Below are 57,671 nucleotides of genomic sequence, written 5' to 3'. Positions count from 1 at the left end.
TCGCGTGGTCAACGCGCAGAAGGCCCTCTGCGCGAGTTTTATGACCGAAGCCGAGGAACTGCTGAAATCCGGAGACGACGATAAGAAGAAAAAGGCTGGTGAAATGCTGGTCCGCGTGCATCATGGGATGCCGAAGAACAAGCGGCTGCTGAAGCTCCTGTCCGATGGCGAGATGGCCAAGCTCATGCAGTCCACCGAAATGGAGTTCATGCGCGACCAATCGCGCAATATGCACCTGATCGATGATGACCTCTACTTCGTCGTCGAAGAAAAGAACCATCAGATCGATCTGACCGATAAAGGCCGTGACTTCCTTGCGGCGGGTGGCGATCGCGATCTCTGGATTTTGCCGGATATTGCCACCGAGCTTTCGCAGCTTGAAGGGTATTCAGAAGAAGAGACACGCAAAAAGAAAGACGAGCTTCATCTTCTGTATGCCGATCGCTCCGACCGGTTGCACACGATCGGTCAGCTCCTGCGCGCATATTCGCTCTATGAAAAAGACGTGGAATATGTCGTGCAGGAGGGCAAGGTCCTCATTGTCGATGAGTTTACCGGTCGGATTCTGCCGGGGCGCAGGTACTCCGAAGGTCTGCATCAGGCCATCGAGGCGAAGGAGAGCGTCACTGTCGAGCGCGACACGCAAACGCTCGCCACGATCACACTCCAGAACTATTTCCGTCTTTATAAGAAGCTCGCTGGCATGACGGGCACCGCCGAAACCGAAGCGGGTGAGTTTTTTAGTATCTATCAGCTTGATGTCGTCGTCATTCCGACGAACGTACCCGTGACCCGAGATGACCGCGACGACATGGTGTATCGCACGAAGCGAGAAAAGCTCAATGCGGTCATGGAAGAGATTCAGGAGCTTCGCAAATTGGGCCGCCCGGTGTTGGTCGGTACGACGAGCGTCGAAGTCTCCGAGACAATCTCCAAGTTGCTCAAGCGCATCGGAGTGCCGCATAATGTACTAAACGCCAAGCAGCACGCACGCGAAGCTGAAATTATTCGGAATGCCGGACTCTCCGGCGCCGTGACCATTGCAACGAACATGGCTGGCCGTGGTACCGACATCAAACTCGGCCCCGGCGTGCGCGAGGCAGGTGGATTGCACATCCTCGGCACTGAACGCCACGATGCGCGGCGTATTGATCGCCAACTTCGTGGCCGCGCAGGTCGCCAGGGCGATCCGGGTTCGACGCAGTTTTATCTTTCGCTCGAAGATGATCTGATGCGCTTGTTCGGCAGCGAGCGCATCGCCGGCATCATGCAGAAGCTCGGTCTGGAAGAGGGCGAGGTCATCAAGCATTCGATGATCACGAAATCCGTCGAGCGCGCACAGAAGAAGGTCGAGGAGAACAACTTCGCCATCCGCAAGCGCCTGCTCGAGTATGACAACGTCATGAACTCGCAGCGCGAGGTCATTTACGAGCGACGCCGTCAGGCGCTCTATGGCGAGCGACTGAAGGATGAGATTCTCGAAATGATGGAGGAGGCTGTCAAAGAGCTGACAGCCGTCCATTATCACGCAGGTGAAATGGAGAAGCTGCAGGACGAAGTCCGCACGCGCTTCATGGTCGATGCGCAGATGACGCGTGAAGAATTCGCACAGATCGGTGAGGACGGAGTGGCCGCAAAGATCATCGATGAAGCGTATCAGTTTTATGCGCGAAAGGAGGAGCAGCTTGGCTCCGAAGGCGTTGCCCAACTCGAACGCTTCGCGACACTCCGCGTCATCGACGAAAAATGGCGCGATCATCTTCGCGAAATGGACGAGTTGAAGGAAGGCATCGGCCTCCGCGCTTATGGACAGAAGGACCCACTGGTCGAATACAAGCAAGAGGGCTATCGGATGTTCCAGGAACTGCTCGTGCTTGTCCGCGATGGCGTGCTCGATCTGGCCTTCAAGCTCTACCCGATGGTACAGGATCCGCGCACGGGGCAGATGGTCCCGGCGCAGGCCGGTGGCCGCCGTATGATGCCGAGCCAGCCGGCGAAGCGTGGCCGCGCAGTGGCTTCGAAAGAAGCAGCGCCATCCGGATTTCACGGCAACGGTGAAAGCGAAATTCCCGCACCGCGTCCCGTGCCACAAACCGTGCGCGTCGGACCTAAAGTCGGGCGCAACGATCCCTGCCCATGCGGCAGCGGGAAGAAGTACAAGAACTGCCACGGAGCGGGGTAGACCCAGGCTGTTTGGGATCCCATGGCCTCAAATCGTGTAATTCAAGCCAGCGGCGCGAACTGATGTCGAGGCCGAATTGTGTTATAGAGTCGAGGCGGGATTCATCCCGACTCGGTTCGTGACATGCTGATGCCATCCTGTCGCCACGGTTGCCCCCGTACGCCCGGATGCGCGAGCCCCTAACTGAATCAACTTCGTAAGAGCCTTGCGGTCTCGGATACCTGTTTGCTGTATCAGCTTTTTGCTTTTCGTCTGCAGTAATGCGGTCGGCCAATCTATTCACGTCCGCGAATTAAGCCGGCAAGCCAACTCCGTCACGGTGGAAATCACGGTTCCCCAACCAGCATTCGATACAGACGCAAACCATGCATTGCACTTGCGCGCCTATCATGAGCAACGGCGAACGGGAGATCCGCTTGCTGAGCTTGTGATTCCGATCCGCGCCTCGAAATCCGCCAGCGTGGTGGTCGTTTCTCATGTTGACCAATCAATCAGGCTTTCAGCCGCGCTCGTAAGTCCTCGAACGCGCATCGCGGATCACTATGGCATTGGCTTCGCACAGCTCAGATACATCGGACGAATGCGCGCGGCACCTGTGAGCCGGCTGGCACTCGGAATCCTCGATCAGACCGTGCCAAATGAGATTCGCTACACGAGACGTGTCGTTGTTCGGATTTCAGACCCATTAGGACTGCCTTCAAGTTCTGTTACGGATCTTGCGGAGCCATTTCAAGTGTCGACTGGAGTATTCAAACAGAGACTCTCAGCGACGCATCCTTCGGCGCCGGCACCATCGCACTCGATAGCCTTAAAAGGAGGTCGAATATTATCGGACACTGATGTGAAGCAATCGCCCGGCATACAGGCCGATGATGGCAATGTCTACAGAATGTACGTGCGGAAGACGGGTATTTATCACATTGCGTTCGAGGACCTAAAGAACTTCGGCATCGATCCGGGCAGCGTCGATCCCAATACGCTCCGCATCGTGAATCGAGGGCAGCAGGTGCCGGTTTATGTGTTCGATCATCAGGATGGACACTTCGATCCGAACGATTACTTCGAGTTCTATGGCGAGGAAAAGCATTACGATGGCCCCGGTACATTCGGTGATTTCTACTACGATCCCGATACCAAAGACAATGTCTATTATCTCGTATGGGGCACCCACTACTCTCCCGTTCCACTCGGCGGAGTAAAGCGAATGGTCGAGGAGTCCGGCGAGATTCGCGAAGTCGATCGCGCAAAATTTATCAATGTGCGGGACAGCGCCTTCTGGTCGCTGGTACATGTGGAGCAGGACAACATCCATGACGATCTCGATATTTCCGATGTGGACCGGCGTTCGGATCTTCGGGATCATGACTTCATGGCGATTGTCGGTACCGGGCAGCTCTATCGTGGCAGCTACACAACGCAAGCCATCGTCCCGTTTGCTGATGTGCGACAGAACCGGCCCATCTCCATTCGCGCCGCGCTCCACGGCATCTCGCATTTCGATCCCGGTGCTACCGATCCCAAAGGCATCGAGCTTCCGAACGTCGATAGCGAAGACGTTGCCTCGATCTCCGTCAACAATCGGGATGTGCTGCACGGAACGTGGGACAGCCAAACGCTGAAGTTCCTTTCGACCGACACGGCATCACAGCTCTCCTCGGGTCAGCCGACGGCGCAACTGCTTGGTGGGCCCGTACTCGATACCAGTGGCAATGTGTCGCCGATCGGCATCACATTTTCGCAACGCAGACAGACCACGACGCAGGGCTGCCGCTTCGCGATTAATTGGATCGAGCTCGGATACGATCGATTATACTATGCGTATCAGGACGAGTTGGCATTTCATGCACCACAGCACGCAGCCTCTGCACTCTACCAATTCACCTTGCAGAACTTTAGCCGGACCGATATATCGATTTATCGCGTCGGGGTCTCGAAGATTTCGAATGTCGTCATCACGTCAAACCCCGATCAACCCAGGAGCACCAAGGCGATCTTCCAGCTCAATGTTGCGAGCGATGCCGACGGGTTTCTCGCCGTCACCGAAGCCGGAAAGCTCAAACCAACGCGATATGTGAAAGATGATTTTGCCGGACTAGCTTCACCGGCAAATTCCGGAGCCTATCTCATTATCACCAATCGCGATCATCTTCCGAAAGCACATTCCGGCGCCCGCGTCCCGCTTCAAGATTTGGCAGACTATCGAGCGAGCGCAAATCATGTCACGACTAAAATTGTCGATGTTGCCAATATCTATGACGAATTCAATTATGGAGCGCGCTCGCCAAATGCCATCAAAGCATTTCTGAGCTACGCATACAATTCATGGCAGGATCCTCCAAAGTATGTACTGCTCGTTGGCGTCACGCACCAGGGCAATGATGATCCGAAGCCTTACAAACCGACCGACCAGGTTCCGGCACCGTATGTGCAAGCCTATCTCGAAGGAAATGTCGCTGCCGATGCCTGGTACGCGATGCTTGATGGCGACGATCTCGTCCCTGACATTTTGCTCGGACGGCTCGCGACTCCGGACATCAAAGGTGACGCAGCCTACTTCGCCAAGCTGAAAGAATTTGAAGCGGACCGTGTCACTCCTGGCGATTGGAAGAACAAAGCGCTGTTCATCGGTGCAGGCGGAAGCTTCGATACTGACATTGATGGTATCATTCAACGCGCGTTGCCGGGTCGGGTCAGTGTGTTGCGCCAATCGACGGTAATTACATCGCCATATCGCAGTTCGGACCAGACACTCGTGAACAACGTTAACAATGGACTCGCTTTCATCGGCTATTTCGGTCACGGCGGCAATGCCATTTGGGATGATCCGCTCGATAGTACCGGACGTCCCGTGCTGGACAATTCGGACTTGTCGCGATTCCATAATTCACTGCATTACCCGATCATTCTGAGCATGACTTGCTTCACAGCAGGCTATGATGGGCCATCGGTTGGCATCCTGAATACGCTGCAAAATGCGGCAGGTGCCGGTACCATTGCCTGCATGGGGACAACGAGCTTTGGGTGGGAGCAAAATGACGAGCACATGGCGGAGTCAGTTGTTCCACACTTGTTCGATTCTGTAGGTGGGCCCATTGCAGAACGCATTAATGCAGGGAAGATTGAATTTCTCTTGCGAGCGGATGCAGGCGATCTGATACCGCCGACGCTCATGTACTGCTATCACTTCCTCGGCGATCCACTGGCGGCGCCTCATCCGCCAAGCGAGCATGTTACACTCACGCTGGGATCGAGGACGATCATGCCGGGCGGGTCGGTTCATTTGAGCGGAACGACGACCATTACATCAGGGACGGCATCGATCGAGCTGGTTGATACGAAAATGAGTCCTCTCTCACCGCCGCACCTGATTGGTGGCATTCCAGTGACAGGAGGCGCATTTTCGATAACGGATAATGTCCCGGCAATCTCGATTTCCCACGCGGCGTATCGTGTCACGATTTCGGACAATTCCGATGCCCGCTATGCCGCTACGAGCGAGGACGTAACGATTACCGACTCGCGCATCACGGAGCTCGATTTCGAACCGCGGCCTCTGCCGGTTGGCTCGCAGCTCGATTTCAGTGCGGCCATCCAGACGCCACAAGCGATCGTTACTGTGATCGATTCACTTACGATCTATTCTCAGAATGCTGCTGGGCAGATCGCATCACGCACGATCATGCTTCCAATGACAGCAAGTGGCGACCGTTACCATGCTGTGGTTGCGGGCAATCAGTTGAAAGCTGGTGATAAAGTTGTTAGCAAGGTTGTCCTGACGACGTCATCCGGGACTGTCGTTTCCGATTCCGCTACGATTATCGTTGGAGCAGCGGTGGATCCATCGGTGATGAAGGACGCATATCATCGCACGCTTTCCGGCAAATATCTTGCGACCAAGAATGGCCTCGCCTGGCAAGAGCGCGTCTATAATTGGGGAGCATCACCGATCGGATCGAGTACCGTCACACTGCTGGATGAAAGGACTGGTAGCCCACAAATCGTCGGCAGCACAGTGGTGAATGGACTTGGGGCACACTCGGATGCGCTGCTTTCCATTCCTGTTCCTATAACGAATGTTGATTCTGCGCTCTATGCGCTCGCAATTAGTCCCGATGCAGGAGGCAGCCCGCTAAATCTTCGAGATAGCCTCCGCACAAACGATACCACGCTCGCGATGCCTTATGCCCCCGGCGCCGCGGCATACCAACGCAGCTCGGGCATTGCGGCACATTTCAATTCGGAAGAAATTGTGCTCTCGCTGAGTCCGAACACGGAGGGAAGCATCAATGCCGATGTGATCCGTGTCAATCGGCAATACATGCCGGCGCAGACTGTGCAGCCGGACATTCACTTCCTCCCTCTGTACACATCTAATGGTCGCAAGTATGCTGGTGTTAGGGTTGTGAGCGATTCCCTTGGTGCAATACCGCTGGTGGATTCCAATTCCACACTGACAGTGCGTGTCGATTCTTTGGCCGGACATCCGATCGGATCGCTTTTCATTTACCGGCAGGACGATCGCTCGAAGTTGTGGACGAAACTCTCGACAACGCCAAACGGCAATACGCTCACGGCAAGGTTACGCAATCTCGGGACGTTTGCTGTTGCCTACAACACGGATACCAAAGACCCGGTCGTCGATATGACGGTGGAGGGACAAATCTTCTCTCAAAATGGTGAAGTGCCTCCAGTGCCGCATATTCATGCCATTGCCCAAGATGCGAATGGAATTGACCTCACTCCGGGCAAGACGATCCTGAAAATCGACAATCAACTCGCAGACTTTGTGATGCTCGATTCCGGTCGAACAACAACGACAGTTAATCTGCGACTCGAACCTTCGCTCGCGGAAGGCAATCACAAGATTACCATTCAGGCCACTGACAACAACGGACGGATGAATGTCGCGAAAGAGCTGGATGTACACGTTTCGAATGGCTTCTCGATTGGTGTGCTCGGTTCGTTTCCAAACCCGTTTACGAAGGAGTACATGTTCATCGCGTACGAGATTCGCGGCATCGCGTTCGCAACTTCTGTGAGTCTGGATATATACACCGTGAGTGGCCGGCGCATTCGAACGGAGACGTTTCCATCGAACGATCCGACGAGGAGCTTCGGATTCTTAAAAGGTGGCACCGGCGTGCCTACAAGTTTAGGCTATCACGAAGTCTGGTGGGATGGCCGCGATGATAACGGCGATGAAGTGGCTAACGGGGTCTATTTCTATCGCTTTGGCGCCCAAACACCAGACGCCAGCCGAGACATCACAGGAAAATTTGCGAGACTAAGGTAATAAGGGAATGTCATTGCGAGGAGCGACGAAGGAGCGACGAAGTAATCCCTTGCTGGGAAGGGATTGCTTCGTCGGATTGCTCCGCTATCGCTCCGCAATCCTCCTCGCAATGACATTATCGTGCGGATTGTCCTCGGTAGCATTTGCGCAAGACTCGAAGTACGCCGGCGCCTTCCTCGAAATTCCCGTTGGTTCGCGAGCGCTAGCAATGGGTGGCGCGTATACCGCAATCGCAAACGATGAGGCTGCATTCCATTGGAATCCCGCTGGCGTATCGCTCGTCTCGAATCGGCTCATCGGATTCATGTATTCGTCGGAATATGGGACACCGGGCAGTGCCCTTGCGAACTTTTACCAGCTGGGCCTTACCTATCCAATGAAAGATATGACGATCGCCGCCAACTGGGTCCGACTTTCTGTTGGCGATCTGATGCACACTCCCGATATTACCGATTCCCTCGCCGACCGGCGCGAACAGATCGTCCGTGAGATTGCCGGTGGGGCGCCAGATTATTTCAGCGATAACGAAGATGCCATTGTGCTCTCAGTCGCGCGCAACAATCGGTTCACACTCGATTGGGGTTGGCTGTACTACAAGCAGAAAATAGAAGTGCCGATTGGCGTGAACTTCAAGATCATCCATCAAGGGATTGGTAGCTTCGGCTCAGCCTCTGGGATCGGTGTCGATGCTGGGATTATGCTCCGATTCTCGGTAGCCGAGTTTACGCAGATGCCGGCACTTGGAAAGATCTCGCTTGGGACTTCCGTCACCGATATTGGAGGCACACGGTTGAACTGGAGCACTCAGAGGACGCAAGTAGTACCGATGCATATCAATGGGGGAATCGCATACGCGCAGCCGCTGCCATTGCTGCACACCATCGCCACGTTCTCATCCGACTTCCTGATTGGCGAAGCGGAAAAGCCACGATTTGGACTCGAAATGATGTATGACAGCATCGTCGCGCTACGCGCCGGTTTGGACCGAGGGCTCTTTGCCACTGGTGCCGGATTCAACTGGCATCAAAAGATCGATGTGAATTACTCGCTCTCCATCAATACCGCGCTCGGGCCGGAACATCGCCTGAGTTTCTCTTTCAACATCGATAATCTCTTGAAGAGGGAGGATACGAGTGAATAAGCGAATCATACCACTTCTGCTGATTCTTGTCGGGTGCAGCACACCGCAAGAGCCGCAGATCACACCTCCACAGCCCCACTTTATTCCGACATCGATTCCGCCTGACCCGGTCGATCGTGGAATCTACGCCGATGTCGATCCGAACACGAATGCGATTTGGATCGAGTGGCAAATGGATTCCTCCCGCGCAACGACTGGGTATATTCTTCGGCGCGCGACAGACCCAGCCATTGGCCCGGACGGAATTCTCGCCGATAGCGCGCGCATCGTCGCGCAGCTCGAAACGACCGATCAGACCATCGAACCGCTGCCGACATCCTATCGCGATACTGCCGCGATTCTTCCCGGCGCGACTTTTTGGTACCAGTTGCAGGCGTACCACCGATCCCCAACAGGAACACTGACCTATAGCACGCCGACGCCCGTTGATGTGACGACGTCATTTCATTATACTAACCCGGTAATTCCCCTGAGTCCAAACGGACCGACGAAGCCTCCGCCGACCGGTCAGACCTTTTCCTGGCAGGACCCGGAAGATGGGGATTCCTTCCAAATCATCGTAGAGCGTCTCGACAGCGAACGCTACGTATGGTCCGAGAGGTTGTCGGAGTTTTCGAATCAGCCGATTGTGAACTACCCCGATTCCGCCGAGCGGCTTGCACCCAATGGCCAGTACCGTTGGCGCGTTAAGCGCATCATTACTCATGGTGGTTCTTCGTCGCGCTGGAGTTCGTTTTCGATCTTGCCGTAATTTCGCATTCACGTGAAGAGTATCAAAGTCATCTGCATTGTTCTCGTGGCGTGCTGCGCTGCACTAAGCGCAGCGCGAGCGCAACGCCCAGCCACTGGACAGCCGGGAGTCGGAACGGGAACGAGCCAGCCGCTCACGCCGAGCTCGCCGAACATGCCGATCTTCAATGTCTACCGTGGTGGCGAAGTGCAGATCGATGTGAATCTCTGGGGCTATGTGAATTCTCCCGGTCATTATCGCGTGCCCGGCTCAACTTCGCTCGTGGAATTGCTCAGCTTTGCCGGTGGACCATCTGCCCAGGCGAGACTCGTCGATATCCGAATTGTCCATGCCGACACCGCGCAGGAGAAGCGTGTCGAAACTTACAATCTCGAAGCCTACCGCGATAACGGTGATCTGGCACAGAATCCGTTACTGGTTCCGGGTGATACGATCATCGTCAGCGGCCGCGCACTCGATGTATTCTTCCAGGCGATTGGGATTATCACGAATATCATGGTCATCATCACCGCGCTAATCAATTTCATTTCGTTTACGACGAAATAAATGTCACGCCGGGCCGCACTCGCGCTTTGCGCCTGCTTGTTGCTGGTTTCGGCATCGTGCAATCGAGGCATTACGCCTGGAGTGCTGCGCTTTTCGCATTTTTGGTCGGAGCCGGCGCAGCGAGCCTACATGGACACGATGCTTGCCGGCTTCCATCGTGAGCATCCGGAGATTCCCGTCGAAGTGTCAGAGCTTAGCTGGTCAGATGGCAAGACGAAGTTGATGGTTGGCTTTAACTCAGAGACCGCACCTGACATTCTTGAGCTTGGCTCGGATTGGGTTGCGCAGTTCTCTGCAAGTGGTGTGCTGTTGCCTCTGGATTCGAATGCTTCTCTCATTGAGCGATTTACCAATTCACCGGCGTATTCACATGCACCAGGCATGTGGGGCAGACATTATTACGCCGTGCCGTGGCTGCTCGATACAAGAGTCATATTTATCAACGATCAACTCGCAGGCTCCGAGGATGCTTCCGATGGGGCTCGTGAGTCCCATGTGACCCAAGCGTTCCATGATTGGGACTGGAAGACCATGCAGTCCTTGGCTGATGCAATCCACCGCGCGGGCTCTTCGGGAATCGGTGTCAATGGTCCCGATCAGCATCGTCTCTACAAAAAATTCTTGCCATATGTGTGGTCTAACGGAGGCGATCTCTTCGATAGCCTCGGGCACCCCACAATGAACTCACCTGAGAATATCGAGGCGCTACGCTTCTATGTGGATCAAATCCACGTTGGGGTCATGGAGACGCAAAAGAATCTGGACGATGCCTTCGTGCGCGGGAAGCTTGGAGTGTGGTTTAGTGGCTCGTGGCTCCTGCCCAGGCTTGTGAAAGCTCCGTTTCGATGGCACACCATGCTCTTCCCCGGCAATAACGATCATCATGGCGAATCATTTGCCGGCGGGGAATACCTTGCGATCAACAAGAATAGCGCGATGAAGCGCGAGGCACAAGTGTTTCTCGAATACATCACTCGACGGGACAATGAGTTGGCGTTCGCTCGGCGCGTGAACGAATATCCCGCTGATATTCAGTCGCAGTCTGATACATTCTATTTGCATCGCCGTGAGGGCTCCGTCTTCACCGAGCAACTCCAGCATGCCCGGATGACGCCAGTGATTCCACAATGGCTCGATGTCGAGGCGATTATCGAGGATGAAGTATCCGAAGCGCTGTACAAGAGGGAGACGCCGGAACAAGCGATGGCGTCCATGCAGCGGCGGACCGAAGAGCGCATGAAGCAACCGTAGTCAATTACAATTTACGAATGTTTGATTTCAGGACTGGTTATTGTGCGATCGTCGGCATACCGAATGCCGGGAAATCCACGCTGATGAATGCGCTCCTTGGCACGAAACTCTCGATCGTTTCGCGGAAGCCGCAGACGACCCGAAAGCGGGTGCTTGGCATTTTTTCAAGCGAAACAGAGCAGATGGTCTTTCTCGATACACCGGGTATTATGCCGCGGCCGAACACACTGCTGCACAAGGCGATGCTCGAGGAAGTGAAGCGCTCATTTGCGGATGCCGACGTGATACTGGTGCTCGCTGAAGCGCACAAGCCATTCGATTCAGCGCTACCCGGCAATTGGGACGAATACAAGCGCATTGCCGGCACAAAGCCGATTATTCTCGCGATCTCGAAGATTGACCTATCCAAGAAACGAACGGACCTGCTTCCGGTCCTTCAACATTACGGCGAGCAAACCGAGTTTACTGAGATCGTCCCGATTTCTTCTCTGAAGAAATCGAACCTACCGGAACTGGTGAAAACTCTCCGGAAATACTTACCAGTTGCCGAGCCATTTTACGATACAGAGCAACTCAGCGACCAGAACGATCGCTTCTTCGTCGGTGAACTCGTTCGCGAAGTGATCTTCCAGAAGTACAAGGAAGAGATCCCTTACTCGACCGAAGTGGAGGTGCGCGAGTTCAAAGAGCGGGAGAATGGAAAGTGGTTTGTGAGCGCAGATGTCGTCGTCGAGCGCGATTCGCAGAAAGCGATCCTGGTTGGCCGTGGCGGGCTTGCCCTCAAATCGCTCGGGGAACAGGCCCGAAAAGAAATCGAACGCTTCCTCACGCATCCTGTTTTCCTCGAACTTCATGTAAAGACCCGCGCCGATTGGCGCGACAATAAGCGATCGCTCGCAGAATTAGGATATAGAACATAGCACTCGAACATGCCGGAGTTTCTCCCATTCGTCGGCACGCGCTACGATAGCTCCAAAGTTACGCTCGCCAACGTTACATCGCCACCATACGATGTCATCTCGGACGAATTGCGAGATGTTCTATACGCGCGGGATGAACACAATGTCGTACGTCTCGAATTCAGCCGAGAACCGGATCCCTACGCAAGTGCGTACCAATTACTGCGGCAGTGGGAACAGCAGGGCATTCTGCGGAGAGAAGCTAATCCTGGCTATTACGTCTATCGCCAGATCTTCCATGCACCGGGCATCGATGCATCGGGGGGCAGTGCACCGCGAATCAGCGAAATGACGCGAACAGGTGTGATTGGACGGCTCAGGCTCTCGCCGTATGACGCGAAAGAGATTATTCCTCATGAGCGAACGCACGCAGGCCCGAAGCAAGACCGTATGCGGCTGATGGAAGCGACACGGGCGAATTTCTCCCCGATCTTTGGTCTGATTTCGGACCCCAGTTTTGTCTTCGATCAAACCTTGGAGATCGCGACCGTACAGCCGGCAATTGCCAATCTCGAGGAAGAACTTCCGGATGGACGCACGATTCGCCATCTGCTCTGGCGGCTTGACGATCAGGGCGCCATCGAGAGGATTGCTCGGATTGTAGGCAGCCAAAGTGTTGTCATTGCTGATGGCCATCATCGCTATGAGACCGCGCTCGAGTATCAAGGGCGGCATCCTGAAATTCCTCAGGCAGGATACATCATGAGCTATGTTTCCAACCTCCAGTCCCAGGGTACCGTCATTCTTCCGACCCATCGTCTGTTGCATGATGCCCCGAATTTCAATCAGTATCGTCTGCTCGAATCTCTGAAGGAGCGATTCGAACTCGTGCCGGTTAATACGCGCGAGGAAGGCATTGCGTTGCTCGATCGCGACGATCAAGCGATCTCACTCTTGGAATTCTCCGAAGTTCCAAGGTTCGTTCTCCTCCGCGACAATATCCCGCCAGCAAGGGATGTCACGTCCAGCGTTTTGCCTGTCAGCCGGATCGAAAAGGAGATTTTTCGTGAGATCATTGGACTTTCGGACGACGCAATTGCTCGTCGCACAAATCTGTTCTATCCTCACACGATGGCAGAACTTGACGAAATGAAGGAGTCCGCACCGTGGGATGTAGCGTTTCTCGTTCGCGCGGTGAACCCCGAGCAAGTGATGGCCATCGTTCATCACGGCGAATTTATGCCACAAAAGACGACCTATTTTTATCCAAAGTTACTTACAGGACTCGTTATTCACGAATTCGAAGCGCAAGAAGGCGCATCCCTGGGCAGTCAAGCACGGAAGTCGGTATATTTGTAACACCATGTCGCAAAAATCATACGGATTATTAGAAGGTAAGAAAGGAATTGTCTTCGGACCGCTGGACGAGACGAGTCTGGGCTGGCAGATCGCGCTCTCGGCACACCGGGAAGGTGCGAAGCTGGCGATTAGTAATGTTGCGGTTGCACTTCGCGTAGGTTCGCCCGCTCGGCTTGCGAAGCTGCTCGGTGACGCTCCGCTGATTTCTTGTGACGTTTCAAACAGCGAAGAAATCTCAACTTGCTTTGAAGAGGCCAAGGCAAAACTCGGCCAGCTCGATTTTATCGTCCACTCGGTCGGCATGTCGCATAACATCCGCAAGGGACTCGCTTACGAGAGCTCGAAGTACGACTGGTTCCTCAAGACGCTCGATGTCAGTGGCCTTTCGTTACATCGTCTGATTCACGGCGCGCTTGAGCATGACGCGCTCGCGGATGGTGCCAGCGTCATTGGCCTGAGCTACATTGCAGCTCAACGCGCGTTTACGACGTATTCCGACATGGCTGACGCGAAGGCGTTGCTCGAGTCCGTCATGCGCAGTTTTGGCGCGAGGCTCGGACCAAAACGCATTCGTGTCAACACGGTTAGCCAAGGTCCGACCTGGACTCGGGCCGGCAACGGTATCGACGATTTCGACAAAATGTATGAGTACGCCGATCTGCTATCGCCGCTCGGCAACCCGACCGCCCAGGACTGCGGCGATTACGTCGTCACGCTGCTTAGCGATCTGAGCCGTATGGTCACGATGCAGAATCTTTTCCACGACGGCGGCTTTGCCAGCATGGGCATGATAACGCCGCTCCTGCACCTCATTGATACTGCGGCGAAATCCGATGAGAACTTGCGCAACGCCGGGTTTTCCGAAGAGATGATCCATCGTATTCGAAATCCGAGGAAGTAATTTCCAAGCGGTGCGACTTCTGAAGTGTCTTCCAGTATTTCTCCTTGTGGTAGCCTTGGTCTCAAAGACCTTTGCCGGACCAATATTTCCGACGCGTGGATTCCTGCTTCAGCCGAAGTGGTATCAGAAAACGGATACCACGAGCATGTTCGATCATGGCGGATACTGGGCCAGCCTTCAGCGCGGACTCGGCAGCGATAGCGACCGCTGGGGTTGGGACATCTCAATGGGCGCAGCGTGGGAATTCGCGCGATGGTCGGGGAACAAATCCCTCTTCGGCTTTGCCGGCACGGAGTTGACAGCCAACACCCATAACGATATTTCCTTTAAGCCGCGTGGAGTGGACTGGGAAGAGGGATTGGCCTATGCCGTCAAGGAGAGCGATCGCTTTGGATGGCAGCTCGGCACCATTTACCGGTGCCGACATGATCTCGACAACATCGATCCACGCGGCTACACCGGTATCGGCGGTCAGAGAACCCTGATTTATTGCTCGCTCTCCGGTAAAACGATCTTCACTGCCGAGCGCATTCTTGGATTGCACATTCCAACGACTTCGTGGCTGCATGCCGATGCGTATCTCATTCGCGAGGACTATCGCATTCCTGATTCGGATGCCGCTTATCCACCGGAATACAATCATCTCGCATGGTCATTCGGCGAAGCGTTTAGCTCGAAGCTCGCGGCGTGGGAGCGAAGCTCAGTATATCTCTCGATGAACATTAACTCTTCCGCGTTCAGCAATAACACCGGATTCCTCGATCGCTTTGCATCGGTCCAGAAAATCACAGTCGATAGCCGCGCAGAACTTGGTTACGCATTCGAAGGCCGCATGGGTCGCATTCAGTTCTACGGAGGCTATGAGTCATGGGAAGATGATGGCCAGGTCCCGATCCCGCGCAATGCATCGTATGCCACTCTCGGCATCCGGGTAACCGGAAGCGACATGGTAACCTATTGAGAATTTGCGTATTTTTGCCAAGCATGAAGTTGCTCACCTTACTTCTATTCGCGTCACTCGTGGCTGTCTCCTGCGCTCCCGCGCGGTTTGTCGAGCCGCTCCCGCGCGATCACTATGCCGCGACTGCCTCGCTCGGCGGCCCGCTGATTACATTCGACAGCCTCGTTATTCCCATGCCGCTCACGTCGCTGGCGGCTGGATATGGCGTGACCGATAAGACGACGCTCTTCGGAGGCCTGCACACCACCGCGCTGCTCTTCAAAGACTTGCAGCTCGATCTTGGCGCCTTGCATGAACTGAGCGCACAGGACAAATGGCTTCCCGCGATTTCCGTCGCGCCAGTTCTGAATATTGTCCTCGCTTTTCGTGATAACGCATTCAAAATTTGGCCGGAAGCCGATGTGAATTTCTACTGGCATTACCTGAACGCCTCGGGAAATCTAATTTATCTCTCAAGCCAGAACTGGTTCGAGCTATCCTCGACGCGCGCTGATTACTCCGCACAGACTCGGCACTGGTTTGCCAATTTCGCGCTTGGTCACACCTTCGACGGCGAGCATTGGCAATACGTCACTGAGTTGAAGTACCTTGAAGCCGGAGTGCCGAACCTGCCAGGACCGGTTGATTATCATGGTATCAGCGGCAATGGAGCGTTCGGAGTCTATCTGGCATTGACGAGGAAATTCTGATGAAACGACTTCCAATTCTGCTACTCCTCCTTGCATGCTCGGGCTGCCTGAGTCTCGATGCCAATCTGCTCGACCCGGGTGACAAGATCACGTCCTATCAAATGCAGAACTACACCGGGCGAGTCGATTTCCATTTGGATTCGAGCTATGCACTGCCTGCTGACATGATTCATGTCTTCACGATTCCGAGTCAGGGCAATGGCGAGTCCTCACCAACGACGATTTACGCCGCCTATCTCGGCGATACGTCACGCATCGCAACCGATACCGTGATTGTCTATTCGCATGGCTACGGTCACCACATGGATTTTTACTATCCGCGGGCGCAATTGCTTGCGAATATTGGTGGCAAGAATCACTACGGGGTGATGATGATGGACTACCGAAGCTTCGGACTTTCCTCGGGCACTCCGACCGAAGAAGGACTTTACGCGGACGACGATGCCGCCATTCAATGGCTGAAATCTCGCGGCTTGACCGGCGATCGACTGATTCTCTACGGATTCAGTCTCGGCGGTGCCCCTGCTACGTATCTCGCCGCACACCCCCGCGCACTCGCTGCAAAAAAGATAATTCTTGAAGCGCCATTCGCTTCCACCGCCTCCCTCACGGCCGATGCGACAGGTCTTGACATGCCGTCATCGTTCGTTACCAATCTCAAGTTCGATAATGCCGAGCAGATCAAGTCTGTCCAGCAGCCTCTTTGCTGGATTCATGGCATGAGCGACATGTTCATCAACATCGCGACGAACGGCGAGGTCGTGTACGCGAACTACCACGGTCCTTACAAGGAAGCGCACCGCATTCCTGGCGCCGACCACGGTACCATCCCGCAGACGTGGGGATTTGAGAATTATGCTGATACGGTACTGAAGTTTATTCGGCATTGAATGTCTGTCTCACTCTCCTGATTGCGTTCGCAACTGACGGATGAGGTCAAGTACTTTGTCGGGCTCAGGAATTCGCTCGAAAACAATCGAGGCGCCTTGTTCCACTGACCACTGCCCGGCAACGAGGGAAGCACGCCACTTCGTCAATCGTCGAGAAGGAACCTCACGGAATGACCGATCGAAGAAATAGATCGAGCCGGTTCCATCTGGGAAATGAGCCGAATTCACGTTCGTCAAACCGCTGAAACTAAACGAGGTCACCGCATCTGCAAAGAAGTTTGGTGGCCTGCGCACGATCACATGCTCATTCGTTATCTCGTACCGCGTTCCAGCCCTTCGATTTCGGTCCGGCACGAGCCTTCCAAATATGAACCCGTACCCAATGATCCCATAGACGAGACAATACATCAGAATCTGGTGGTCGCGCGTCAGTAGGGAGTATGCGACGAAGATGATTGTGGCAGCGTTAAACAGAATCAACGGAGTCGGGGCAGATCCCGCACGGAGAACAAAATACCTTGCTTGGGACGCCCTGCCCACAGGACTTTCTCTTGAACCTGAGCACCATGTGTCGTAGCTTCACTTCTCATCATTGGTGCAAACACAGGGGCGGCCGATTATCCTCCATGCTGATTTAGAACTTCCACTGTATAGCAACGGACTTCCCCGTGCAGGCGTTATCTGCAACTTCTCAGAACTAAGCCTTTCCGTTATGATGCAGCGCGAATACGTTCAAGATTTAAGTAAACTCGTCGGCCAGGAAGTCACCTTACGTGGGTGGCTTTACGGGAAGCGGTCGAGTGGCAAAATCCAATTTCTCATCCTGCGCGATGGCACGGGCCTCTGCCAGTGCGTTGTGATGAAGAATGCAGTCGATGCTGCAACCTACGCGGCCTGTGACGCACTTGTGCAGGAGTCCGCATTTGCTGTCACCGGCAAGGTTCAGGAGGCTAAGGGCAAGGCCCCCGGAGATGTCGAACTGTTTGTCTCGAAGGTCGAGCAACTCTCGCCTGCGGGGGAGTACCCCATCACGCCGAAAGAGCACGGCGTCGAATACCTGATGGAGCACCGGCATCTTTGGCTTCGCTCTTCGCGCCCCTGGGCGACGATGAAAGTTCGAGACACGCTCATTCGCTCGATCCGCGATTTCTTCGGACAGCGTGATTTTGTATGCTTTGACTCGCCGATCCTAACACCAAACGCCGCCGAGGGCACCAGCACGCTCTTCGAGACAAAGTATTTCGAGGAAGGCATGGCGTACCTATCGCAGTCGGGCCAGCTATATGGCGAGGCTGGTGCGATGGCATTCGGCAAAGTCTATGTATTCGGTCCGACATTCCGCGCCGAGCGATCCAAGACCAAACGTCATCTGAACGAATTCTGGATGGTCGAGCCCGAAGTCGCCTTCATGGACCTGGAGGGTGACATGCTGCTCGCCGAGGAATTCGTACACTCCATCGTTGGCCGGGTGTTGGAAGAACGTCAGAGCGAGCTTGCGATTCTCGATGACGGCACTGGACGGCTTGTCGAGCGCTGCCAGCGAGTGATGAAGCCCTTCGAGCGCATGCACTACGACGAGGCCGCGAAGATACTCGACAAGTATTGGGACGAAAAGCTCGCTTCAGGGGACCCACTGCCGCCGACCTTCAAGCGATTTGAATATGGTGATGATTTCGGTGCTTACGATGAAGTGGCACTGACCTCACTCTACGATGCGCCGGTGATCGTCCACCACTATCCTGCCGCCGTCAAAGCATTTTACATGAAGCGCGACCCGAACGAACCGGATAAGGCGCTCGCGATGGACGTGCTTTTTCCGGAGTTCGGCGAGATCATTGGCGGCTCCCAGCGCGAGGACGATGTCAATCTGCTTCTCGAGCGGATTGAAGAACACAAGCTCCCGCAAGCCGCCTTCGAGTGGTATCTCGATTTGAGACGCTATGGCTCGGTTCCGCATGCCGGTTTCGGCCTTGGACTTGAACGCTTAGTCATGTGGATTTGCGATCTCGATCATATTCGAGAGGCGATTCCATTCCCGCGGACACTGACCCGTATCTGGCCATAACTCGCCTAACAATTGTAACTTTCAGGTTCCTCGACTGTTATTACAAGAAGGTGACTACTCACACAGTTAGGAATATGATTCGCAATTTCTTGATCCGCTCGTTCGCTGGTGCTCTGTTCATCATGGTGTCATTCGCCGGAATGGTACACTCGCAAACTGGCGCGAGTGGTGATACCGGCCGTGCCCAAATCTCGGGTACCGTCTTTGGTCTCGGTGCGAATTTTAGTGCCACGAGTGGAATAGGTGTTTCGCTTCGTCTTCACCTCCCGGATCGGATCAGCGGTATGGTCACGGGATATGGGTTCAAGACGTCGGACGAAGTGATGTACAATTTCGGCTTTGAGCTACAATATGATGTCGTTGTAAAGGAACGGCTGCGGTTTTACGCGCTCGGCGGGGTCAGCCATTTTTATGATGAATTCCGCAATGGTCCACCACCAACAACGAATACCTACTCTGATCCGGACCGCTTCGGAGGTGGCTTCGGTGTTGAAGTTTATTTGACAGGACTCGATATTTGCGTCGCCGCTGAGATAGCGTTAACCTCCTTCCAGCCGTCTGGCGACCTCATCCCGTATCCCTCCGCGAATGTCCATTATTACTTCAGATAATGCAGAATCGAGCCGCCGGGCGATTATCTTCGTAAATTTGCATGGCGCGGATGAACAGTCTTGGTGATTCATCCGCCCAAACCGCAAATTTGAATGATGCTTTCTGCAGTTGCATTTTACGTACTGAGTGCTGGCGCGATCATCTGTGCGCTGCTCACGATCACGCGGAAATCCGCCGTCGTGAGTGCACTTATGCTCGTTCTGACGTTCTGCTTTCTGGCAGCGATCTACCTGACACTCAGCGCACAATTCCTTGCTGTCGTACAAGTTGCGGTGTATGCTGGCGCAATCATGGTGCTGGTATTGTTCGTGATCATGTTACTGAATTTGGAGAGTGAGGAAATTCAGCTCGGGCGAAATTGGAAAGGGATGGTGAGCATCCTGGCGGCGCTTGGGGTGCTGGCGCAGATACTAGGAATGATCTTCCTTACTGGGGACCGTCTGCCGAAAACCATCAGTCCAAATGCCGCGATGCTCGGGACGACCGAGGCTATAGGCAGGACGCTCTATACCGGATATTCATTCCCATTCGAAATGGCATCGCTGATTCTCATTTCGGCGGCAGTCGGAGCGATTATCTTAGCCAAGAAGAGGCTTACGTAACATGGGACCAATGCGACTTCCAGGACCAATACGACTAACAGGATCAGTCATGGAGACTTCCCCTTCATTCCTCATCCTTCATCCTTCATCCTTTTAGGGAGCATGGCACCACTCAGTCACTATCTTGCGGTATCGGCAATCCTGTTTGTAATCGGGACGGCCGGGGTTCTCTTCCGCCGCAATGCGATCATCATTTTCATGTGCGTCGAGCTAATGCTGAACGCCGTGAACCTGACGCTCATCGCGTTCTCACAATTTTTTGGCGATCAGACCGGCCAGATCCTCGTCTTCTTTGTCATGACCGTTGCCGCGGCCGAAGCCGCTGTCGGACTCGCGATCGTAATCGCATTGTTCCGTAACAAGCAGACAGTCGACGTGGCGAAGGTGAATATTCTCAAGTGGTAAGCACGATATAATAAGCGCGTGAGCGATTTTATTCCGATCATCGTACTGGCGCCCATTGCGGCGCTCCTCATCAATCTCTTCTTCGGTTCGCGGATGCGGGGCGAAATGGCTGGCTGGATCGCGACAGGCGCGGTTGCCATCAGCTTTTTCGTGACGCTCGGCCTTTTTTCGAATATGCTCGGCTGGCCCCCCGAGCAGCGCACCATTCACTTCCATTGGCTCGACTGGATCCACGTCGGTCGCGTCAATGTCGATATCTCCTATTTGATCGATCAGCTTTCGATTATCTTTATGCTGGTCATCACTGGCGTCGGCTCGCTCATCCATCTGTATAGCATCAGCTACATGAAGGGCGACCGAGGCTACTGGCGCTTCTTCGTGTATCTCAATCTCTTTATTGTCATGATGCTGCAACTCGTCATGGCCGATAACTACCTTCTGACATTCGTGGGTTGGGAAGGCGTCGGACTGTGCAGCTATCTGCTGATCGGGTTCTGGTACGACGAGAAGAAAAATAACGATGCGGCGAAAAAAGCATTTATCGTCAACCGCATCGGTGATTTCGGATTCCTCGTGGCAATGGGCGCAATGCTCTGGCAGTTCAAATCACTGAATTACCTAGACATTCTCGGTTCGGGCGGCAACGTCGTCGATGGAGTCCATCATATCGGGATGGCGACCACGCTTGCCGTTGGTGCACCGATTGCGACGATCATCACGCTGATGCTCTTCCTGGGCTGCACGGGTAAGAGTGCTCAAATTCCATTGTATGTCTGGCTTCCGGATGCGATGGCTGGTCCGACGCCCGTCAGTGCGCTCATCCATGCCGCCACGATGGTCACGAGCGGTATCTTCCTGGTCGCACGCTCGAACATTCTTTTCGCGCTCTCACCGACGACACTCAGCGTCGTTGCTGGGATTGGCGCCGCCACTGCAATTTTCGCCGCGATGATCGGTATCTTCCAGAACGATATTAAGAAGGTGCTGGCCTATTCGACCGTTTCCCAGCTCGGATATATGTTCCTGGCGTTGGGCGTCGGAGCCTTCACCGCAGGCGTCTTTCACGTCGTGACCCACGCCTTCTTCAAAGCCTGTCTCTTTCTTGGTTCTGGCGCAGTCATCCATGCGATGCACCACGAGCAGGACATGCAAAAGATGGGCGGACTCGGAAAATATTTGCCGATCACGTTCTGGACATTCCTGATTGCCACCCTTGCCATTGCTGGAATTCCGCCGTTCGCAGGATTTTTCTCGAAGGATGAAATTCTCTGGCAGGCCTTCAGCCGTGGTTCTGTTGTTCTGTGGCTCATCGGTGCGCTTGCTGCCCTCATGACGGCATTCTACATGTTTCGGGTGATCTATCTGACTTTCTATGGTACGGAGAGATTCGACACCGATCACCATGAACCGCATGAAGTCGATTGGCGCATGTGGCTGCCACTCGTCGTTCTTGCCGCACTCTCGATCGGTGCCGGATTCCTTGGGATGCCTTCTGTTTTTGGAGCGGGGAATTGGTTCGAGAAATGGCTCGAGCCGGTCGTTTCACGAGGAGAGGAAATTTCGAAGGTAGCGGGAGCCGCCGAAGGCGCCGGACTCGAGTGGGCCTTAATGGCGGTCTCGGTTGGAATTGCCGTTGCCGGTATCCTGCTTGCCGCTCGGTTCTACAAGCGCCGCCTGACGCTCGCTAAGGATGAGGCTCAACTTGGTGCCGCATACCAGTTAATGCACAATAAGTTTTATGTCGATGAGCTGTACGACAAGACCGTCATCCAGCCTATCTACAACGTCAGCAACGGCTTCCTCTATAAGATCGTGGACGTGCGTGTCATCGATGGTATCATCAATGGCCTCGCGCATATCACAGAGATTGGCTCTGGCATGATCCGGCGCATCCAGACCGGCATTGTGCAGAACTACGCAGTGCTGATCGTAGTCGGACTGTTTGTGCTCGTAGGATATTTGGTGATGTTTTAATCTATGCTATCACTCTTAATATTTTTCCCGCTCATCGGCGCTTTGGCTGCGCTGGCGGCGCGGAAGGCGGAAACTGCGAAGTGGGTCGCGCTCATTACGAGCGTGATCGCATTCGGGATTTCGCTTTTTGTCTATTCGAATTTCAATCCTGCCGTTGCCGGGTATCAACTGACAGAGCAGTTGCCGTGGGTCTTCACGCCAGGTCTTGCGTTCACGTATTTCGTCGGCATCGACGGCATGTCGATGTTTCTCATCCTGCTAACGACGTTCCTCACGATCATCACGCTGATCGGTACATGGAATTCCGTGACGAAGAATGTGCCTGCTTTTATGGCACTTATGATGGTGCTGGAAGTCGGTATGATCGGCGTATTTTGCTCGCTCGATCTCTTCCTCTTCTATGTGTTCTGGGAAGTGATCCTGATCCCAATGTACTTCATTATCGGTGTCTGGGGCGGGAAGCGAAGAATCTATGCGGCAGTCAAGTTCTTTATTTATACGATGGCGGGCTCGCTCATCATGCTCGTCGCAATTATCTGGCTTGGTATCGAAGCTGGCCGCGTGACTGGGCACTTCACGACCGATCTTACGAAGCTTTACGCCGTCTCCCGTCAATTGCCGATCGACGTACAGCATTATCTTTTCCTTGCATTTGCCCTGAGTTTCGCAATCAAGGTACCGATCTTCCCGCTCCATACGTGGTTGCCGGATGCGCATACCGAAGCGCCGACTGCTGGCTCGGTCATCCTGGCAGGAGTCCTGCTTAAAATGGGCACCTATGGACTCATCCGCTTCTGCCTGGGCCTTTTTCCGCAAGCGAGCTTCGATTATTCCACCCTGTTTTGCGTGCTTGGCGTGATCGGCATTATCTATGGTGCCCTCGTCTCGATGGTGCAGACAGACGTGAAGCGACTTATCGCATATTCATCGGTCGCCCACATGGGCTTTATCGTGCTAGGCATCTTTTCGATGACGCGCGAGGGCTTGCAAGGTGCACTCGTGCAGATGATCAATCACGGCCTTTCGACTGGTATGCTCTTCCTGATGTTTGGCATGATTTACGATCGTCGGCATACACGTGAGATTTCAGAATATGGCGGACTTGCGAAGACCATCCCACTGTTTGCGACGTTCTTTGGCATTGCCGTGATGTCGAGTGTCGGCTTGCCGGGACTCAACGGCTTCATCGGTGAGTATCTTACGATGATGGGCGCATATTATTCGCCGGTACTGAATACGTGGTCATACGCAGTCTGGAGTGCCTCAGGCGTGATCCTGGCCGCCGTTTACCTGCTCTGGATGTATCAGCGATTCGTCTTCGGTCTGCCGAAGGGTGCTTCACCGGCCGGTCATGGACACGCCCATGCCGTTGAGAGTCACCATGATGGCCATGCAACACCCGATCTTTCCTGGCGCGAACTCGTCGCGGTCGTGCCGATGGTGGCGTTTATGCTGTGGATCGGCATCCAGCCAATGAACTTCATGCAGATGAGCGAAAAGACGATGTACAAGATGTCGGACGATTTGCTGAAGCTGAAGGAAGGGTCTGTCGTAACCGTGACATACACAACACCGGCAGAGGCCATTGCGCAGAAAGTGAAATAACAATCTATGCCATTTCAAGTTAGCGCTCGAGATTTTTATGGCGTCATGCCGCTCCTGATCCTTGCGGGGACAGGATTGGTTGTGCTCATGTGGGACGCATTCGAGAAAGTCCCGTCCAGAATTCCGCTCTTCCTCACGCTGTTGGGCGCGGTGGCAGCGGGTGCCGCAGGTATTGTCAACATGGATAATACTGGCCACATTTTCAACGGCATGATTCTTAATAACGGCTGGGCGAATTATTACTCAGTGCTGTTTTCGGTCGGAGTCATCATGGCGAGTCTGCTGGCCGAACGGTATCTTCGGGATGAAGAGATTTTGGTTGGCGAGTTCAGCGCACTGGTCCTTTTCTCCGCTTGCGGCATGATTATGCTCGCCTCGGGTAACGATCTCATCGTGACGTTCCTCGGTCTGGAGACAATGTCCATTGCGTTCTATGTGCTCGCGGGTTTGTTCCGCCGCCGTCGAGAGTCGAACGAAGCTGCACTCAAGTACTTTCTGCTCGGCGCGTTTTCGACCGGATTCTTCCTCTATGGTATCGCTCTGATATACGGCACGTTCGCCACGACGAACCTGGATGCGATCACCGCTGCGCTGTCCATTCCTACCACAGCGAATAGTGCGCTGAGCAGCCCGATGTTCTGGATGGGTGTTGGCATGTTGCTCGTTGGATTCTGCTTCAAGATTGCAGCATTCCCCTTCCATCAATGGGCGCCGGATGTGTATGATGGCTCCCCGACCGTTGTCGCGGGCTTCTTCTCGACCGCAGGCAAAGCCGGTGCATTTGCTGCGCTGGTGCTCATCATCAACATCGCGATGGGACCGTTGGCGAACGACCCCGCGGCGTACCACAAAATGCAGATGGTGCTTGGTATCCTGGCGCTCGCATCGATGTTCTATGGCAACATCACAGCGCTCGCACAGACCAACATCAAGCGTATGCTCGCTTATTCGAGCATCGCGCATGCGGGTTATATGCTGCTTGGCGTCGCCGCGATGTCGCGACAAGGAGCAACCGCCGTAACAATCTATCTCACGGTCTATACCTTTATGCAGATGGGCGCGTTCGGGGTTGTTGGACTGCTCGAGCGAGAAGGTGGCAAGGGGCTCGACCTAAACGACTATGCCGGACTTGGCCGCCGACGTCCCTGGGTCGCATTTGTTATGTCCATCATGATGCTATCGCTCACTGGGATTCCGCCGTTCGGTGGCTTCTTCGGAAAGTACTATGTCTTTACGGCCGCGATTGGCAGCGGATTGACACTGTTTGCGATACTCGGTATGGTCGCCACGCTCATTTCTGTATTCTTCTATCTGCGGATTATGGTCGTAATGTACTTCCGTGATGCGGAAGCCATCGCCCACGATGAAGTGGAGCAGGGAATCGTAGTTGGCAGCGGCGGCGCTCTTTCCGTCAGCGGGGTAGGCACGATCACCGCATGGGTCGCTTTGGCCATCGCAACGGTTGGCATCTCGATCCTCGGCCTCCTCCCCTCAATCCTGACAAACCTCTCGCAGAGCTTTTACGCACGGTAAAGCAAATTAGACCGTAGTGGCGCGGAAATAGCGCCACTACAGCAACACCCTAGAAGTCCTGCCGCACCATTCCGACAACACGGAATGCGAGTTTGCTCTCGCCGACCGGCGGTTTATCGAGATAGATGGGAAAGTCGATCTGGAAATTAGCCCGCTCAAGATCGATATCGAGCGCGCGCTCCATTCGCCCGAAGAGTCCTTCCCATCGCAGTCCAATACCGAGATCGCTCTTCAGCTCATCATGAAGGTTGTTCGCATTCACATCATTGGAGACGACACCCGCATCGGCGAATAGCACAAGACCAAATGGCTTGAAGATATTGCCAACGATTGGTATCTCTCTTAGGAGGCTGAACGGAAACATCGAGTAATTGCTAATCTCGAACGTCCCACTTGCGGCAGCGCGGCCGATGTCATTGCCACGACCAACGTATCCTCGCACGAGCGGACCGCTCACCGTCGCATTGCGAATTTTGTCCCGCACGCCCGAGCCGAAGTTCGAGCCGTAAAGATCGGTGAAGTGATCGAGATCGCTTGGACTCGCGAGTTGGAACATGGTCTGCGCGGGGATGGAACCACCAGCTGGTTGCTCGCTGCCACCGAACAGCCTCGCGAGCGCCGACCAATCGGAGGTGATGCGCTGGCGGTCGATTAGCAGTCCAGCAATCTTCGTGTAGGTGTTGCGTGGATCGCCTAAGCCATCTTCGAACTGTGCGGCGATTGTGACGTGGTTGGTTGGGCCAGATGCACTCACGGAATAGCCAACGTGTCCGCGATTGAGAGGTGGCAGGGCAATTACATCCTGGCCAATCAAATGAGCGCCTGAAACATCGACTCCCCCTTCGAAGATATCGATAGGCTCGGTTGTTCCAGGCCTGTTTACGAGATAAGAAAATTGGAATCCCAGATACTGAAATCCGTACTTCTGCGGATAATCGGCAGGCGCGAGCAGTAGGTCAAGATCGGTTTGAGGCGAGAGGCAATCGAGCACGGTATGATACTGCAGCGCAGCACCATTCAGAATGTGATCGAAATGATTGAGGCTGACGCGCGGCCCGATTGCGATCCTGTCCGTGCGGTCAAGATAGCTGCCCAGGAAGGTCCAGCCCAACAGCCAGCCCGAAGAGAAGTCACCCGATAATGGCCAGACGTATGGCGCGGAGCGGATTGCATATTTATCAATCGGCTTGACATCGCCGAAGACTTTGGGAATCAGGCCAACTTCCATCGGCGGCAGCCAACTGCTCGTGTTGTTGAGCCTGTTGGTCTCCTTCAACTCGCGCGAGGGATTGATCTCGACACGAGTTGGATGTTTTGCGAAGGTGTAGGTGTATGTCCGCTCATCCGCGACTGTCCGCAACCAATCATCGACAGGAATCCACCTTTGTTCGGTCGTGCCATCATCGAATGTAAAGACGAGATCGAGCGGCATGACGCAGCGCTGTTTTCTCGCGATAGTAACCTTCGCTATAAAGACAGTCTGCATGATGGGTATAACGGGGTCTCCTCCGGACGCCACCACCATTAGAGTGTCGCTGACATGGAAATCCTCGACTGCATAATCCAGCTTCCACGTCTTGTTGAACCACTCATCGAAGAACCAACGGAGATCGCCTCGGGCGCGGACGCGGTTCGTGTCCCCTTCGGTGCGCTCGATGTCCTCAGCGGCATTCAGCAGATCATCGGGATAGGGATGCTTGAAGCGCCAGCGCTGATAGTACAAGTGCATGAAGTCATCGAACGCCTTCTCGCCCATCGTATAGCGCAACATAAAGAACACGCTCGATGTGTGAGGATAGGTTGCCTCGGCATAATCGCGATAGCTGAGATAGGCGTCGGCTTTCTGCTCGCTCGGCTCCTGGTTGCCGATGAGTTGGTGCATCAGCGCATTGCGATAGTTCGCTGTACGTTCGTCGTCGTTAAAGCCAAGTCCGGGACCGAAAGAGTTATTCCACCGACCGAAGTATTTCTCCTGCACGAAGGTCGTGATGAACGTATTGAACCCCTCGTCCATGTAGCCGTAGTCGGTCTCGTTCGAACCCATCATCATCGGGTACCACTCGTGCCCAAGCTCGTGCATCATCGTGTTATGCTGCCAGTGATAGGTGGATTCGTTCTCGGACGGCCCAACGAAGACGATGCCGGGGTACTCCATGCCGCCTTCATACGTCTCGCATAAGAACATGTTGGGATAGGCATACTTACCTGCAAATTCCGAGTTTGTCTGTTCCGTAACAAGCACGATCTTCGCTGCTTCCTTGCTCCAGAATTCATGTGAGCTGTTCCAGTAGACCGCATGGTGCATTACGCCGCCATCGAAGACGGCATCCCAAATATAGGCTTCATCCGCGCACCAGGCAAAGTCTCGAACTGAATCTGCGTGAAATTTCCAGGTGCGGGTCGGCTCACCTTTCTTGATTGGAGTATTCTGGAAACTGGAGCGATCGGAAATGTGAACGATAGAATCCGGATGTGCGTGGGCAAAATCGAGATGCTGGTTGACCGAGTCCGGCAGGATGTCCTTCGCATTCGTCTGGAATCCCGTCGATACAACGGTGCTGAATCGCTCCGGCATCTTGAGCGAGACATCAAATGAGCCATAGTCCGTGTAGAACTCGCCCATCCCGATATACTGATCGGGATGCCAACCGTGATTATCATACACGCAGACCTGCGGATACCACTGCGCCGTCGCAAAATTGCGTGCGCCCTTGTCATGCCAGCCCCAGGTCGAACGGACACCATAGTTTGGAAAGATTGCATGCCACTCGAATCCGATCTTTCGCGTCGCGCCTGGCATGAGTGGATCGTTCAAGAAGACGCGCATGATAGTGTTGTCGATTTCATAGCGCACGGGGCGGCTATCTTTGCCACCATCTCCGACAGTCAGTGCTTTGATGTCGATACCGCCACGCCCATATTTCGAATCTGGCGAGTGATCGCGGTTCGGCGCGCGCTCACCGTAGCTGCCTGAGCGGAAGAGATTCCAGTAGAGATGGAAGTATAGCTCGTGGAGTGTATCCAGTGAGTTATTCGTGTAGAGTAGCCGGCCTTGCCCGCTGAGCGCGGGAGATGAGTAGTCATCCTCGAACGTGGCATCGAGCGTATAGTGGACACCCTGCTGAAAGTACGGAATGCCCGTCGCGGCCGACTGGGCGTGAAGGATCGAGCTGATACCAAGGATGAAGACGACAGGGATGGAGACAAGTAGTTTTAGACGCATGAGCAAAAATACGAAAGAACCCTGCGTGTAGGTGCAAGCTCCCGCTTGCACCGCTCTGACTGCGGCAAACGACAGGCATTCAAGCTGGGGCTCGGCCTCTATACGAGGTTGCGAATCCGTGCAACATCTTTAGCCTTCGTTGCTGTTTAGGGCCGCCGAAACGCGGACCGTCTCCGGACGTATTAGCTGCGGATTTAATGGCGGATGATCACTCATCCTTACCCGTGCAATAATCTTATCTCTCATTCGTCACAGACCGGATGATTTTGGCTCGTCAGCTCACAATGTTGGCTATTATCGCGCTTGTCGCGCCGCTCTCCCTGAGCGCTCAGCAGAGGGTGGATGATCGGTCATCCACCCGGCGTACCCTTTCGCTCGATGAGGCGATCGATGCCGCACTCCATCGCGGCGAAGAGGTGCAGATCGCGGAGGCCGGGGTCCGGGCGGCTGAAGGCGGCATTGCGGTTGCCACAAGCGGGATGCTCCCGCAGATTGCCGCCTCTGCCAATTACACCCGAACGCTGAAGTCTCAGTATAGCATGTCCACCAACGCACCGGACACGTCACAGATCTCGAAGGCGCTCTCATCGCTGTTTTCGAGCTTTCCATTTGGCAAGGAGAACGTGTGGACGCTCGGACTGACCGCCTCGCAAAGCATTTTCACTGGGGGTCGGCTTTCGGCCCAGCGCGAGGCCGCACAGGCACGGAAACGGTCGGCGGACATCGATCTTACGGCAGCGGAGGCCCAGGTCATGCTGAATGTGACTCAAAGTTATTACGACGCCGAGTTGTCTGACACATTAGTCCAAATCTCGCAGGACGCCCTGAAGCAGGCCGAGGAGGTGTACAAGCAAGTGCAGCTTGCGTATGAGGTAGGCGAAAAAGCCGAGTTCGATGCCCTGCGCGCGAAGGTCGCTCGCGACAATCAAATTCCGATCCTGCTGCAAAGCCAAAGCGACCGTGCCCAGGCGTACTACCGCCTCAAGCAATTGCTGAATTTCTCGCTCGACGATTCGCTTGTGCTCACCACCCCCGTGGTCGATTCGCTTGCGCGGTTTGCGTCACGAAGCGACACTGCTGAGGACGCGCGCGCTCCGGTCCGGCAAGCGATGGAGAATATCACGGCAAGCGACGCGCAGATCCGCATTGCCGAAGCTGCGCGCTGGCCCCAGATTACAGCGAGTTCGTCGTATTCACCGGTTGCGTACCCCAATCAGTTCTTCCCAAACAACAACGATTGGCTTTCGAACTGGACTGCGGGGGTTACGCTCTCGCTACCGCTCTATACGGGTGGGAATATCGGTGGCAACATCGATCAGGCACGCGCTACGCGCGATCAGGCCAGTGGCCGGCTCGAGCAGGCTCGCGAAGCAGCGGCCATGGATGCGCGAAGCTCCATTGATGCGTTGCATACATCTGAGGCGAACTTGCGCTCGACGGCAAGCACCGCATCGGAAGCTGCGCGCGCATACGAAATTGCACATCTGCGGTACACGCAAGGAATCTCAACTCAATTGGAGCTTGACGACGCACGCTTGCAGGAAGAGCAATCCCGCGCGAACTGGGCGCGTGCCGTCCGTAACTATCAGGTCGCGCGCGCAAAACTGGCGTTACTCAAGGACTTGCCGGTCAGCCCGGCACAGGCTGCCGCACCCCTGCAAGGAGCGGTTATGCAACAGTCTTCACCTTCACTACAGTCGTCTGCTGGTCCATCGGCCTCGTCCGCGATGGGAGGATCGGCGTCGCCTACGGGACAATGAAATACATTCCTTATCTTGTCATAGTAACGTTCATTTCGTTGGCGGCCTGTAAAAAGGCACCGCCACCCCCACCGCCGTCAGCGGTGCAGGTTGGCGCGGAAGGGTATGCCGTCGCGACTGAGGGCGCCATCGAGAGTGGCCCAAGCATTTCGGGCACGCTTGTTCCTCGCGATCAAGCGGTCGTACGGGCTCAGATCTCTGGCTCGGTGCTCAAGGTCTTTGTCGATCAGGGGCGGAATGTCAAGGCCGGCGAAATCATCGCGACGATCGACAATAGCGCCCTGGGTGAGGCCGTCCAAAGCGCCAGGAATGCTGTTACCAGTGCTCAGAATAGTTTGGATGTAGCGAAGCGTGAACAGGACCGTCAAGAGAAGCTGGTCACGGCGGGAGCGATCAGTGAGCAATCGGTCGATCAGGCGCGCCGCATGACGATCGCCGCGGAGGCTGCACTCTCGCAATCCAAAACGCAACTCGCGAACGCACAGAAGCAATTTTCCTACGCCACGTTACGCGCTCCTTTTTCGGGGGTCGTTAGCGAGAAAAATGTCGCCGCTGGAGACGTGGTACAACCCGGTACTCCGATGCTGACCATCGTCGATCCTTCGACGCTTGAACTGCAAGGTGCAGTACCTGCCAATGCGATCGGACTCGTGCATACCGGACTCGAGATTCAATTCAGCGTGACCGGCTATCCGGGAAGGCAGTTCCTCGGTAAGATCGCGCGGATTAATCCTGCCGCCGATCCCATGACGCGGCAAGTTCGCATTTATGCCGAAATTCCAAATACTGGACGCGCGCTGGTCGCGGGACTCTATGCGGAGGGCCGCGTTGCAAGCGAGCACAAGACGACGTTAATGTTGCCCGTGGATGCTGTCGATCGCAAGACGATCACCCCAGCGGTCATACGAATTGTAAACGACGTCGTGCAACGCGTGCCCATCACACTTGGGACACTCGACGAGCAGAACAATGTGATTGAAATCACATCGGGCATTTCGGTTGGGGATACCGTATTGCGTGGCCCGGCGCGCGATATTGGGCTTGGGACCCACATCAAGATCCTGCCGCCAAAGTCATAACGTCAACGCCGCAGCACTTTAGCACGTCGCATGTTTATTTCAGATTTTGCTATCAAGCGCCCCGTTGTCACGATCACGACGATGTTGGCGCTCGTCATCTTTGGCATTTTCGCGCTCAGGAGTCTACAGATCGACGAATTTCCCGACGTATCTGCGCCGTTCGTAATGGTGATGGTCCCGTACCCCGGTGCCTCTCCCGAGCAGGTCGAGCGTGAAGTCGTCGTCCGTATGGAGCAGGTATTCGGTTCGATCAGCGGAATGGACGTGATGAACTCGAAGTCGATGGACGGCTTTGCCATGATCACCTGCCAGTTCGTCTTCAGCAAGAATCCGGATCAGGCGATGCAGGACGTTCGAGATGCGATCAGTGGCATCCAAAACGATCTGCCGCTGGAGATGAAGCCGCCGATCCTGAAGAAGTACGATCCGGATGATTTGCCGATCGTTTCGCTGATCCTTCGCTCTCCTGGAATGTCGCCGGCGGATCTGACATCGATGGCCGATCCTGGTATCACGAAAGAAATTCGCGCGATCAATGGTGTCGCGCAAGTTACTGTTAGTGGGGCGGTCAATCGTGAGATCTCGGTGAACGTGCGGCCCGCGGATCTCGAAGCTAATGGCGTGAGCGTGGCGCAAGTCGTCCAGGCGCTCCAAACGCAGAATCTCGCAGCGCCCGTGGGCGCTCTCGAAAATCCGCAGGTCGAGCAATCGATTCGGCTGCAAGGCCGTATCGAAGATCCCGAGCAGTTTAAGCTAGTGCCTATCGCAACCCGCAACGGCCAGGTGGTGCGCCTTGGAGACGTTGCCGACGTCCGCGATACCGCGAAGGAAGCCCGTTCACTGGCACTCTTCAATGGTGTTGAAGCAGTGGGTTTAGATATCACCAAATCCAAAGGTGCGAGCACAGCAACCGTCTCGAACAACGTCAAGGCTGCGATTGATGATATCAAGAAGACTCTTCCACCCGGGACGTCGCTTGAAGTCATCAAAGATGCGGGCGAGCGTGTCACGCGATCGGTCAACAACGTGAAGGAGACACTCTTCGAAGGCGCATTTCTGACGGTGTTAGTCGTATTTCTCTTCCTTAATTCGTGGCGATCCACGGTCATAACCGGTATTGCGTTGCCCGTTTCGGTGCTGGCCGCGTTCATCGCAGTTATGGCGGCAGGCTTTACTCTGAACGTCATGTCGCTGATGGGACTTTCACTTGCCATCGGAATCCTGATCGATGATGCGATCGTCGTTCGAGAAAATATTGTACGACACGTAGAAATGGGAGAGGATCATTTCACAGCATCGCACACTGGCACAAATGAGATCGGACTCGCAGTGACCGCCACGACATTTTCGATCGTAGCAGTCTTTGCGCCCGTGGGATTTATGAGCGGCATTTCGGGGCAGTGGTTCAAACCCTTTGCTCTGACGATTGCATGCGCCGTAATGGTCTCGCTGTTCGTGAGCTTCTCGCTGGATCCAATGCTTTCGGCATACTGGCCCGATCCTCAAACGGAAGCACATGAACGCCGCAACTGGTTGGCGCGATTACTCGACCGATTCAATAATTGGTTTAACCGTCAGGCCGATAAGTACCGCAATGTTGTCGCCTGGGCGCTCGATCATCGATGGTCGATGGTCGGACTCGTCGTTGTCGTATTCTTCGGCGCAATCTTTTTGCAGGCGAAGTTTGGAGGCTCCGGCTTCGCGCCCAGCAGCGATCGTTCGGAGCTGACGCTCTCGGTTGAAACGCCGCCCGGTTCATCCCTTGACTATACGCGGTCGAAATGCGATGCGCTGACTAGTCTTATACGTGCCCACAAGGAAGTCCCGTACGTTTACACAACGATCGGAAATACGGCCAATGCCTTCGGCGGATCATCCAGCGCAGGGGACGTTACGCAGGCGAGCATCTATATCAAGCTGGTGCCCAAGAGCGATAGACATATCTCGGCCGATGCGTTTGCTGCAAATCTCCGGCAACAGATTACAGCGATCGGAGGCGTAAAATGCAACATCTTCACGAACCCGTGGGGGGCGACCCAAAAGGAAATCCAATATCAGATTCGCGGCACGAGCGATGCCAGTATGGAGCAAGCCGCAGAAATGATTGAAGATGTCTTTCATCACACGAAAGGCGCGGTCGATGTGGGTCTTTCGACAAAGGGCCAGAAGCCAGAGGTTGAAGTTAATCTCCGACGTGGATTGATTGGCACAATGGGACTATCGGTTGGGCAGACCGCCCAATCACTCATGCCCGCATTCGCCGGGCTTAAGACGGGTGATTGGGTCGACCCCAACGGCAAGACCCGCGACGTCACGGTGCGGCTCGCAGCCTCATCGCGTGCGAATGTATCGGATCTTCTGAAAGTACCAATTGTCGTCGGAGGCGCTGGTGCCGGTGGAACAGCCACGCCAGGGATCGTGCCAGCCGTCGGGACGCAACAAGGTTCGGCCGTCCTGCCACTCGGTCAAATTGCAGATATTAAGGAGGGCGTGGGACCTGCCGAGATCGATCATCTCGATCAGGACCGGGTGATCAATGTGGAGGCCAATACTTCCGGCCGTTCGCTTGGTGAAATTCGAACTGACCTTCAGAACGGCATCGCGAAGCTTCAATTGCCAGCAGGGATTCAAATTTCTAACGGTGCGCAAGCCAAGAATCAGGATGAACTGGCGGGTTCGATGGGCGCAGCGCTTGGCCTGGCGATTCTTCTCATGTACTTAATCCTTGTCGTGCAATTCGGCTCGTTCCTCGATCCGTTGGCTATTCTCATCTCGTTGCCGCTTTCGCTGATCGGCGTCGTACTGATGTTACTGGCCACGGGCGACTCGCTCAATATCATGTCGATGATCGGCGTGATGATGTTAATGGGCGTGGTGGCAAAAAATGCTATCCTCCTCATTGACTTCGCAAAATGGCAGCATGAAAAGGGTATGCCGCTTCGGGAGGCGCTCATAGAGGCTGGACGGATCCGCTTGCGTCCGATTCTGATGACCACGCTTGCTCTCATTGCGGGCATGCTACCAGTCGCAATCGGGGCTGGTGAGGGTGCCGATTTCCGCGCGCCGCTCGGCCGGGCAGTCATTGGCGGAGTAATTACTTCCACGATTCTCACACTCGTTGTGATTCCCACCATTTATGAACTGTTCAGCGGTTGGAGAGACCGATTCCGCGCACGGTTTGGCCGTAAGGCAACGGCACATGCTCCCGCATCGGTTGAGGCTGCCGTTCTCGAAAGCTAAGCCGAATCACGGAAGAGATGCTCTTGCCGAACAACTGATAAGCGCGCGCGGTTAGCATTTCGATGCAAAGCGTTTGGGACGAAGCGCATGATGACTTGAAGCCGAGAGTCCACGAGTCAGGGACGGTCAGCGTGCATGCCAGTGATACTGGCGCGCTTGGTTCGCTGAGTTACCGCGACCCGTTGGCAATTCTTGGGACCATGCCGTATCCAGAAGAGCCATGGTGGCAGAGACTCTCACCCTCCACCATCTTCGTTCTGCTAGCTTCGGCGATTGCAGTCTTGTTTCTTGGTCATGAACTTCTGATCGCGGGTGATTTGGGGTTCCCAAAGGATCAGGCATGGACGGATCAAGTCTATGCTCGCAATTTTTTCCATCACATCGATTTCGAGTTCAATTCCGGCGATCGGACCGCAAGTCCGTCCGCGCCGTTTTGGATCGTATTTCTCTCGTTCGGACTTGGACTGTTCCACGATCCGCTCATTGCCGGAAAATTACTAGGCGCGGTATTTCTTTTCTTGGCCGGCTATTATAGTTTTCGCGCCCTGAAGGCCATTGGGATTGAGCATGCTGCCGCTCTGCTCGGCGGTACTCTCATCATGACAGCCCCCGCAATGGCCTGGGCGGAACTCTCGGGATTGGAGACCTGCCTGGCCTCGGCACTTATCCTTGGTGCTATATGGTGGCTGGTTGCCGGAAGCCGAGAACACGAGAAACATCATTGGACGCATGGCGCGATCGCTGGAGGGATCTTTGCGCTTGCAGCACTTACTCGACCAGAGTCCGCCATTATCTTTATCACAGTCTTGATCAATGCGCTCTTCACTTCCCCGCGTCCATGGAAGAATGCGGGTATTATGCTGAGTGTATTTGTGCTCACGATCGCGCCAATTGGAATAACGAACTTCGCTATTGGAGGGACATTTCTACCGCCATCATTTCTCACGGGAATCACAACATCCTCGGCGATCTCCCTAATAGGAAGTGGTGAGTTTCAGAGATCGGCCTCGCAGATCTTCTTGAGTGTTGTTGGTATTTTGGTAATGATTCGCGACGTGTATCTTCCCGAGAATCCTCTCTGGATCATTACGATCCTGCTAGCGTTCATCTCGCGTTGGAGGCGTCCGCTCATTCGCCGCGATGCGGTCGATTCACTTCTTTCGCTCGTGGCATTGGTTCTGGTAATCTTCCCGTACATAAGGGCTTTGCTGTTTGGGACGAGTGCGTCGGGCACTAGTCACGAATCGGCAACTGCCTTTGTGCTTCCGCTCTATCAACTTGCTGGTATTCTTTCGCTTGTGGCACTGGTTCGTCGGGAGTTGTTTCGTTCAGTTACGACAAAGCAGATCCTTTCGGTCATGGCAATTGCGGTCTTGGCATTGGGGCTGACTCTGGGTCTTGGTTATGAAGCGTGGAATGCTCTCGAGTTCGTCCTTCTGTTACTTCTGACCGGCTTGTTCTATATGATTGCCCTGCGCCATGCCGGCATTCGGCTTGGCAAACCAGAGTTGGGTCACATTGTGCTCGAAGCAGATAGAATGAAAATGACGTTTCATCGTGATGAAGATATGGGTGCCGCGCAATTGTCGGAACCCACGATCAGAGTGTTGCGTGGAGTGCTGTTGATAGCGCTGGCAGCAAATATGGCACTATTACCGCACGTCGCGCACAAGTTCGGGCATGATGTCCAGTTGGCCAATACGACGGAAGTCAAGATGGCGCGTGTGATTGCCAGTATGACTCAGCCGAATGATATTATCGCGACCAACGCGCCGGGGGCAATGGGATTCTTCTCGGAGCGACGTGTACTCGATTTGAGCGGTACACTGATGCCGATGGATGATTTCTCATCGGCCAAATATCTTGCCTGGTTTGGCGATCCTCAGACAAAACCGGAAAAGTCAGCCCTGAAGCAGGAGTTCGCGATCGATTCTAAAGCCGTTCTCTATCGATATATCGGGTGGCCTTAAGATCTCGGCCCGTAGGCTACGACCTCAATAGAATCCATCCCATAGCTGTTCGAGGTGATCGTGATTGTAGCACGATTCGTATCGGCCGACATGTGGGATGGCAGCACAGAAATCTGAATGTTGGAATGGTCACCGGTCGTATCCGGCGGGAATTGGAGCCACGCCGAAGCAGAGCTCGGAGTAATCTTTGAAGTCCAGGTAAATGGACATGTGCAGGAATGCGTAATCGATATCGTCGAACCAGAATCACCCTTGGCAAACACAACGGAGCGCGGACTTACAGTCATATACTCTTGTGTGATTGGAGGATTGGTCAGACAACCAGCCACAACTGGGGATAATAGGAAAAGCAGACGGAGTAATTTCATAGTGATGTAACATCCCTTTCTCGTTTAAGCGCGTCAGCGGCATTGACCGTGTCGAAAAAACTCGAATGGCGCTTTCGTCCCGAGCGTTGCTTGCGTTTTCGGACCTTCAGTACGTAGAGCGTCTGATTCAAGGCCAGTGTTAGAGCGAAGGGCACAATGAATGAGGCAATAGTAAGGACCAATGAAGTCGAATCGTCGCTGGAAGGCCGCCGAAGAAAAACCCAGTGAAAAAATGATGTGAAGAGTGCACCGGCTACAAGCGATATCGCCCAGAACCATGGCTTGAGGTAGTGCTGGTAATAAAAGAGGCCCATAATCAGGCCAAAGAACATGCCGATGATCCCGACTGAAATGCCGTCTGGGATTACGAAGTCCTTGCCTTTGAGAAGAATAAATGCAATCATCGCAGCCTGGGGCTAGTAGCGAATGAAGGAGCTACGTTTAAAACAGGCGAACTCATTACACAGTGCGTGCAAACCGCAATGTGTCTAATCTCATCCTTTCGAAATCTGTTCCGCTTGGATTACCTGTTGTTCCCCGGCAAGCAGGGCTTCCAGGGCTTCGCGTGGTAACGTACGTAGCCGAGGGACGTTCCGCAGGTAGAGCATGGCCGGAACCGCAAAACAGAGCAGCACCGCCGCATTGATCCGGAAGGCGTCCGCAACGCCTAAAAACTGGGCAAGCCAACCGGCAAATAGACTCCCGAACGGGAACAGCCCCGCAAATGCCAGCGTGTAGATGCTCATGACACGACCCCGAAGATGATCGGGTGTCCGGCGCTGAAGAGTCGTATTTGCCGTTATGAAAAAGGTGATGATGCCCCAACCAATACAGACGAGAGCGACGACAGCCATCCAGATGGAAAGCGCGAACGATAGTGTGACAAGTCCGACGATAAATGCTCCGAGTCCAACAAAGAGCATGCGGCGAGCATCGAATCTACTGCCAAATGCCGCTTGCGAAAGCGCTGCCAACAATGCACCAGCACCATTCGCAGCAAGCAGTGCACTATAGACCGAGGATCCACCACGAAGCAGGTGGTCGGCCACGACTGGCAAATTCACCGTATAGCTCCATCCGAAGAGAGTCATTCCCATGACGAGGAACATCAGCGCGCGCAATTGGGGAATTCGGTTCAAGTATGCAATACCTTCTTTCATAGCGCTCCAGCGCGTGACATTTAGAGCTCGTTTCCGGATCTCTAGGCGATCGAAGCGCATCATCATGAGCCCTAGTATCACCGCAATATACGAGATCCCATTCAGGAAGAAGCACATGTCGATCGAGAGCGCGTAGATAATATATCCGGCGAATGCTGGGCCAATCAGGCGCGCAGCATTGAAGACTGCCGAATTGAGGGCCACGGCATTTGTCACGTCTTCCTTGCTAGCCATTTCCACGACAAATGCCTGGCGCGTTGGCATATCGAATGCGTTGACGATCCCAAGCAGGAAATTCGCGATGCCAATTACCACAACCGTGGCATTGCCGGTCCAAATCGCTACGGCAAGCAAGATGGCCTGCACCCCAGCCGCAGCTTGGGTCCAGACGAGGATTCTGCGTTTGGGGTGCTCATCGGCGAAGGTGCCGGCCAGCACAGAGAAAAAGAGTACTGGGATCGAACCCAAAAAGCTGACAATACCGAGCGTCATGGCGTTCTTCGTCAGCGAATAGACGAGCCAGGCCAGCGCGGTATTTTGCAGCCACGTGCCGATCAGCGAAATGAGTTGACCGAAAAAGAAAAGACGATAATTCGGATGGCGGAGCGAGCGGAATGTTCCGCTGAGCAAATTTTGTGGTGCATGCTTCAGCTTGCGCCAGCTCACATCGGGCAATAATGCTTTTCCATTGAATTCCATTCGTGTATTGTGTCCGGTGCTACGTGCGTTGACACGGGCAGGTTTCCAGAGACCGTTTGGGAATTCTGGCCTTCTGATAAGACTTATGTATTGACTAAGCCAGATCGAACCCATGATGAGTCAGTCAAAATCCACCCTACCAAACTTCGATACTCTTTGGAATTATGGAGATCCCGGCGAGACGGAGCGGCGCTTTCGTGAGCTCCTGCCAGCCGCTGAGTTGTCGCATGATGCGGAGTATCTCGCCCAATTGCTGACACAGATCGCCCGTTGCGAAGGACTCCAGGGCAAATTCGAGATGGGCCATGCCACGCTAGACGCAGCCGAGCAACTGATTTCTAAGCACGATCTACGACTTGCTCGTGCCCGGTACCTCCTTGAACGTGGCCGAGCGTATAACTCATCCAATCAGCGCGAGAGCGCTCTGCCACTCTTTCATCAAGCATACGATGTCGCTTCTGCGCTGAATGAGAGCCGTTATGCTGTCGATGCAGTCCACATGATTGCGATCGCGGAGGTTGAGCCAGCGATCCAGCTCGAATGGAATTTGAAAGCGATCGCGCTTGCCGAAGCGACAAACGAGCGGGGATGGCTCTTTGCACTGTACAATAATGTTGGCGAGACATACCTCTCGCTTGGAGAATATGATTCAGCCTATGATTATTTCTCGCGACTTGCCGCGTTGCAAGCCGAGCGTACGGGTTCGCCGGATATGTACACAGTGAAAGATCGTGCAAAGGCCGCGCGGCTCGCTGGACGGATGCAAGAATCCCAAACATTGATGCAACCCATCCTGGATCGTCTTCTAACAGAGGGCAAAGACGACGGTTACATTCGCCAGGAGCTTGCGGAGGCACTCTATTCACTGGGCAAGGGTGAGCTGGCTGGTCCCCATTATGCCATGGCTTTTGAATTGCTTTCGGTAGACGATTGGGTCGTCCAAAACGAACCGCAGCAACTCCAACGCATGCAGAGACTCTCCAAGTAGTCTTTAGCTTTGTTCATTCTTTCATCGAATTTGAACCAACGCTCGCGCCCTGTGCGTTCATGCTTGAGGTAATGCATGGTCACTGACGAACGGTTTCAAGCATTGGGTGAGGAATTGAGACGGGCACGCATCGCGCGTGGCCGTTCGCTCGATGATATTGCCGCGACGACCAAAATTCACCGGCGCCATTTGGAGGCGATTGAATCTGGCGATTTGACCCGAATACCGCAGGGTCCCTATGTCAAGGCGTTTGTTCGGGAGTTCGCTCGCGCTGTCGGAGTGGCTGTGCCAAATGAGTTTGCCTTATTGCCGGGAGCACCACCTGCCTCCCCGAAGGATCCAAAGGTGGTGAGCCATTTAGCCGGCGAACGATCGGCGCCCATCTCCGATGTTGCGCGCGAAACAGCACGGATGGCGAACACCGCAGTCCGGTCGGCCGTCAAATCAGTCACTAAGACGACGGAAAGTGTCGTTCAAATGGTCGAGACTGGTGGGAAGGAGGCCATTGAAGTCTTGACTTCCAAAAGCCTCTGGGATGAGGCCGAGAATGTTCGGCGTGAACGGCACGGCTTGCCACCCCTTCCGATTGAACAGAAAGCTTCGGAGATTCCCATCGAGGAAGCAGCATCAGTATCGTCACCACGAGTACGTCCGGTTCGAACAATTTCCAAACGTGCGACTTATGGTGTGATTGCGTTATTGGCATTGCTCTTTGGTACCGCGATATTCTTTGCGATTCGCATGTATCGGACCGAAGGTGCGAGCACTGCCGTCAAAGGAGAGTATATTCCCGCGCCCGTTGAAACCCCAACCCCTTCGCCGGGCAAGAAACGTACAGCAAGTTCAAACACGGCAGCCACGACTTCGCCGACCGTGCCTATTAAGGACTCGATCCACTTCATCCTTCGGGCGACGCAGCCAGTCTGGGTTTCGATTGCACCAGATGGCGTGCCGGCATATCGGGGCCAGCTTCGTGCGGGAGAGACTCGCACGTTTCGTGCAGCCGAGAAAATCCTGCTGGACATCGGCAATCAGAAATCTGTTGAGATGCAGCTCGACGGTCAACGGCTCTCGAACCTGCCAACTATTCAAAATTCAAGCGTCGTAATACGCGGCTTGGTGTTGATGCGAAACCACGTCAGTCTCGGGGGACGAGAATTGAACTGGAAGTCTCTGACGAGTGTGCCTACTCCTGCGGCTCCAATTGTTGCTGCTCCAGCCGCGCCAATAGTACCAAAGAGCGTACCGGGGAAAGCTCCATCGAAGGCCAAGCCAACCGCGAGGACAGTAAAGACACCCAGTATACAGCCGGTGCGGCCCGTTCCGGTTAAGAATGGCACCAAGCCCCAGCTAAAGCCATCGCAGGCTAAGAATTCCCCCTCGAATCTTCCGTCGGCGACTCCGAAGTCGAAGCAACCCAAGAGCAAACGGAGCAAAGGACCGACCACTGAACTCCACTCCGTTGAACCTGTCCCGCCTGGTCCATAGGTGTGAGCCGCATGTCATACGATGCCATTGCTGAACTTCTCGCACTCAACGAGCCTGATTCCAGGCTCGTATCGAGGGCCTGCCGTTTCGGCCAGATTTGCGCCTTGTTGGCGCTGATGATTGTACTGACAATCCCGGCAAATTGGATATCACCGCTTCATGTTCCTTGGCTGGAACTTCCATCATTTACGCTGGCTCACTTATCCAGTGTCATTTTTTTTGTAACACTCGATCTTTCAGCGTTGCTGCTCTATCAAACGAGGGCCGTTCGGTTACTTCCGATTTTGTGGGCAATCATTCTTGTTATTTATAGTATTATTCTGATCGAATATCTTACGCCAGGTGAGCTTCCATTTGCGGAGTATATTCGATTTCTCGATCCGGCTGAAAACAATAGCAAGATTTCGCCGAACGGTGCACTATGCATGTGGTTCCTCTGCATTGGGCTCTGGCTGACAACCCGAGATAGTACCCTAGCCACCCGAATTGGTCAGGCATCCTGCTTGGCCGCAGCACTTATCAGTGCGCTTGCATTGATTGGGCATGCTTACACGATTGAGTCGCTCTATGGGGTTGCTGATTATAGTGCCTTGTCGTTGCCGGGATCCATGTCCTACTTCCTCCTCTTTTGCGGTATTCTGTTCATCCATCCGGAAAAGGGGATGATGCGGCTGCTTGTGACGCGCAGCGCAGCTGGCGTCATGACGCGGAGGCTCTACGGGCCGGTCATTGTGATTCCTCCGCTGCTCGGGTTTTTCGGGTTGGTTAGCGCCGAGCTGTGGAAATGGTATGATCTGCCCTTCGGAATCGCGTTATTTGCCATTTCCAGCATTCTCTTATTGGCAATTGTCGTAGCCACCACCTCGGTTCGTCTCGAGCAGACTGACCTTTCTCGTGCGAAAGCGGAATCAGAGCTTGGCAGCACGATCGTCGCGCTCGAAGCATCTCGCCGGCAGTTGCGGGAGCTTTCCGCCCATATTCAGGAAGTCCAGGAAGACGAGCGCCTTCGCATCTCTCGTGAAGTCCATGATGAACTTGGACAATCGCTCACGGCGATCAAGATGGACGTGGCACTTTTGCGCAACAGCCTCCCTGCCAGCCAGTTAGGAACCGGATCGGCAAATTCGACAGAAGATGGGCGGCCGAGCGTGCAGCATCGAATGGACTCGATGCTTTCACTTGTGAACTCGACCATTCATTCGGTCCAGAGAATTTCGGCCGAATTGCGACCAAGCCTTCTGGATGATCTCGGCCTTGCTGCTGCCATCGAGTGGCAGGCTCGTCAGTTTGAAGACCGATCGCAAGTCAGGACGACGCTTAACATTGAGGAGGTTTCTCTCGATCGTCCCCGCTCCATCGCAATCTTTCGGATCTTCCAGGAGACCCTGACCAATATCGCCCGACATGCAAATGCCACCACTGCTTCTGTTCGGTTGTATCACGCGGATGGCTCGCTGGTCCTTCTGGTACAAGACAACGGCGTTGGATTCGACGCAAACGAGAAAACGGATTCTCCATCTCTGGGATTGATGGGCATGCGTGAACGGGCGCAACTGGCTGGAGGTACGCTCCTTCTCGAGAGCGAACCGGGCAAGGGGACTCGGGTTCAGCTTACCATGCCCCTGACACCCGAGCCGAACCACACGACATGACACAGGCACAGGCAGATCGAAGGCTTGACGAGCTCCGCAATGAAATTCGGGAGCACGATCGGCTCTATTTTGTTGAAGCGCGTCCGCGCATCAGCGATCGAGAATACGATCGCATGATGGAAGAATTGCGCGATCTCGAAACGAAATTCCCGGAGCTTATTACTCCAGATAGTCCAACGCAGCGCGTCGGTGGCGAGCCAATGAAGCTGTTTCGTCCTGCTCAGCACCATGTCCCAATGCTTTCACTGGCCAACACATATAGCACCGACGAGGTAAAGGCATTTGCGAAGCGCATCGAAGATCTGCTCGGGCGCGAACCGGTCGCCGGGTACACGTGCGAATTGAAATTCGATGGTGTTGCGATGAGCTTGCTCTATTCCGAAGGTCGATTGGTGCGCGGTGCAACGCGTGGTGATGGCACTACTGGTGATGATGTTACGGCCAACGTACGGACCATTCGATCGATCCCATTGGCATTGCAGCCGGATTTGGGTCATGCGAAAGGTACGTTCGAGGTCCGAGGCGAAATATTCATGCCGCTCGAAGGATTTCGGCGGCTCAACGAACATCGCGAGCAGGAAGGTGAACCTCCATTTGCGAATCCACGCAATTCCACGGCCGGTACGCTCAAAACGCTTGACCCGCGCGAGGTCGCAAAGCGTCCGCTTGAATTCAGCGCATACCAATTGCGCTTTGATGATGAGGCTATCGAGCGTTTGCCGGATCTGGATACGCACGCGAAGCGGCTTGCCCTCCTGCGCGAATTCGGATTTCCAGTTTCGAAAGAGACGCAAGTCGTCTCAGGCACGGAAGGGATCATGGAGTTCGCGATGCACTGGCAGGAGCATCGCGAGGAGTTGCCATTCGATATCGATGGCGCAGTCATCAAAGTTAATTCCCTCACCGAACAAGATCAGATCGGGTTCGTCGCGAAGTCACCACGGTGGGCCATTGCCTATAAGTTCGAGACCAAGCAAGCTCGCACTCGATTGCTTGGCATTACACTCCAAGTCGGAAGGATGGGTACGATCACGCCTGTTGCTGAACTGGAGCCGATAGGCTTAACCGGCATTACCATTCGCCGTGCTACACTGCATAACGCTGATGAAATCGAGCGTAAAGATATTCGGATTGCGGACACCGTCATTATCGAGCGTGGGGGGGAGGTTATTCCAAAAGTCGTTGGTGTCGATGCCACGCAACGGTCATCCGATTCCGTGCCATTTAATTTCCCTCGCGAATGTCCCGAATGCGCGAGTAAACTTGTCCGACCGCCGGGTGAGGTGAACTGGTACTGCGAAAATCCTGAATGCCCCGCACAGATCATTGGACGTATCACCCATTTCGCCTCGCGCGGCGCGATGGATATTGCCGGGCTTGGCGATCAGTCTGTCGAACAATTCGCGCAAGCTGGGCTTCTGCATTCTGTCGCAGATATTTACGATCTGCCACAAAAGCGCGCCGAACTGATTGAACTACCTCGGATGGGTGAGAAGAAGGCCGATAATCTTCTTTCCGGTATCGAAGCTAGCAAACAGCGGCCGGTCTCCCGATTTTTGTTTGGGCTTGGCATTCGGCATGTCGGTACGAGTGTCGCGAAGCTATTGATCGATGAATTTGGCTCGATCGATGCGATTGCGGAAGCGTCCGAAGAAGCAATCGACGAAATACCGGGTATCGGTCCTGAAATCGCGGCTAGTATATTTGCCTTTTTCCGCGAACGACGCAATCAAGACTTGTTGCACCGCATGCGCCAGGCAGGACTGCCATTCAAGGGCGAAAAGAAGCTGCGACCTGTCATCAATAGTGAGGGGGATGATTTCTTTGCCGGCAAGACGTTTGTCCTTACTGGCACACTTGCAACAATGACACGCGATGAAGCCAGAGAGAAGATCGAATTGCGCGGCGGAAAGGTTAGTGGGTCAGTCAGCAAGAAGACCCATTACGTTGTCGCGGGTGTGGAAGCTGGTTCGAAACTCGAGAAGGCCAATGAACTTGGTGTGAAGGTCCTTACTGAAGAAGACTTTTCTCGCGAATTGAATACCTAAGGTTGTTCTCATAGTTTGATCATTCGACTTTTATTCTCAATTTGTGATTCCATCCCGCCCTCTTTCGCTCGTTGACATCATCGGTGAGACCCTCTCGATCTCATTCCGGATTTTTCCGCGATATGCGCTATTACTGTTGATTCTCATTCTGCCGGGTATCTCACTCTTCACATACGGCACCAGTGAACTCTCCAGTCAAGCTCTCGTTCGCGCGCGGAGTGATCTGGCACTCAATGATTCGGATGTCACATCGCTTCGGAATGACTTCCGTGTTTGGATGGCGAAACAAAATCCAATGATCGAGCAGGAGGAGCGCATCTTTGGTGTTCCGGATACGATCCTCGCGCCGGGGAGAGTCTCGTTGCATCAGGTGCGGGAATATTTTGAATCCAACCTATCGCAATTCTCGAACGCTTGGGTGCTTCTCGGCGCGGGAGGCCTGCTCCTTTTGCTGGGTGCATTCGGATTGCTGTCATCCACGATCGATCTCGCCTGTCAGTATTTTGAAGAACGTGGACAGAATGTGGCCGAAGCTCTTCGGTCAAGTATTGCCAGACATCTGTGGATATTGCTTGGACTGTATCTAGTTTATTTTGTTGCCGGGCTTTTGGTCGATGTACTATTTGGTCTTACGGCCGTTCTTCCGAATAGCGTTCAGGCATTTTTCGGAAGTATGATCACGGTTATCGAGATTTACATTGGCATTCGACTTTTCGCGACAGTACCTGCGGTTATCAGCGAGGAGATTGGGCCCATACCAGCCTTGCGCCGTAGTTGGCGGCTTACACTCGGACATGGGATCCGCATTTTGGGTACCTCAGTGGGTTTCGGAGTAATTCTGTTCCTTGCCGCAATCGTGGTCAGTGTTATAGCTGGTTTCGCCTTTGGCGATGTCATTGAGTGGTGTAAGGAATTTCTGACCGCTCAGGTCGTTACTGTTCCATGGATACTGAGGTCCTTGCCAGGCTTTCTTTGGCAGTTGGCGGGAGAAATTACGGTGTTCATTCTGCTTCTCGGAGCATTTTTCCCTGTATTCGTGACGGTATTTTACTATGATCTTCGTACGCGGCGTGATGGGGCGCTGGTGTATTTAGACTAAGTCCGCACCAAGCGCGCACGGCCTTTGTTGAAGGGCGGCTTAACGCAAAAACCAGCGGCACGCGGTGGGAGCTTGGCTTTCATCGCGTGGCTGCATTCAGCCGTTTTAAAGAACTCGCATCGTGACCCCATTTTATCGCCTGCTTTCTCCGCTCCTCAAAGAGTTGCCAGCCTTTGAATCGCTCCGGCGTGCCCTGAAGGGCATGGATGCCAGCGCCGAGATGCATCTCACGAATATCCCGGCTTCGCTCGACTCGCTTGTTGTCGCATCCGCGTGTGAAGCGCTCGCTCGTCCATTCCTGCTGCTCAGCGAAGACGCCGAAACGGCTGAGCGGCTCTATGACGATCTCGCGCGACTCATGGGGGAAGAGCGTCTCGCGCTCTTCAGCGAAGGGGCTCACGCATCGTTGCTTGCGCGCGAACGCCAAAAGCGAACACAGACTGCCGAGGCGACCGCACAATTGCTCGAAGCCATCGATCGCCTTGCCCGAGCCAAAGGTCCAATCATCACAATTGCAGATGCCGCAGCGATGGCCTTTCCCCTTCCGCGACGAGATGCATTCGCAGCAGAATCCATGACAGTGACCGTGATGGAATCCATCGGCTTTGAAACGCTGGTCACATGGCTCACGAAGCACCACTTTGAGCGCAAGCAATTCGTCGAGTCTGCTGGTGATTTCGCAGTTCGCGGTGGTATTGTCGATGTCTTCCCTTATACCGAGACGCTTCCAATCCGTATCGAGTTCTTCGGTGATACGATCGAAAGCATGCGCGCATTTGATGCCGTCAGCCAGCGCTCGACAGGAGGGCGTGGAACGCTCACGCTCGTGCCGAACGCCCTGACCGAATCCGGAGAGATCCGCGACGCGACGATCTTCGATTATCTCGCGGCAAACACCGTGATCGTTACCTTCGAACCGTCGCGCGTTCAGTCGGCGCTCGAAGAAAGTGGCGCCCCGAAGGACTCCCTCGGACCAATCCAACAATTTGCGCGGCTCTCTATTGAAGCATTTCCGGCAACAGGTGTCAGCACGATCGATTTTGGTGGACGCTCACAACTGAGCTACAATGCGAATCTCAAGCTGATTCGCCAACACTTCGCGGACCTGGCCTCCCGCGGCACGAGCGCAATCATCATGTCCGAGACGAAGGACCTCTCAAAACGTCTGCGCGATCTGCTCGATACGGAAGAATCCACTGAGTCCACTCCCGTCCACTCCGTCCAGTACGTCGAGCCATCCCTTTCGCATGGATTCCAGGTTGGGCCGGCGGCAGTCTATGCCGAGCACGAGTTGTTCGGTCGTAAGCGTGAGCGTGGCGCTGCCGCGCGCAAAAAAGCCGCTCGCACAAAAGGCATTTCGCTCCGCGAACTTCGCGCACTCAAGCGCGGCGATTTGTTGGTGCACGAAGATAAGGGCATCGGCAAGTTCATGGGCCTCGAAACGATCGAGGTCGTTGGAAAAAAGCAAGAGGTCGTCCGGCTTGTCTATCGTGACAGTGATGTGCTCTTTGTCAATCTCGATTATATCGGCCGCCTCTCGAAGTACTCTGCTGGAGAGACAAAAGATTCGGAGCCGAAACTCTCGAAGCTTGGAAGTGCCGAGTGGCAGCGGACAAAAGAGAAAACCAAGAAGCGGCTCAAGGACATCGCCCGAAATCTAATTCAGCTCTACGCCAAGCGCAAACAAGCGGAAGGATTCGCGTTCAGTCCCGACGATATCATTCAGCGCGAGATGGAGGCGGCCTTCATGTATGAAGACACTCCAGATCAGGCCAAAGCCAGCGCGGAAGCAAAGCATGATATGGAGTCGCGGCATCCAATGGACCGCTTGATCTGTGGCGATGTCGGATATGGCAAGACCGAGGTTGCATTGCGCGCCACGATGAAGGCCGTGCTCGATAAGAAGCAAGTGGCTGTGCTCGTGCCGACAACGATTCTCTCCGAGCAGCATTTCCGTTCGTTCTCGGATCGTCTCGATCGCTTTGGAGTCAAATGCGCATCGCTTTCGCGGTTTCGCTCGAAGAAGGAGCAGACCGCGATCCTGAAAGATCTCGCCGAGGGCAAGATCGACGTGCTGATCGGCACGCATCGCATTCTATCCAAGGATGTCATATTCAAGGATCTTGGATTGCTGGTCATCGATGAAGAGCACCGTTTCGGAGTTGCTGCGAAAGAGAAGTTGCGCGAGCTTCGCGCAAATGTCGATACACTCACGCTTACAGCCACGCCGATTCCTCGTACGCTGAATTTCTCCCTGCTCGGCGCGCGCGATCTTTCGATCATGGAAACGCCGCCTCGTAACCGGCTGCCGATCATGACGGAAGTGCTTGCGGGATACGACGAACATGTTATCGCAGAGGCATTACGGCGCGAGCTTTCGCGTGGCGGCCAAATTTATGCTATCCATGATAAAGTCCATGATATCGACTTTTTTGCCAACAAACTTCGCGAAGCTGCACCACGAGCACGCGTTGGCATCATCCACGGACAATTGCCCCCAAGCTCGATTGAAAAGATGATGCGCGATTTTCTCGAAAAGAAGATCGATATTCTGGTTGCAACCAAGATTGTGGAATCCGGTCTCGACGTGCCGAATGCGAACACAATCATCATCAACCGCGCACAGAACTTTGGCCTTGCGGAGCTTTATCAGCTTCGAGGCAGAGTCGGCCGCTCGAATGAACAGGCCTACGCCTATCTCATCGCGCCTCCGGTGAATCAGCTGTCGCAGGATGCCTTGCGCCGTTTGGAAGCCATGGAAGAATTCTCCGAACTTGGTGCGGGATTCCAGCTTGCGATGCGCGATCTCGAAATTCGAGGCGCCGGCAATCTGCTCGGCGCCGAGCAATCCGGCTTTATCGCCGATATTGGTTTCGATCTTTACCAAAAGACCGTAGAAGAAGCGGTGGAGGAGATCAAGCGCGAGGAATTCCGCGAACTGTTCAAGGATGATCTCGCGCGCGAGGCGAAAACTGCATTTGGCCGGAAGCGGCTTTCAGGCGAGGGCGATGTCAGCGTTCAACTCGGCATGACCGCGCTCATTCCAGAGACATACATCGAGGATGATGCCGAGCGGTTCGGATTCTATCAACGTATGGCCGCCGCCACAACGGACGCGCAACTCGAGGAAATTTCACGCGAACTGCGCGATCGGTTCGGTCCCATCCCAGAAGAAGCAATGACGTTGCTCGGTGTTGCACGAGTGCGCGAGCGCGCAAAGCAGCTCGGCGCGCGCAATGTGATCTTTGAAGAGCAGACTCGCACGCTTCGCATTCTGCTCCCACCGCAAGACGAGGCCTTTTACTATCAGCATACTTTCCCACTTGTGCTCGATCGGTTTTCGCTTGTCGGACAGCAGAATATCCGCTTGCTGAGCGAGGGCAAACTCCTGCGACTCGTCGTTCGCCTTCGCATGACCGAGGATGGCCCCGACCGACTCAAGGAGATAGAAGAAGTGCTTGCGAAGCTCACTCCGGAGACGATCTCAACCATTCCGGCAACCGCAAGCCCGTAGAGAATAAGGATTCGGGCAGAATGTTTTTCTTTATGGCAATTCTTTCGCAATAGAGGAGTGTTTGAATCACCGACTCTATCTTTCTCCCAAGATCCTATGAAAACGGATAGTATAGTCTCTCTCATTATCGTTGTGTCCATCCTCGGTGGCTGTCATTCTGTCACCGCTCCACAGTCTGGCATTGTGGCAGGTCACGTTCGACTCTTTGACAATAATCGCTCTCTTGCCAGCGACCTGAGCGGAGTCTCTGTTTCCGTCGAAGGTACGGCGCTGACTGCGACGACGAACGCGCTCGGTGAGTGGCGTATCGATAGCATCCCCGCGGGAAACAAGGTAATCGATTATGTCAAAGCAGGCTATGCATTCTGGAAAAGCGGCACGGCTGGCGATGGATCAGCCGATACCACAGACCTATTTCCTTCGCAGTCCGGCACTGTCACACTGAGCGACGCAACGCACGATGCATCTGCACATACGACAACGATCACGGGTGTGGCATCAGGAGTGACCGAGATCTCGCTTCCTTTTTGCTACTTTAGCAAGAGTTCTAGTGCAGTCGCGTCGTCGACAACTCACGTAAGCATCCCTAAGCCCTACGATCAGCTCCGATCCGTACTTGACGACAGCATTTTACTAGGACAAGGGTTCAACCATGGCGATACCATCTATGTCATTGGACGGGTGGATATTACGGGGTACAAATCGCTTGGCTGTTACGAATACGATACGACGATTTCGGGACAGTCCCTCCGAGTTGCGGCCGGCGCGGGCCCGGTTTCGAACATGCTGAAATTCGTGCTCAACTAGTTCACCTCATCGGCACTCATCGGAATCGGTTCTCCCTTCAACTCGGCGATCCTCTTTCGCAATTCGAATTTTGGAATGCGAGAATAGAGTGCCTCATAGCCCGTAAGAGCTGCTATTTGGTGGACTTCCTCTTCAGCGCCACGGAGCTTCCAAAGCCAATAGTGAAGACTGGCAATACGCTCGTCGTCTCCTTCGTGCTGCAGCATAGTCTCGAGGGTATTCAATGCTAAGGTTGCCTCGCCCTGAGCGGCCTGAGTACGGGCAAGAATAAGCGTTGCAGTAAAGCGCTTCGCCGGATTGGAATTGGTGTTGCCAATTGCAAGCGCCTCTTCTGCAACTGTTCGGGCCGCATGGAGAACGGCGTCGCGCCAACTTACTGATGTTTCGTTGAGGTCTGCGAGATGCTGATTCAACCAGTTTGGGCAATCGTTAAGATGCAGCACCTCGAGATAAATGGCACCAATCTCACAGAGCCATTCAGTGACCAATTCATGGCTTTCAATTGCTCTGTGTCCCTTCTCGCCCTCCTGGAGCAGCGCAAATGCTTCTTCATACTCTCCAAGTCGAAGATGGATCCGACCGAGATCAGCCTGTGCTAACGCAATCCCTCGCTTATCGCCAAGCGGTTGAGAGATCGCTAACTTATCACGGAAGAACTGAGCGGCGCGAGCATACTGACCTTTTTCGAAATAGATATCCCCGATATTACCAAGTGCAAGGGCCTCCGCTCTCCTATCCCCGATCACCCGTGCCATATTCAAATGTTGTTCGAATGCAGACATCGCACGTGCATGATCGCCTTTTCGGTAGTATACGGTGCCAGCGTTGAAGAGCGCCTTGGACATCGTCTCGCGCGCACCAAGTCCCGAAGCTATTTCATATTGTCGTTCGAGATACGGCAGCGCCTCGTCATATTGGCCAACAAAGACCAATGCAGCACCGATATTCCCTCGCGCAAATGCTTCTTCGAGTCGATCGTTGCAGGACCGGGATATTGCGAGTGACTGATTGTAGCACTCGATCGCCTTGTCGTGCTCACCGAGTAAGACATGGATATGTCCCATCCGTGAATATGTTCTCGAGACACCTAGACGATCATTCAGCTCTTCCTTGACTTTGAGTTGCTCGCGGAAACATTCCATCGCCCTGCGATATTCTCCTTGATTCCATAGCAGCATACCTATATTACTTTCTGTTGCAGAGACACCCGCCTTGTCACCGTTTTGCCTGGCCAAATCCAGGGAAATCGAATATTCCGCGAGAGCTTCGTCGTTCTGTCCGATCCGCCAATGCGTTATCCCCATTCGAAGGTGGGCGTTTTGCAACTGGCGGGGTGAACCATGCGCCGTTGCCCATGAGAGCAACTCGACAGTCAATTGCTGACTGAAGGTCCAATTCGCACGATCATCGAACAGGAGACTCACATCGGGCACTGCATCTGCCCATGCTCGAGGATTCAGAGCTTTAAGTGCGGCGAGACGCGTGCGATAAAGCTCCTCGATATCGGTGCCATGCTCGTGAACGGTACGGATTGACGACAGCAAGTCAGATCGGGCCTCGCTTCGATAGAGGCGGAGAAATACCGGGATGTTCGCGAACACAGATGCCAGCCGTTCATGCTCGCCAGCTCGTTCGAGCTGATAGGTTACTTCCCGTGCAAGACGAAGCGGGATCATGCGTGATTCTCGAAGTACGGCGGCCGGGGATTTTCGCGCATCCGGGTATCGATGCGCTCGGCCAGCCATTGGAAGTATTCGGCAAGATAAGGATCCGGATTCTTCTCGCGCATATCGAGGATCGCAGGACGAGATTTTTCCCACGCAGTTGAGACGAAGGAGCCCAAGGTCTTATCAACCAAGTCGAGATCGATCAGCCCTTCGGCCACGAGAATTCCGAGAGACTCCATTTCCTGAGAGAGCTGGATGAAAAGTACCTGTTCGGCGGACGGGAGCGCGTAGAAGTCATCGCGAGTCGAGTACATCGTACCCCGGCTGAATGACTGCAGCAGCTCAGCGAACTCTCTCGTCTGGAAATTCCTGATCGTTTCGAGCGTCAGTCGTTCACGTCGATCTCGTGCCGCGGCACGGACTTGCGCAAGTCCAAAGACCAACGCTACAATGAAAGATAGAGCAATTGCAGCATTCGCAGCAAGCGTAATGGTCGTCTCCATTGCCGCAAATATACGGAATCAATGGAAGCGAAGCACTATCCCAAATTGATATGCACGCAGCCGGGTTCGCGGACGATGCCGACGATCTGCAAATCCGCGTTGCGGGCGAAGCTCGATCGCGAAAAATTCGCGAGCAGCGTACGCAAGTGGCTGAGATCATCCGAAATGAAGTCGATCGCAAGTCCCTTAAGGTGCATGGACGTACGGACATTCGCACCGGGCACCGGAGCTGGCGCATTGATCGGAACTCGCCGTGCGGTGAGCCAATGCCATGCCTTGAGCCAGATTTTCGTATCGAGCACGCTCGCTTCTTCAAGCTGCGGAAATTTTCGAGTAGCACCCTTTTCTGCAATGCGCTCTTTAATCAGCGCAAGCTGCCCCTCGCTGGTCCGCTTGCCGCTGGTCACGATGGCCCACTCGCCGCGCGAGGCGAGATACGCGCCAAATGCCTTGACAACAGAAGCTTGCTCAGGAGTCAGGTTCACTTCGGGATTTTTCGAAATGCTCGCGTTATCCACCGGAGAATTTCGTTCGGTTGTAATGCGAATTCCGAAAGCATCCGTAATGGGGGCCGCGGCCCGAGCAGCTGGGAGCGAAACCGGCACCGCCGCGTGAGCCATGCTTCGAGTGATGAGCGAATTCGCTGCCGAGGGATTCGAACCGAAGGAATCTAATCCGACGGGCGAAACTAATGCAATGGTCATCAGCAGCAGCGCTCCGGTCAAGCCGATGCGGGCCTTCGTCCATTCTGCAAGAGTTGTTCTCAGTCGTTTGGTCATTTCGAGATCTGTCATTGGCTCCTTAGTCATATTCATCTCAGTCATTCGGGCGATCATTTGCTATGCGTAGGACTAAGAGCAGAAAACCATGGTGATGTTCGTGAAATGGTGGTAACGGAAAGCAATGCGCTTTTGGCAATGGCCTAAATTCAACGCTTCGAATGGAAATGGCTGGCAGGATGAGCGATAAATCAGAAAGATTTGTCTGTCCAATGGCCCAACGAACCGCTGGAATAGCCGGAACCGCACTTGTCGCACCGAGGGTTAGTGGCCCCACAATCGGGCATTTAGCTCAGCTGGTTCAGAGCGTTCGCCTCACACGCGAGAGGTCATAGGTTCAAATCCTATAATGCCCACTTTCTTTCCGTTCATCCCTCAGCTTTACCTGAGATGCTCCTTCCCATCGGCGATGATAATCCGGAGCGCATGGCGTTCCCGATCGTCACTCTCTTACTTATCGCCGCCAACATCCTCGTATTTCTGCTCGAAGTCTCACGCGGCGAGGCATTTCTGATCCACTATTCGCTGATTCCCGCAGCGTTCTTTCATGGCCAGCAGCCAATCTTCAATTTGTTTTCCTCGATGTTCCTGCATGGCGGGTTCGCGCATATTTTCGGGAATATGCTCTATCTGTATATTTTCGGAGATAACGTCGAGGATAATCTCGGCAAGGTCAAGTTCTTCCTCTTTTACATGCTGTGCGGGGTTGCCGCTATGCTCGCGCAGGCGCTGGCGATACCGGATTCCACCGTTCCGAACATTGGCGCTTCTGGCGCAATTGCTGGCGTGTTGGCGGCGTACTTGATACTCTATCCCCGCAACCGCATTCGCGTCCTCATCTTTTTTCCATTCACGATGACCATGAGCGCATGGTTCGTCCTGGGGCTTTGGATCGCGACGCAATTGCTCTCGGGCTGGACCTCGACCTACCATCATGCCGCGACCGCACAGGGCGGGATTGCGTACATGGCACATGTGGGTGGGTTTTTCACGGGGGTCATACTCACCTTCGTCTTCCGTCGGCACGAAGCTAAACAGGGCACCATGCATCGGCTCGGAATGAGATGACAAATTGAGTACGATATCGCTACGGCATTTTGTCCTGATTCGAATTCTATTTGTCATCCGTCATTTGTCATTCCTCATGGAAGGCGGGCACTTCCTTGGAGATTACTCGTTACTCATCTCTCGTTACTTTTTACCAAACCACAATGGACGTAAAGATCAAGACTTTTCGCATTCAATCCTCCGCCGATGAGCAAACGCTCAACGATTTCCTCACTGGCAAGATCGTTCGGCATTGGAGCACCACCTACGAGCAAAGCCCTGAGGGCGGTGTCTGGAATGTATTCCTGGGCTACGAGATTCGAATGAACGAGAACCGCCCCACTGGTGGTGATCGCGATCGTCGCGACGCCCCGCGTGGCGCGACCAATCATGGCCGAGACGTCCGCCCAGAGCGGCGCGGCGACGATCGCCCACCGATGCGCGAACCTCGGGAGAAGACTCCACGCGAAGACTACGTCCCGCTGATTGCCGAAGGTGACAAGCCACTTTTCGAGGCAGTCCGCAAATGGCGAAACGCGCGAGCCAAGGATGAGCGAATCAAGCCGTTCGCGCTCTTCAACAACAAGCAACTCGAAGCCATCGTCAACGCGAAACCCGTGACTGCCGAGACGCTTCGGCCGCTCGCGCCTGATATGGACGATCGACTTTGGGAGCGCTATCACAATGAACTTCTCGGCTTCATGGAAGCCGCTGCCAGCATTAATGGTGGTGCCCATGTGGCTGAGACGACCCATCAGGAAGCTCCCGTGGAAGTGGCTGCCTGAGTTGGGCCTCGTAAACGGCTATGGGCTGCCTGTCAGCACGGCAACGGTGCAACGCACCCACCATGCAAACAGGCAGCCCCAATAACCCTGAAAGACGAGCCAAGGTAAGAGGAATATGTGTGCGTCTTTTCGGTGCAAAACTACTTCGTACCTGTTCTTTCCAGATTATCCAGCCTTTATCTCTTTGTAAACCATGGAGTGGCGATCTGAATGGGACTCCCGCCTGAAAAATCCTGGCGTTGTCCGTGAGCTGCTGGAAGTTCTGGCCAGCGACCCCGGACAGACTTTCGATTTGCTGTTTCACGCCGATTTTGCCGATCGGCTCCTCGGTGTCATGCGGCAAGCTGGGCCGCAATCCGAGGGATTTGGACGAATGCAACAAACCTTCGCCGAGACCGTAGAGAAAATTCGGAGCTTGATCGTTCTCGCCGCCAGTAATGGGTTTTCCTCTGCTGGCAGGTACACCGATCTTACGCCCGCGGCAATGTCGAGCATTCTGGATCTCAGTCACGACCTGTCGATGATCAAGCACAGCCAAATGGCATGATATACACCGTTTCCAATTAATCACTCCGCACGTGGAGCACCTCCTGATACCCGGCACACTCGATGAACTGGAGCAGGTCCATGACTGGACCCGCCGCCAGCTCGATCAGGCCTGCGTACCACCGGACCTTCAGCACAACGTGCTCCTGGCGCTTTCCGAATGTGTCACCAATGCGATCCGGCACGGCTGTCAGGAGTGCCGCACGCACAAAGTTAAGCTCGAGTGCCGCGTCGGCGATGGCGAGATCGCCTTCACTGTGCGCGATCGTGGCAATGGGTTCGCGCCTGAACTTGTACCCGACCCAACCCAGACCGCTTTTCTGCATCGCCCCGGTGGCAGGGGAGTCTACCTCCTGAAAGCCCTTTCGAACGACTCCCAAATCGAATCCTCCCGCGACGGCACCAGCGTTACCTTCCGTTTTAGCTGGAAGTAGTCGGCTCTCCTGTTCTCCCCGGCAACTGACGCCCTTGGCATCTCTCCAACATTCTTACTCGTCAACTCTATGTCTCTCAGACAGCACCAATAATTATGATTATTCTTTTTGTTTGTTTTTCATGAAGCGGTCGCGGTGTCTCTTAGATAGCCACAGTTTTCGTTTCGCAAACATGCCGAAAGCATACGGAATTCGTAATTCGTCATTGAAAGAAGAGACACACCTTCACCCTATATAACAAGGTTCGACACCCGCGGCATCGCAATTTTTCGATGAATTCTAATAAAATGTGTCAAGGCGCTCTGATGCCCGCTCATTGCCGTTGCCCTAGCAGCACCCAGCTTGTGCCGTTCTTGACGCCGACGATGCACAATGTATTGCCGCGATACGATGCTCCGCCCGCACCGTAAACCGGATTGTCTGGTTCGTAAAACTGGTCGTATCGCTTCCAACTCTTACCACTCCAATGCGCTACAACTCCCCATCCGCCAGCGACGAATAGATCGTTCGGGGACTGAGCTGCGAACCCAATACCGATATGATCGCCATTTGGCACTGTCCCATCCATCCACCACGGGCCATCATCGGTGCGACGGAAAACAGTTGACCCTGCGGCTGCCAAGACCTTGTGCCCCGCGCTATCGAACTCAACGACATCACCAATCCCGTAGGAATAGGCTGTTCCTGAAGTGGAAAGCTTATCTTCGGTCCAAGTTGTGCCATCAAAGTGCAGCACTTCTGACTCAGCAGTGTTTGGATTATATCCGGTAGCCCAAATATCCGTATCGCTCGAACCACGGATCACGTATAGATTCTCCTTCGTCGGCGTGCTCATCTTCGTCCAGTGGGTGCCATCGAAGTGAAGGATGGTGCCCGAATCGCCGACGAAGAACATTGCGTTTGAGGAGGTGCCCCAGGCCGAGTGAATTACTCCGTCATGTGGGTAATTCCAAACTCCTGTTTTTTCAAGACGAGTTTCGATGACAGCGGTGCCATTCCAATGATACATAATGCTTCCATCAATAATCCAGAAGTCATTATCGTTGAACCCGAAGATTGAAGCTCCACTCAATGCTCCGGGCGCATGGCCGTTGAGCGTTTCCCGGTTCCACGAAGTCCCATTGAACCGATGGAGGTCGCCATTCAAAGCGAGAAT

General features: G+C 54.3%; 43 protein-coding genes and 1 tRNA gene (1 of these 44 running past the window's edge). 34 read left to right on the top strand and 10 right to left on the bottom strand.

The window, feature by feature from the left end; translation table 11 throughout:
* From secA to Q8902_10945, 12 genes are all read left to right on the top strand, one after another.
* Nucleotides 1-2,182: the 3' portion of a preprotein translocase subunit SecA gene (gene secA / locus Q8902_11000; protein ID MDP4200083.1), read on the top strand. It extends 896 nt beyond the left edge of the window; the window shows 2,182 of its 3,078 coding nt (coding positions 897-3,078); its start codon lies beyond the left edge, outside the window; the stop codon is at nt 2,180-2,182.
* A gap of 241 nt (nt 2,183-2,423) precedes the next feature.
* Entirely contained in the window at nt 2,424-7,475 is a 5,052-nt protein-coding gene (locus Q8902_10995; GenBank protein ID MDP4200082.1) for a C25 family cysteine peptidase, read from the top strand.
* A 7-nt stretch (nt 7,476-7,482) separates the two neighbouring features.
* The gene (locus Q8902_10990; protein ID MDP4200081.1) at nt 7,483-8,616 is read left to right on the top strand and encodes a hypothetical protein; all 1,134 of its coding nucleotides are present in this window, start codon (nt 7,483-7,485) and stop codon (nt 8,614-8,616) included.
* On the top strand, nt 8,609-9,367 hold the full coding sequence (locus Q8902_10985) for a hypothetical protein (protein ID MDP4200080.1): 759 nt from the start codon (nt 8,609-8,611) through the stop codon (nt 9,365-9,367). The genes Q8902_10990 and Q8902_10985 overlap by 8 nt, the downstream gene beginning before the upstream one ends.
* A 12-nt stretch (nt 9,368-9,379) precedes the next feature.
* On the top strand, nt 9,380-9,913 hold the full coding sequence (locus tag Q8902_10980) for an SLBB domain-containing protein (protein ID MDP4200079.1): 534 nt from the start codon (nt 9,380-9,382) through the stop codon (nt 9,911-9,913).
* The gene (locus Q8902_10975; GenBank protein ID MDP4200078.1) at nt 9,914-11,164 is read left to right on the top strand and encodes an extracellular solute-binding protein; all 1,251 of its coding nucleotides are present in this window, start codon (nt 9,914-9,916) and stop codon (nt 11,162-11,164) included. It abuts the gene before it with no gap.
* A 17-nt stretch (nt 11,165-11,181) separates the two neighbouring features.
* On the top strand, nt 11,182-12,084 hold the full coding sequence (gene era, locus Q8902_10970) for a GTPase Era (protein ID MDP4200077.1): 903 nt from the start codon (nt 11,182-11,184) through the stop codon (nt 12,082-12,084).
* Between the two features lie 9 nt (nt 12,085-12,093).
* Nucleotides 12,094-13,422: a DUF1015 domain-containing protein gene (locus Q8902_10965; GenBank protein ID MDP4200076.1), complete on the top strand. Its 1,329-nt coding sequence runs from the start codon at nt 12,094-12,096 to the stop codon at nt 13,420-13,422.
* A gap of 4 nt (nt 13,423-13,426) precedes the next feature.
* On the top strand, nt 13,427-14,323 hold the full coding sequence (locus Q8902_10960) for an enoyl-ACP reductase (protein MDP4200075.1): 897 nt from the start codon (nt 13,427-13,429) through the stop codon (nt 14,321-14,323).
* Between the two features lie 55 nt (nt 14,324-14,378).
* Complete coding sequence (locus tag Q8902_10955; GenBank protein MDP4200074.1) at nt 14,379-15,284, top strand: hypothetical protein; 906 nt, start codon at nt 14,379-14,381, stop codon at nt 15,282-15,284.
* A gap of 23 nt (nt 15,285-15,307) precedes the next feature.
* Entirely contained in the window at nt 15,308-15,973 is a 666-nt protein-coding gene (locus Q8902_10950; GenBank protein MDP4200073.1) for a hypothetical protein, read from the top strand.
* Nucleotides 15,973-16,863 carry an alpha/beta fold hydrolase gene (locus Q8902_10945; protein ID MDP4200072.1) on the top strand — a complete coding sequence of 297 codons (891 nt, stop codon included), beginning with the start codon at nt 15,973-15,975 and terminating at the stop codon, nt 16,861-16,863. Before Q8902_10950 ends, Q8902_10945 begins: the two co-directional genes overlap by 1 nt.
* A gap of 9 nt (nt 16,864-16,872) precedes the next feature.
* Here Q8902_10945 and Q8902_10940 read toward each other — a convergent pair whose 3' ends face one another.
* The gene (locus Q8902_10940; protein ID MDP4200071.1) at nt 16,873-17,343 is read right to left on the bottom strand and encodes a hypothetical protein; all 471 of its coding nucleotides are present in this window, start codon (nt 17,341-17,343) and stop codon (nt 16,873-16,875) included.
* 235 nt (nt 17,344-17,578) lie between these two features.
* On the opposite strand from Q8902_10940, the gene asnS reads away from it, so the two are divergent.
* The 7 genes from asnS to Q8902_10905 all read left to right on the top strand — a co-directional run bounded on the left by asnS (nt 17,579) and on the right by Q8902_10905 (nt 25,659).
* Nucleotides 17,579-18,928: an asparagine--tRNA ligase gene (gene asnS, locus Q8902_10935; protein ID MDP4200070.1), complete on the top strand. Its 1,350-nt coding sequence runs from the start codon at nt 17,579-17,581 to the stop codon at nt 18,926-18,928.
* A gap of 74 nt (nt 18,929-19,002) precedes the next feature.
* On the top strand, nt 19,003-19,539 hold the full coding sequence (locus tag Q8902_10930; GenBank protein MDP4200069.1) for an outer membrane beta-barrel protein: 537 nt from the start codon (nt 19,003-19,005) through the stop codon (nt 19,537-19,539).
* Nucleotides 19,540-19,632: 93 nt separating this feature from the next.
* Nucleotides 19,633-20,142 (top strand): NADH-quinone oxidoreductase subunit J, encoded by a 510-nt coding sequence (locus tag Q8902_10925; GenBank protein MDP4200068.1) that lies wholly within the window; start codon nt 19,633-19,635, stop codon nt 20,140-20,142.
* Between the two features lie 102 nt (nt 20,143-20,244).
* Nucleotides 20,245-20,547 carry an NADH-quinone oxidoreductase subunit NuoK gene (gene nuoK, locus Q8902_10920; GenBank protein MDP4200067.1) on the top strand — a complete coding sequence of 101 codons (303 nt, stop codon included), beginning with the start codon at nt 20,245-20,247 and terminating at the stop codon, nt 20,545-20,547.
* 18 nt (nt 20,548-20,565) lie between these two features.
* Nucleotides 20,566-22,521, top strand: coding sequence for an NADH-quinone oxidoreductase subunit L (nuoL, locus tag Q8902_10915; protein ID MDP4200066.1), 1,956 nt, complete (start codon nt 20,566-20,568; stop codon nt 22,519-22,521).
* A gap of 3 nt (nt 22,522-22,524) precedes the next feature.
* Entirely contained in the window at nt 22,525-24,126 is a 1,602-nt protein-coding gene (locus Q8902_10910; GenBank protein MDP4200065.1) for an NADH-quinone oxidoreductase subunit M, read from the top strand.
* 6 nt (nt 24,127-24,132) lie between these two features.
* Nucleotides 24,133-25,659, top strand: coding sequence for an NADH-quinone oxidoreductase subunit N (locus Q8902_10905; GenBank protein MDP4200064.1), 1,527 nt, complete (start codon nt 24,133-24,135; stop codon nt 25,657-25,659).
* 49 nt (nt 25,660-25,708) lie between these two features.
* Here the strand turns inward: Q8902_10905 and Q8902_10900 are convergent, their stop codons facing one another.
* Entirely contained in the window at nt 25,709-28,882 is a 3,174-nt protein-coding gene (locus Q8902_10900; protein MDP4200063.1) for a M1 family aminopeptidase, read from the bottom strand.
* 266 nt (nt 28,883-29,148) lie between these two features.
* On the opposite strand from Q8902_10900, the gene Q8902_10895 reads away from it, so the two are divergent.
* The 4 genes from Q8902_10895 (at nt 29,149) to Q8902_10880 (ending at nt 36,931) form a co-directional block, all read left to right on the top strand.
* Nucleotides 29,149-30,642: a TolC family protein gene (locus Q8902_10895; GenBank protein ID MDP4200062.1), complete on the top strand. Its 1,494-nt coding sequence runs from the start codon at nt 29,149-29,151 to the stop codon at nt 30,640-30,642.
* A complete protein-coding gene (locus Q8902_10890) occupies nt 30,639-31,721 on the top strand; it encodes an efflux RND transporter periplasmic adaptor subunit (GenBank protein ID MDP4200061.1) in 1,083 nt (360 codons plus the stop codon). The genes Q8902_10895 and Q8902_10890 overlap by 4 nt, the downstream gene beginning before the upstream one ends.
* 30 nt (nt 31,722-31,751) lie before the next feature.
* The gene (locus Q8902_10885; protein ID MDP4200060.1) at nt 31,752-34,961 is read left to right on the top strand and encodes an efflux RND transporter permease subunit; all 3,210 of its coding nucleotides are present in this window, start codon (nt 31,752-31,754) and stop codon (nt 34,959-34,961) included.
* 62 nt (nt 34,962-35,023) lie between these two features.
* Nucleotides 35,024-36,931, top strand: coding sequence for a glycosyltransferase family 39 protein (locus Q8902_10880; GenBank protein MDP4200059.1), 1,908 nt, complete (start codon nt 35,024-35,026; stop codon nt 36,929-36,931).
* Here the strand turns inward: Q8902_10880 and Q8902_10875 are convergent.
* From Q8902_10875 to Q8902_10865, 3 genes are all read right to left on the bottom strand, one after another.
* Entirely contained in the window at nt 36,928-37,299 is a 372-nt protein-coding gene (locus Q8902_10875; protein MDP4200058.1) for a hypothetical protein, read from the bottom strand. The two genes, Q8902_10880 and Q8902_10875, sit on opposite strands and share 4 nt — an antisense overlap.
* Nucleotides 37,296-37,703, bottom strand: a complete 408-nt coding sequence (locus tag Q8902_10870) for a hypothetical protein (protein ID MDP4200057.1) — start codon at nt 37,701-37,703, stop codon at nt 37,296-37,298. Before Q8902_10870 ends, Q8902_10875 begins: the two co-directional genes overlap by 4 nt.
* A gap of 90 nt (nt 37,704-37,793) precedes the next feature.
* Nucleotides 37,794-39,158, bottom strand: a complete 1,365-nt coding sequence (locus tag Q8902_10865; GenBank protein ID MDP4200056.1) for an MFS transporter — start codon at nt 39,156-39,158, stop codon at nt 37,794-37,796.
* Between the two features lie 112 nt (nt 39,159-39,270).
* Between Q8902_10865 and Q8902_10860 the strand changes: the two genes are divergently transcribed.
* The 7 genes from Q8902_10860 to Q8902_10830 all read left to right on the top strand — a co-directional run bounded on the left by Q8902_10860 (nt 39,271) and on the right by Q8902_10830 (nt 50,754).
* Entirely contained in the window at nt 39,271-40,146 is an 876-nt protein-coding gene (locus Q8902_10860; protein ID MDP4200055.1) for a hypothetical protein, read from the top strand.
* Nucleotides 40,147-40,221: 75 nt separating this feature from the next.
* Complete coding sequence (locus Q8902_10855) at nt 40,222-41,634, top strand: DUF4115 domain-containing protein (GenBank protein MDP4200054.1); 1,413 nt, start codon at nt 40,222-40,224, stop codon at nt 41,632-41,634.
* Between the two features lie 11 nt (nt 41,635-41,645).
* Complete coding sequence (locus tag Q8902_10850) at nt 41,646-43,286, top strand: sensor histidine kinase (GenBank protein MDP4200053.1); 1,641 nt, start codon at nt 41,646-41,648, stop codon at nt 43,284-43,286.
* A complete protein-coding gene (gene ligA, locus Q8902_10845; protein ID MDP4200052.1) occupies nt 43,283-45,334 on the top strand; it encodes an NAD-dependent DNA ligase LigA in 2,052 nt (683 codons plus the stop codon). The genes Q8902_10850 and ligA overlap by 4 nt, the downstream gene beginning before the upstream one ends.
* 43 nt (nt 45,335-45,377) lie before the next feature.
* Nucleotides 45,378-46,433, top strand: a complete 1,056-nt coding sequence (locus Q8902_10840) for a hypothetical protein (GenBank protein MDP4200051.1) — start codon at nt 45,378-45,380, stop codon at nt 46,431-46,433.
* A 121-nt stretch (nt 46,434-46,554) separates the two neighbouring features.
* The gene (gene mfd, locus Q8902_10835) at nt 46,555-49,947 is read left to right on the top strand and encodes a transcription-repair coupling factor (GenBank protein ID MDP4200050.1); all 3,393 of its coding nucleotides are present in this window, start codon (nt 46,555-46,557) and stop codon (nt 49,945-49,947) included.
* A 96-nt stretch (nt 49,948-50,043) separates the two neighbouring features.
* Nucleotides 50,044-50,754 carry a hypothetical protein gene (locus Q8902_10830; GenBank protein ID MDP4200049.1) on the top strand — a complete coding sequence of 237 codons (711 nt, stop codon included), beginning with the start codon at nt 50,044-50,046 and terminating at the stop codon, nt 50,752-50,754.
* Here the strand turns inward: Q8902_10830 and Q8902_10825 are convergent.
* The 3 genes from Q8902_10825 to Q8902_10815 are packed head-to-tail and all read right to left on the bottom strand — an operon-like array spanning nt 50,751 to nt 53,718.
* Nucleotides 50,751-52,430: a tetratricopeptide repeat protein gene (locus Q8902_10825; GenBank protein MDP4200048.1), complete on the bottom strand. Its 1,680-nt coding sequence runs from the start codon at nt 52,428-52,430 to the stop codon at nt 50,751-50,753. The genes Q8902_10830 and Q8902_10825 overlap by 4 nt on opposite strands.
* A complete protein-coding gene (locus Q8902_10820; GenBank protein ID MDP4200047.1) occupies nt 52,427-52,924 on the bottom strand; it encodes a hypothetical protein in 498 nt (165 codons plus the stop codon). Before Q8902_10820 ends, Q8902_10825 begins: the two co-directional genes overlap by 4 nt.
* A gap of 35 nt (nt 52,925-52,959) precedes the next feature.
* Nucleotides 52,960-53,718 (bottom strand): hypothetical protein, encoded by a 759-nt coding sequence (locus tag Q8902_10815; GenBank protein ID MDP4200046.1) that lies wholly within the window; start codon nt 53,716-53,718, stop codon nt 52,960-52,962.
* A gap of 266 nt (nt 53,719-53,984) precedes the next feature.
* On the opposite strand from Q8902_10815, the gene Q8902_10810 reads away from it, so the two are divergent.
* From Q8902_10810 to Q8902_10795, 4 genes are all read left to right on the top strand, one after another.
* A tRNA-Val gene (locus Q8902_10810) sits at nt 53,985-54,059 on the top strand.
* 34 nt (nt 54,060-54,093) lie between these two features.
* Nucleotides 54,094-54,771, top strand: coding sequence for a rhomboid family intramembrane serine protease (locus Q8902_10805; protein ID MDP4200045.1), 678 nt, complete (start codon nt 54,094-54,096; stop codon nt 54,769-54,771).
* Between the two features lie 143 nt (nt 54,772-54,914).
* Nucleotides 54,915-55,535 carry an HRDC domain-containing protein gene (locus Q8902_10800; GenBank protein MDP4200044.1) on the top strand — a complete coding sequence of 207 codons (621 nt, stop codon included), beginning with the start codon at nt 54,915-54,917 and terminating at the stop codon, nt 55,533-55,535.
* 193 nt (nt 55,536-55,728) lie between these two features.
* The gene (locus Q8902_10795; GenBank protein MDP4200043.1) at nt 55,729-56,082 is read left to right on the top strand and encodes a hypothetical protein; all 354 of its coding nucleotides are present in this window, start codon (nt 55,729-55,731) and stop codon (nt 56,080-56,082) included.
* A 16-nt stretch (nt 56,083-56,098) separates the two neighbouring features.
* On the opposite strand, the gene Q8902_10790 is transcribed toward Q8902_10795, so the two are convergent.
* The gene (locus tag Q8902_10790; protein ID MDP4200042.1) at nt 56,099-56,461 is read right to left on the bottom strand and encodes a hypothetical protein; all 363 of its coding nucleotides are present in this window, start codon (nt 56,459-56,461) and stop codon (nt 56,099-56,101) included.
* A gap of 367 nt (nt 56,462-56,828) precedes the next feature.
* Nucleotides 56,829-57,671: hypothetical protein (locus Q8902_10785; GenBank protein MDP4200041.1), on the bottom strand; the 843-nt coding region annotated here is incomplete at its 5' end.

The organism is Bacteroidota bacterium (assembly GCA_030706745.1).
In the GTDB taxonomy this organism is placed as follows: Bacteria; Bacteroidota; Ignavibacteria; order Palsa-1295; family Palsa-1295; genus PALSA-1295.
This window is presented reverse-complemented; position numbering and strand designations above follow the sequence as displayed.

What these genes read in the sequence shown, in the direction of transcription:
- Q8902_10990 (MDP4200081.1), top strand. Translation starts at nt 7,483, where the DNA reads ATGTCATTGCGAGGAGCGACGAAGGAGCGACGAAGTAATCCCTTGCTG.
- Q8902_10975 (MDP4200078.1), top strand. Translation starts at nt 9,914, where the DNA reads ATGTCACGCCGGGCCGCACTCGCGCTTTGCGCCTGCTTGTTGCTGGTT.
- era (MDP4200077.1), top strand. Translation starts at nt 11,182, where the DNA reads ATGTTTGATTTCAGGACTGGTTATTGTGCGATCGTCGGCATACCGAAT.
- Q8902_10965 (MDP4200076.1), top strand. Translation starts at nt 12,094, where the DNA reads ATGCCGGAGTTTCTCCCATTCGTCGGCACGCGCTACGATAGCTCCAAA.
- Q8902_10960 (MDP4200075.1), top strand. Translation starts at nt 13,427, where the DNA reads ATGTCGCAAAAATCATACGGATTATTAGAAGGTAAGAAAGGAATTGTC.
- Q8902_10950 (MDP4200073.1), top strand. Translation starts at nt 15,308, where the DNA reads ATGAAGTTGCTCACCTTACTTCTATTCGCGTCACTCGTGGCTGTCTCC.
- Q8902_10945 (MDP4200072.1), top strand. Translation starts at nt 15,973, where the DNA reads ATGAAACGACTTCCAATTCTGCTACTCCTCCTTGCATGCTCGGGCTGC.
- asnS (MDP4200070.1), top strand. Translation starts at nt 17,579, where the DNA reads ATGCAGCGCGAATACGTTCAAGATTTAAGTAAACTCGTCGGCCAGGAA.
- Q8902_10930 (MDP4200069.1), top strand. Translation starts at nt 19,003, where the DNA reads ATGATTCGCAATTTCTTGATCCGCTCGTTCGCTGGTGCTCTGTTCATC.
- Q8902_10925 (MDP4200068.1), top strand. Translation starts at nt 19,633, where the DNA reads ATGATGCTTTCTGCAGTTGCATTTTACGTACTGAGTGCTGGCGCGATC.
- nuoK (MDP4200067.1), top strand. Translation starts at nt 20,245, where the DNA reads ATGGCACCACTCAGTCACTATCTTGCGGTATCGGCAATCCTGTTTGTA.
- Q8902_10910 (MDP4200065.1), top strand. Translation starts at nt 22,525, where the DNA reads ATGCTATCACTCTTAATATTTTTCCCGCTCATCGGCGCTTTGGCTGCG.
- Q8902_10905 (MDP4200064.1), top strand. Translation starts at nt 24,133, where the DNA reads ATGCCATTTCAAGTTAGCGCTCGAGATTTTTATGGCGTCATGCCGCTC.
- Q8902_10900 (MDP4200063.1), bottom strand. Translation starts at nt 28,882, where the DNA reads ATGCGTCTAAAACTACTTGTCTCCATCCCTGTCGTCTTCATCCTTGGT.
- Q8902_10890 (MDP4200061.1), top strand. Translation starts at nt 30,639, where the DNA reads ATGAAATACATTCCTTATCTTGTCATAGTAACGTTCATTTCGTTGGCG.
- Q8902_10885 (MDP4200060.1), top strand. Translation starts at nt 31,752, where the DNA reads ATGTTTATTTCAGATTTTGCTATCAAGCGCCCCGTTGTCACGATCACG.
- Q8902_10880 (MDP4200059.1), top strand. Translation starts at nt 35,024, where the DNA reads ATGCAAAGCGTTTGGGACGAAGCGCATGATGACTTGAAGCCGAGAGTC.
- Q8902_10875 (MDP4200058.1), bottom strand. Translation starts at nt 37,299, where the DNA reads ATGAAATTACTCCGTCTGCTTTTCCTATTATCCCCAGTTGTGGCTGGT.
- Q8902_10870 (MDP4200057.1), bottom strand. Translation starts at nt 37,703, where the DNA reads ATGATTGCATTTATTCTTCTCAAAGGCAAGGACTTCGTAATCCCAGAC.
- Q8902_10865 (MDP4200056.1), bottom strand. Translation starts at nt 39,158, where the DNA reads ATGGAATTCAATGGAAAAGCATTATTGCCCGATGTGAGCTGGCGCAAG.
- Q8902_10860 (MDP4200055.1), top strand. Translation starts at nt 39,271, where the DNA reads ATGATGAGTCAGTCAAAATCCACCCTACCAAACTTCGATACTCTTTGG.
- Q8902_10855 (MDP4200054.1), top strand. Translation starts at nt 40,222, where the DNA reads ATGGTCACTGACGAACGGTTTCAAGCATTGGGTGAGGAATTGAGACGG.
- Q8902_10850 (MDP4200053.1), top strand. Translation starts at nt 41,646, where the DNA reads ATGTCATACGATGCCATTGCTGAACTTCTCGCACTCAACGAGCCTGAT.
- ligA (MDP4200052.1), top strand. Translation starts at nt 43,283, where the DNA reads ATGACACAGGCACAGGCAGATCGAAGGCTTGACGAGCTCCGCAATGAA.
- Q8902_10830 (MDP4200049.1), top strand. Translation starts at nt 50,044, where the DNA reads ATGAAAACGGATAGTATAGTCTCTCTCATTATCGTTGTGTCCATCCTC.
- Q8902_10825 (MDP4200048.1), bottom strand. Translation starts at nt 52,430, where the DNA reads ATGATCCCGCTTCGTCTTGCACGGGAAGTAACCTATCAGCTCGAACGA.
- Q8902_10820 (MDP4200047.1), bottom strand. Translation starts at nt 52,924, where the DNA reads ATGGAGACGACCATTACGCTTGCTGCGAATGCTGCAATTGCTCTATCT.
- Q8902_10815 (MDP4200046.1), bottom strand. Translation starts at nt 53,718, where the DNA reads ATGACAGATCTCGAAATGACCAAACGACTGAGAACAACTCTTGCAGAA.
- Q8902_10805 (MDP4200045.1), top strand. Translation starts at nt 54,094, where the DNA reads ATGCTCCTTCCCATCGGCGATGATAATCCGGAGCGCATGGCGTTCCCG.
- Q8902_10800 (MDP4200044.1), top strand. Translation starts at nt 54,915, where the DNA reads ATGGACGTAAAGATCAAGACTTTTCGCATTCAATCCTCCGCCGATGAG.
- Q8902_10795 (MDP4200043.1), top strand. Translation starts at nt 55,729, where the DNA reads ATGGAGTGGCGATCTGAATGGGACTCCCGCCTGAAAAATCCTGGCGTT.